The organism is Novosphingobium sp. SG707, assembly GCF_012275515.1.
In the GTDB taxonomy this organism is placed as follows: domain Bacteria; phylum Pseudomonadota; class Alphaproteobacteria; order Sphingomonadales; family Sphingomonadaceae; genus Novosphingobium.
This window is the reverse complement of the sequence record NZ_JAAZQL010000014.1, coordinates 1-57,463: the sequence shown is the minus strand read 5'-3', so window position 1 is coordinate 57,463 and position 57,463 is coordinate 1. Positions and strand designations below refer to the sequence as shown.

The window sequence follows — 57,463 nt, the reverse complement described above, 5'->3', positions numbered from 1 at the left end:
ATATACGTCTCTCCACCTGCGTTTTCAAAATCGATCTCGGTCTGGTTCAAGGGCGTATTGAACAGGTCATCGCTTCTGACCTTGACCGCCGTTTCTGATGCCCCCCACAAGCTCAGCCAGTCGAGCCGCAAAGCGTTCCCGCAGGTGATCCAGTTCTGGCTATCCAGCGGCAAGAAATCGGCCAGCGCCTCTTTCTGACCTCGATACAACACATCACACTGAAATTCGGCGATGATCAGCGCAAGTCGCGCGATTTCGGCCGGGAAGGGGCGCAGTTCAATGCCGCGGAAATTGGTCGCTGGGATCTCGCTCTTGCGCTCCGGCTCGCCCCGTCGCGTGTTGATGATCGCCTCGATTTCGCGCATTTGCTTGTAGGCGATCACGAGGAAATTGCCGCTGCCACAGGCCGGGTCGAACACGCGAATGCGCGCCATGCGATTGCGCAGGTTCAGCAGCTTGCGAGGATTGTCGCCAGCCTCTTCAAGCGCCGCCCGCAGATCGTCGAGGAACAGCGGGTTCAGCACTTTCAGGATGTTGGGAACGCTGGTGTAATGCATGCCCAGCGCGCTGCGCTCATCATCGTCGGCCACAGCCTGGATCATGCTGCCGAAAATGTCGGGATTGATCTTCTGCCAGTCGAGGTTGCCAATTTGGATCAGGTAAGACCTGGCAATGCGGCTGAAGCGCGGGACATCGGTGCTGCCCGAAAAGAGCTGGCCGTTGACGTAGGGAAACACGTCCGCCCAGCGCGGCGTGCCAGCGGCCTTGCGATAGCGGTCGTCCAGCTTGCCTTCGTGGCGGGTGGGCGTGTCCATCGCCTTGAAGATCGCGCTGATAACTTCATGCGTATTGCTGGAATCGCGCTCGGACATCTGGTCGACGGTGCGAGTGAACAGGCCTTCGCCGTGGAAGATGTCGGTGTCTTCCGCAAAGAAGCAGAAAATCAGTCGCGCCATGAAGTGGTTCATGTCGGCTCGGCGCTCGGCCGCAGCCCAGTCGGGGTTGTCCTTCAGCAGTTCGACATAGAGCTTGTTGAGCCGGCTGGTCGCCCGGATGTCGAACGTGCTTTCACGGATCTGTTTGACGGTGGTGATGCCAGCCAAAGGCAGAAACAGGCCGAAGTGATTGGGGAAATCAGCATACTGGCAGGCGACAGTCTCGCCGGTGGCCAACTCCTCTGCCTGAAAGTCCGCGCCATCGGTCGCAAGGATGAACTTGGCCTTGGCGGCTTGAGTCTTGGGGCTGGCGCGTAGGGCTTGAAGCGTGGTGTTGACGGCCCCAGTCGGGCAGGTGGCAATGTGGATGTTGCTGCGCTGGAGGACGCCGCCGGGCACGTCCGAACCATTCGACGCACCGGTGCGCAACTTCTTGAGCGTGGTTGCCTTGTTTCCGAAGGCTTCCAGAAAGGCATACGGAAATTCCGCCGCATCAAAGGGGACGGCGGCAAGGTCGGTGATGGCTTGTTCGATTTCGACGGCGTTCATGATAGTCCGTTTAGGCTGCTTCCCTTTGTCACTGCAAGCGCCGCCTGGCATCTAAGATCGCTTCAAAATGTCGATGGTGGAGAGGGTTGTGAGGGTGAGCGCTCTGCCGCGAGCGGCGAGAGATCCTTGTATGCATGGAGCATTCCGTGTGTCGCGCCGAGTTTCTCAGACTTGAGGTGCTCGTCCACCGCTTACTGGTTTGCTGCCACTCTCAAACGCAACGATCGCGGTAGTCTGTTCTTCGATCAGAGCCTGAAACGCCTGGAATGCGCCAAAGCAATGGTCGCGTTCTATCGCGAGCAGATCGGCAACCTCAGCCACAGTTAGCGGATTGGTGCCGCCAAACGCATAGCGTACCCTGCCGCCGACCACCTCGCGCTTAACCGTCGCAGTGATGCCCACTACGAAGCGTGACGAAAAGCCGTGATTGTAGGTGTTGCGGAAATCATCAGATGCTCGTTTAAACACCTTCCCGGCCAAAGGCTCCAGTTTCAGTTTAAAAGCTCGATATTTTTTCCACTGCGAGGCATAGGGTTCAATATCGTTAAGATATAAATTCTTATCTGGAAAATCGTCCTTCCAATCCCGCCCGTCGGTAGCCTGATTAGCTTGATGGGATAGGTGTCCGACGGCGTAAGCGAACCGTGACTTGATCGCGTAGGGTTGACCGAGCGCAACCGTCCCTAGGGTGTCGATGAACTCATGGCTCACCTCATGCCTGTCGGCGTCGTCAAGCGCGGTCAATACGGTGTCCCAAGCGTGCAGCCGGTGCACATGATTGGTAAGATCGTTAATGATATTGGCCAGTTCCGTTGCATACTCGCTAAGCATCTGGCTGTACGCCATCCACGGCGGGCTAAGCGAGTCCGGCAGCGTCCACCACCGATAAGGCATGAACTTGCCGCCAACAGGCTTCGCATCGAGCGCGGCTCGATAGGCTTTATAAAATTTGGCTAACTTTTCGGAGCGCTCGCGGGAGAATTCATCGGCCATGGATTGCCAGATAGCAGCCAGATCGCGCTTCGGCGACTATTGTCTGCGACTGGTGGAAGCTGACGTTCGGCATGTGGCGTTCATGTGCCTCATTTCTGCCACGACGCGGCTTTCGCTTCTGGCGGCATGCGCCCTAACCCACGCTAGTCCGATGCAGCGGTGGAAACGTCGGCCTACCCGAACATAGGCTATGTCGCGCGTTTTGCCATGACGATCACTGCAATTGCTGATTTGGTCGACGTTCATGGCTTTCGGCCACCTTCCAATAGCTGTCGCCTTTCATTTTGCCCAAAAAATTCTGGCAACGTCCGCTATTCACTTGTCGTGCTCTGCCCCCTTAAAACTGGATCGTTTTGAAGTGGAGTTTTGTGCCGTAGATTTCCTTGGCTGGACGAGGAGTCGTGGCATGAAAGCATCGAAGTTCACGGACGCGCAGAAGGCTTTTATCATCAAGCAGGGTGAAGAAGGAGTGGCCGTCGCGGAGGTCTGCCGGAAGGCGGGGATCAGCCAGGCGACGTACTTCAACTGGAAGAAGAAATACGCGGGGCTGTTGCCGACTGAAATGCGTCGGCTTCGCGAACTTGAGGACGAGAACGGGCGGCTCAAACGGATTGTCGCCGACCTGACGCTGGATCGCGAGATGTTGCAGGATGTCATCAAGCGAAAGCTGTAGGGCCGGATCGGAAGCGCACGCTGGTGAGCGGGATGATGGCCGATTGGGGAGTATCGATCAGACGAGCCTGCAGGGCGCTGACCGTCGATACCTCAACCTACCATTACAAGTCCCGCCGTACCGATCCGGCCATTCTTAAAAAGCGTGTCAGAGAGATCTGCGAGACGCATGTCCGCTACGGCTATCGCCGGGTGCATTATATCCTGCGCCGGGATGGCTGGCCTGTGAATGTGAAAAAGGTCTATCGTCTTTACAGGGAGTTGGGTCTCCAGCTGCGCAACAAGACACCCAAGCGGCGGGTGAAAGCCAAGCTCCGCGAGGACCGAACGGCTGCCGCCCACTCGAACGATGTCTGGGCGATGGACTTCGTTCACGACCAGTTAGCGACCGGCCGGAAGCTGCGCATACTGACCGTCGTGGACACGTTCTCGAGGATCTCGCCGGTGGTCGATCCGCGCTTCAGCTACCGCGGCGAAGACGTGGTCGCGACGCTGGACAAGGCATGCCGGGTGGCGGGGTACCCGAAAACAATCAGGGTGGATAATGGCAGCGAATTCATCTCGCGCGACATGGATCTGTGGGCTTACCAGCGGAACGTGATTCTGGACTTCTCCCGCCCCGGCAAGCCCACAGACAACGCCTTCATCGAAGCCTTCAACAGCAAGCTGAGGAGCGAATGCCTGAACACCCACTGGTTCCTTTCGCTGGAAGACGCTTGCGAAAAGCTGGAGAGGTGGCGTAGACACTATAACGAGGACAGGCCGCACAGCGCGATTGGGAATATCCCCCCGATCATGCTGACAAACTCACCCGGTGCCACCAGCCCACCGGGTCCGAGCAAGGCACAAAACTCCAGCTACAGGCGGTCCAAGGTTGGGTAGCAGAGCACAAGGCACAAAACTCCAGCTACAGGCGGTCCAAGGTTGGGTAGCAGAGCATTAACCGCCGGACTCTCGTTATGACTGAGGGACTGACGGGGGGCAGGTCAGCGACTTCTGTCAGGGAAGGATATTCAACGATCTTGCAGAAGACAACCGGGTCTAGGCGATTGCGCTATGGTGGGCTTTGCCCGCCGCCATAGGAATCATTTCCGGAGCTAGATTGGCGTGTCGAGAGCTTCCCTTTATCTATCTCAAATTCAAGGGTTAGCTCCTCCCGGAAAGCAGGTCCGGTTCACTTGCTGATCGCAACCCAGGTCATTCCAATGTCCATAAAATGGATAGCAGTCTTAGCCTATTGTAAAAAATGCGCCTTGGACAGCGTAAGCGGGATGAGGTATTTTTTCCAAACACACTCTTACCAGCATTGGTGAGTGTGCGAAGGGTTCTTCAGTTGGCCGCAAAGTCAGCAAATACGCAGCCGGGTCATGATGCACCGGAGCATTATGCCGGCGTGTTGCGCCGTTATTTTTTGAAGCGCGCCCATCCATCCGAAGTCGACGATCTGGTCCAAATCGTGATGATGCGCATGCATTCGCGCCAAAGCGAAACTCCCATAGAGAATGTCGGCGGCTATATCTTCACTGTCGCCGCTAATGTCTTGCGCGAAAGCCGGAGCGGAGCGGCCTCCAGGACCATCCATGTCGAACTTGAACCCGCCGACCTGATCGATACGATCACGCCCGAGCGACTGGTCATGGGGCGGCGTGATGTTGATCTGATTGTGGAGGCCATTGAACAGCTTCCGGAGCGGACACGCCGAATTTTTGTATCCCACAGATTCGAAGACCGGACCTATGCTGCGCTGGCTCGGGAACATGGCATTTCCGTAAGCGCGATTGAAAAGCATATTGCCCAGGCCCTTAGGGCGCTGTCACAAGTTCTGGGACGCACACGATGACCTTGTCTGAACCGCAGATTGAAACGATAGACGAAGCCGCCTCGGATTGGATGGCCCGCCTGCGCGCAGGCGGGCCAGATGATGCGACGCGTCAGGAATTGGCGCAATGGCTGGAGGCTGACAGTCGACATGGCGAAAGGCTGGCCCATTATGAAAGCCTGTGGCTCTCGCTGGAAAGCGTTCGGGGCGATCCCAGGATTCTGGCCCTGCGCGAAGCGAATTCTGTCCCGGCCTATCCGCGGCACCGAGCCATGGCTGCGGCTGCGGCTCTTGTGCTTATGGTCGGCGGAGTTGGCGCATGGCTCAGCGGGTTGTGGCTTCACGGAACCACCGCCCCGACGGCGGTCGTTTCCAGACTGGCGACAGGCGTGGGACAGGTCACACGCATACCGCTTCAGGACGGATCAACGCTGGTTCTGGATACGGATTCGGCCGTGGAAACCCAATTCATGCCGGGCCAAAGGCGGATCAGAATTCTTCGTGGTCAGGCATTCTTTCGTGTAGCCCATGATCGCAGCAGGCCCTTTATTGTCTTTACCGACAAAATGGCGGTTACGGCCACGGGCACGGAGTTCATGGTCTCCCTTTCCTCCGAAAAGGAAACCGTCCGCATGGTCGAAGGTAGCGTGATCGCAACCCCGATTGATCCACAATCGGCCATTCGGGTCCCCTTGACGGGGCGGCGCAGCCTTGAAGTTGCGCCTGGTGGGCGATGGACGGTCAACAGCTCAGGCAATGACCGTGACCTTGACTGGATCACCGGCACTCTGACGTTTCGGAATGCGCGACTGGCCGACATTGCGGCTCAAATGAACCGCTATTCGTCCCGCAAGATTACCTTTTCAGATCCGCGTCTGGCCGAAAACCGCCTGAATGCCGTGCTGAAGGCGGGCGATGTCGACACTTTCCTTACCAACGTGCAAGACCTGAACATCGCCAAGGTCAAGTCTCGCAAGGATAATCTGGTCATTCTGGAAAGCCCGTAAATTATTTTTGCCGATCAGGATGAGGGGTCGGCCCTACATCCACTCTTATGGAATATAACATAGCAATCCAAGGAGAGGATGATGAGATACTTTGACCGCCACGCTTTGTTGGCAGGTGCAGCCATAGCCGCATGCATGGCTTCTCCTGCCTTGGCGCAGGCAAGCAGCATCTCGATACCGGGCCAGCCTCTGGTCAGCGCACTGGAGCAATTAGCGCGTCACGGGCAAACTCAGATCCTGTCGACGCCCGCCCTGGTTGCCGGAAAGCGCAGTCATGCTGTCCAGGGGGGGCAGAGCATTGAAAGCGCCTTGCGCGAAATGCTGATTGGGACCGGCCTGTCTTACCGCGTTTCGGGCGCCGGTTTCATCATCACCGCCGCGCAGGCGGCTCCGGCCAGTGCCGCTCCTGCCCGCGCTACTACAGCCGCTACCTCCACGCCCACCCTCGCTGCCGCCCCTGAAGGCGGGCAGCCCGAGGTGACTGTGGCCGACATTGTGGTGACAGGTTCACGCGTGGTGCGCAGCGGTTACGACGCACCGACGCCGACCACCATTATGGGCGCCTCCGCCATGGAGCAGCGCGGATCAGTCACCATAGCCGATGCCCTCAATGATGTCCCGGCCTTCACCCCCACCACCAGCACAGGTACGGCAGGCGCACGCCCCTTTGCCCCCGGCGCCAATTACGCCAACCTGCGCTCCTTGGGGCCGACACGCACGCTGGTTTTGGTCGATGGTCATCGTTTCGCTCCTACAGTTCCTTCCTTCAGCACGGTCGGCGCCAATCAGGTCGATCTCAACCTGATCCCGCCGATCATGCTGGAACGCGCCGAAGTGGTGACGGGCGGCGCTTCGGCCCAATGGGGTTCCGATGCGGTTGCCGGGGTGGTCAATCTTATCCTCAACAATAAGTTCAAGGGCTTCAAAGCCGATCTTGAGAAAGGCGTTTCGCAACAGGGCGATAACGCCGAAACCCGCCTTGCCGCGATGCTTGGCAAGGGTTTTGCCGGAGGGCGCGGCCATGTGGTGATCGCCGGGGAATATTATCACAATGGCGGGGTGGGTGATATCTATACCCGTCCATGGGGCGCCAATGACGCCCAGATCGTCTCCAATCCCAGCGGTCTGCCCAAAACGATCATCACCAATGGCGCGCGGCTGTCCACCATGACCACAGGAGGGCTGATCACCTCGGGTCCGCTGAAAGGCACCATGTTCGGGCCGGGCGGTACGACATCCCAGTTCAATTACGGGACTTCGGCGGGCAGCCTCCTGATGATCGGTGGCGGTGTGCCGGGCGAAAGTCTGGCAGCGGGGCTGATGCTGGTGCCTCGATTGGAACGATACAGCACGTTCGGGCACATGGACTTCGAGGTCAACGACAAGCTCTCGCTGTTCGCAGAAGGCTCCTACGGCGTCAATAAGTCGCAATCTTTCGGCATCCAGCCGCGCGATACCGGCACAATCACCATCCAGACCAGCAACCCCTTCCTTCCCGCCTCGGTTCTGGCGCAGGCAACGGCAGCGGGTGTGACATCCTTCTCAATGGGCCGCATAAGCGATGACATCGGCCATATTGACGCGCGCGTCAAAAACGAAAATCTGCGCATGGCGATTGGCGCCAAAGGCAAGTTCGGCGACAGCTGGAGCTGGGACACCTATTACCAGCTTGGCGTGAATGATTATCGTCAGGATCTTTTGGGCCAACGCATCAACGCCAATTTCACGCTGGCGGTTGACGCAGTCCGCAATGCGGCAGGCAATATCGTTTGCCGATCCACTCTGACCAATCCGGGCAACGGTTGTGTGCCGATCAACCTGTTTGGTCAAGGCTCGCCTTCACAGGCCGCAATCGGCTATGTCACCGGCAACGGCCTGACCAACACACATTACCGCCAACAAGTGATGGCCGCCAACCTGCGCGGGGAACCGTTCAGCACATGGGCAGGGCCGGTGTCGATTGCTCTGGGCATGGAAAACCGCCGTGAGCGTCAAAACACAACAGCGGACGCGATTTCTTTGGCCGACGGTTTCAACCAGCAAAACCCCAAAGCGCTGGCTGGCGGGTTTCACGTCACCGAGGGCTATCTCGAAACAGTCGTACCACTGGCCACCGACGCGTCCTGGGCCAAGCACCTCGATCTCAATGGTGCGGTGCGTTACGCCAATTACAGCACGGTAGGCGGTGTCGTGACGTGGAAAGGCGGGCTAAGCTGGACCGTCAACAAATGGCTGCTGCTGCGCGGGACAAGGTCACGCGACATTCGCGCTCCCAATATCTTTGAACTTTATGCCGCGCCATCACCCTCGCCCGCCAATGTGATCGATCCAGTGACGAACACGCAGGTGGCGATCCGCCAGTTTCTGATCGGCAACCCCAATCTGCGGCAGGAAACGGCCAATACGCTTTCCTTCGGCATCGGCCTCAAGCCGGTGCGCGGGTTTGAAATATCGGTCGATTATTTCAAGATCGACATTCGGGACGCAATCCTCTCGCTTCAGGGCGCATCGACGATCAATGCGTGCCAGACGACCGGAGATCCGTTCTTCTGCAACAACATCATCCGTAACTCGGCAGGCGCGATCACCAGAATCAACGCCCCTTATGTCAATCTCGGCAGCCTTGGCACCGAGGGTATCGATGTCGAGGCCAGCTACCGCTTCCCGCTTTTCAAGGGGCAGGTGAGTCTGCGCGGGATCGGAACATATACGTTGCACGCCACGTCCAACAATGGCTTTGGCACGGTCGATCGCGTGGGCGAGGTCGGCACCAACAACAATGGCGTCAACCCCACCCCCACGTTTCGCGGATCGTTCACAACGGCCTATCAGGTTGGCTCCTTCAACGGTTCGGTACAATTGAACTATATCGCCAAGGGTAAATTCGACGCGACCTTTGTCGACGGTGTCGATATTGCCAGAAATGAAATTCCCGATCGCCTCTACACGAACCTCAATCTGTCCTACACGGTCGATGGCGGGCGGTTCCAACTCTATGGTGCGGTGTCCAATCTGTTCAATGTGTCGCCGCCCAATGTGCCTTCGACAACGTTCTTTTTGCCTACCAACCCGGCATTCTACGACACGATCGGGCGGAATTTTCGCATGGGCGTGCGGCTGAAACTCTGAAAGGAAGATATTCCGTGAGCAAATTGAACGTTACACGCAGGAATGTCGTCAGCGCCGGCGGGGTTGGGGCTCTTGCCCTGACCACCGGCATCGCGCGGGCGGCCGGACAGTCCGGTCGCAAGCCGAACATCATCTACATCATGGCCGATGATCTGGGTTATGCCGATGTGTCATGCTATGGAAGGCGCGATTTCGACACGCCGCATATCGACAGTCTGGCCCGCAGCGGCATGCGCCTGATGCAGGCCTATGCCAACTCAGCCGTCTGTTCCTCGACCCGCACGGCGCTGATTACCGGCCGTTATCAATACCGGCTGCCGATTGGACTGGAGGAACCGCTGGCCGGAGAACGCTCGCCCCACGTCGGCCTGCCTCCCGACCATCCCACCCTGCCCTCACTGCTGCGCAAGGCCGGTTATGGCACCGCGCTGGTGGGCAAGTGGCATCTGGGCGAATTGCCCGATTATGGGCCGCTCAAGAGCGGATATGACCACTTCTGGGGCTTCCGGGGCGGGGCGCTCGACTATTTCTCGCATCGCGGCACCGGCAATTCCGAGGATCTTTGGGATGATGACAATCCGATCCATCCTGCCGGATACCTGACAGAATTGCTGGGCGCGCAGGCCTGCAAAGTCGTCGAACATTATGCTAAGGAGGCAAGGCCCTTTTTCCTGAGCCTGCATTTCAACGCCCCGCACTGGCCATGGGAAGGACCCGAAGACGAGACAGAATCCAAACGCATTGCCGGAACGCCCTTGCGCGCCTTCGACGCCGGTTCACAAAAGACCTATGCGCAGATGGTGCAGGCCATGGACCGCGAGGTGGGCCGGGTTCTCGCCACAATCGACAGGCTGGGCTTGGGCAGCAACACGATTGTTGTTTTCACCAGCGACAATGGCGGCGAACGCTTTGCCGATACATGGCCTTTCAGCGGTCAGAAGACAGAATTGCTGGAAGGCGGCATACGCGTCCCGGCCATCATCCGCTGGCCCGGTGTAACCGCACCAGGCAGCGTCAGCCAACAGATGACCATCACGATGGACTGGGTGCCCACCTTGCTGGCAGCAGCGGGGACCGCGCCGGACACGGCCTATCCTTCCGACGGCATCGACCTGACGCCCCATTTGCGGGGCGCCTCGGCAAAAGTGCGTAAATTATACTGGCGTTACAAGGCCAATCGGCAGCGCGCAATGCGGGACGGCGATTTCAAATATCTGCGCATTCTCGACAACAGCTTTCTGTTCAATGTCGTTGATGATCCGCTTGAGCGCGCCAATCTGAAGGATCGGCAAAGGGATGTGTTCTTGCGCCTTGAGGCAGAATGGAAGGCATGGAATGCCCAGATGCTTCCGGAAATCGACGCCAGTTTTACCGAAGGCGTGACGGGCAAGGTTCAGGCCGACCATATCGGCGCTCAGCCCTCGGATCGAAAGGCGGATCCGGGCAATTGAGCGCCCGCACCCAACATTGCCGTCGCCTGCGCTTGGCGGCGGCAATGGAACTTGGTTTAACTAAATGCCGAAGCCAGGCAATGCTGAATGGTTTTTGGTTCTTTTAGGGTATACCTTTAAGAGACCTTGCATTATCTGGTCTCTTATGTACGCCAAATTAGCTTAAAAAAGACTGGCTATAAGGAGACTACTCAAATAAGACCGTCGCATGTTTGTCCGTGCCTATCTCCGAGCTTCGACCGCTGAACAGGACGCCGCGCGAGCGAGGACGGCTCTCGACGCCTTTGCGGCAGAGCGCGGTTTGCGGATCGCCGCGCGGTATTTAGAAAACGAGAGCGGGGCGAAGCTGCATCGGCCCGAGCTGTTTCGACTGCTAGTTGATTGTGAACCGGGAGATGTGCTCCTGGTGGAGCAGGTCGATCGGCTTTCGCGCCTTACCTCTTCTGATTGGACAAAGCTGCGAGCTGAGATCGACGCGAAGCAAGTGCGGATCGTTGCGCTCGATCTTCCAACGTCGTGGAGCTTGGCGACGCCAGGCGATGAGTTCACGGCGCGGATGCTGGCAGCCGTCAATGGCATGATGCTTGATGTGTTGGCCGCCGTGGCGCGTAAGGATTATGAAGATCGCCGCCGACGCCAATCGGAGGGCACGGCCCGCGCAAAGGTTGCTGGCCTCTACAAAGGGCGCCCGGAAAACAAAGCGCGCAATTCTGCGATTGCCAAGATGTTGGGCGATGGGCGGACGTGGCGGGAGGTAATGGCCGCCACGGGTTGTAGCCGGAACTTGCTGGCCCGCATCGCGCGGGAGCAGCGGGCGGCTCGCGAAGTTGCAGAACGTCTGCAGGACTGACTTCACCGTTCACTGGCAGATAGGGCGGCGACCGGGCATGTCGCGATTTCACGCGGTCCCATTGCGGGGCTACATTCGCCACGCTGGGCGGTCTTTGGTTCAGATTGTGCCGTCTCCCCTGCCCTACCCTCGGCTATGCGGCTTGATGTGAGTTTCAACGCGCTGTTCTCTTATTGGTTGGCGTTGGGCTCGCTGCCACCTGCCCTTGAGTCATTCCTGTCACGATGTTCTTGTGTTGTTGCCGTCGACGCACTTGGCCCCCTGCCCCACCTCCTGCGCGTTCGGGCTTTGCCCCAAGCAGATAATCGGCGCTTTGCGCCTACGGTTTCCGCCAGCGGACCCTCCGTTTTTCAGCTTGCCCGCTGTGGGCCAGGAGGCCGGGTATTGTGCGTCAGCAACGACACATAAGGAACATCGCCATGAAGAACATTTCCGAGTTTCGCATCATTGGCCGTGTCGGCCGCATCGAAATCCTGGATAAGGTCGCTTACCTTAACGTAGCGGCAAACTATGGCCGCAAGGTGGATGGGGAATGGTGCGATGACACGCATTGGAACCGCGTCACCCTTTTTGGCCAGTGCATCGAGCGCGCCCAGAAGATGGAGACGGGAGATCTGATCCATGTGACCGGTCGGGTCCGCCAGACGAAGTATGATCGTGACGGGGAGACGGTCTATGGTGTCGATCTGATCTGCGATGGTCTGGCGGTCCTCGCGTCACGCTCCGGCTCGACTGACGATCGGTCTAGCGGCTAGGCTTTGTTCGGGGCGGGCCTCCCGCCCCCTCTGCCTTACCACGCAATTCAAAGGGATTTCTAAAAGGATTGCGATTGCCAAGCCCATGCGATTGGCAATCGCAATGGCAAGGCAATGTATAGCGCTAGGCAGTCGATAGGCGATGGACATGCCTTGCGAAAGGCATTAGCAAGGCGTGCGATAGTCGAATCAATATCCGATGGATATCGAGAGGCTTGCATAACGAAATCCAGTCGGCGGAGCGGTAAGAATGGCGGTTATCTCTATAGGCAATCCCAAGGGAGGGGCTGGCAAAACGACCCTCGCGCTGGTCCTTGCCGACACCCTGGCGACTAGCGGAGCAAGCGTCAGCGTGATCGATGCGGACCCCAACGCAATCATCGAGAAATGGGCGACCAAGCGCCGCAATGCCGGCAGGCCGTTGCCTTATCGTGTCATCCCGCGACCGACTGAATCGGAAATGATTGGCACCATCGACCGCATTTCCAAAGAAGACCAGTTTGTCATCATCGACCTGGAAGGTTCGGCCTCGCGCATGACCTCGCGCGCACTGGCGCGCTCGCACATGGTGCTGGTGCCGTTCAATCTGTCGCCGATCGATGCAGAACTGGCAGCTCAGGCCGTCAAGGCCATCCAGGAGGAGGAGGAGGCCCTTGAGCGCCGCATTCCATTCCGGCTCGTGAGAAGCCGCACCAACGCGGCGATTGAGACCAAGACGGCGAAGCGTATCGTCGATGCCATCCGCGCGGCAGAGTTGCCGCTGCTCGAAACAGCCTTGGTCGAGCGGGCTGCCTATCGTGACATTTACGAGTTTGGTTTGCTGTTGTCGGAACTGGACAATGCCACAACATCGGGCGTTCGGAATGCGATCACCAACGCTGCCGAGCTGGCCCAATCTGTGGTTGAGGCCATGCGAGAGGAGTATCCCCAATGACGAACTTTGGTTTTGGTAAAGGGGCCGCAAAGCCCGCCGCAGAAAGCGCGGCACCTGCCAAGTTGGATCTGGGCGGGTTGCCGACTGGACCGATCGAAAATGATCGTATGCGCGAACGTGAAGCGATGGACCGCGCTGAGGCGGTGGGCTTCACGGATCGGGGGCAGGGCAGGGGGATAGTTCGCCGCAAGCGCGTCGCTCAGCCCACGGCAACGGTTTATGTGAAGGGGCCGGAAGAGCTGATCGAGTGGTTCATTCACTACACCGAGAGCAAAGGGCATTCGGCATATTGGAAGGCGATCGCGGATTTTCGAGCGATGGTCGAGGGGTGATAGAAGGTTGCTCTTCGGAGCTTTGTCACGCCGGGGCAGGTCGATGGTCTTGGAGATCTGAAAGGGGGTAATCGCGTGGAGTGCATTTTCTCCGCCGTGGGGCACTGGGTCTACGACTTTCAGACGTTGATTACCGGGCTCCTCGCTGTGGGTGCAGCGTTCTACGCGGCTCGGTTTGCGCAAAGGCAGGTTAATGCGGCGATGCTGCAGATCGAAGTGGCGCGTGAGCAGATCGCAGCGGTCAAGGAGCAGGCGGATTTTGAGCGGGCGGCGCGGTTACGTGGAGTTCGCGCGTCGCTGCCGACGACGCTGAGTTCGATTTGCGAGTTCGCCCAACAAGCTGGCGAAGCGCTGCATGCAGCGTGGCCATCGGCGGCGAAGGTCTACCCTGAGGACCACAATCCAAATTTTACTCAACGCATAATAGCCGATGTACCGACGTTCCCTTATGAGCTTCTGGATTCGCTTGAGAGAATTGTCGAACTGACCGATGCAGAGGACGTGGCTGAGCGCATCGAGAGCATCCTTCGGGAGGCCCAAGTTTTTTCCGCCCGCACACGACCTTTAGTCGCGGGGGCTGAAATCAGCACAGATCTCCTGGCTATCCATATTATTCAGGCTGCAGCCCTGTATGCCCGTGCGGAATCGCTACTCACATACGCGCGGCGTAAGACGCCGGGCGTGAATTCGGCAAACCTGTGGGACCGCGTGTTTGCTGCTTTGACGATAATGAGGATTTACGAGCCCGCTATCATCGAAGAAGCAAAAAAACAACGTGACCGAGGGTTCCCTCCCGGGGAAGCCGATAGTATCGAGCCTGAGTGAGTTTCTAGCGCGTGGCGTACTCGTCTATCGGCGTCAGATGGCCGAATGGTTGGAGCCCCGGCCAGTAACTGCCAAGCAGCTTGAGTGATTGCTTCATAGACCGGTGCTTAGACAAAAACTAGGTCGCCATACTGATCGTTGCCATCATGCTGGCATGGACAACGTAATGAGGCAATTTGCAACGGCTTTAGCCCCATGCTGTGAAATTGCCCTTGCAATTAGCTTCGCTTCGCCCTTGTCCATCGCGGGAATCTTTACCCTGTCGAGCGCCGTAAGAAGAGGTGTTCGCCCGGCATCCATAGCCGCAAGTTCGGCCGCCTTCGCCGCTGCTTCGAGCTTGGCAAGTTCCTGCCTTAGCCTCTCACGCTGAGCATTGATCGCTTCGAGATCGGTAGCTTCAGCTTTCCTGCGGGCCATGGTCATTCTCCAATTGTGTGGGGATATGGTCGATGAAGAATGCGGCATCGAACGCATAATGGCCAGATGTCTGAGGCTTTGCCTTCAGCGCCTGACCGCACGATTAGCACGCATTAAGGACTTTCCGCGCAGGACCTCGCCGCAATTCGACGAGGCGTTGTCCGGCGGTGCTCCAAACCTCCTCTTCCTCCACGTCGTTGCTAGTTTGCGATTGAGTGGAGTCCCTTGTTTTGATAAGAGTGGTGCAGATTTGAGGTATGGCAGGATATGTCGATTGGCACCAATGTATTACATTGGTTCAATCGGCGCCGCTGCACGGGGCTGTTGAGATGATGGTAAGCCTGCGCCTGAAGGATGAGCTGATCGCCGAGATTGATCGGGTGGCGTCGGCGCATGGGCAGACACGGAGCGCCTGGATCGCCAGCACGTTGGCGCGTTCCGTATTGGAGCCTGCGAATGACAGCCTGCCGATCCTTGACCAACGGGGCAGGGGCCATCCCGACGATCAAGTCCGCGTGACTGTTCGTCTTCATCGCAGTGAAGTGGATGCGATTGATGAGGTTGGCGCGCCCATGGGGCTGTCGCGGAATGAGTGGATCAAGCGTGCCTTGCGGTGGCAACTTTGGGATCGAGCGGGCGCGTTGCGCCTGGCGCCTGTCAGCCAAGCGGAGCTGGGGAAATTGCGCAAGCAGGTGCTCGCCATTGGCCGGAACATCAACCAGGCTGTCCACGCCATGAACGCGGCCAATCAGCCGGGGAGTACGCTTGAGGTTGCGCGTATTGCGACGCCATTCCTCGAAGCCTGCGGAGATCTGAAGGCGCTGCTGATGGAAACGCGGCGGGCTATCTCATCCTATGTTGGTGGTGAAGTCGGGTATTGGGTCGACGCATTTCGGGATCGCCCGCGATGAGTTTTCGCCTTTCATCTGGTACGCTCGACTCCATGGCAGGGGTGTTTGCTCCCCCCAAGCGCTATCGGTTTGGGACTGGGGGAGGGAAGGGCAAGCGCGCCCAATCGGGCGGACCCATTGTATCCGTCATGGCAGCAGTGGTGGCGCCGAGGTCGGCACCTGTTGCCGCCAGTCTTCGACCCGCCCGGCAGATAAAACACGCATTTGGTGGGGGCTCTCACGCTGCCGTCAGCGGGCGCGCCATCGCGGCGATGGAGCGAACGGCGCGGCGCGTGCCGGAGGTGATGGTGCGGGCGACGGGCCGTCAGCATGGCGGCGGCCATGTCCTCGCAAACTTCTCCTATATCAGCCGTCTGGGCCATGGAGAGGACAAGCAGGTCGCTCTTTATACGAGTGACGAGGAGATGCTGCATGATGCCCGTGACATGCAGATCCTCGCGCAGGACTGGCAGGAATGGGAGATGGGTGGCGATGCCCGCCGCAACGGTGCGACCTCCATTTCGATGATCCTCTCGATGCCTGCGGGGACTGTTCCTGAGCGTTTGCGTGATGCTGCGTTGGATTTCGCCCGTGAAGAGTTTGCCAATCGTTCGTGGGTGGCAGCGCTTCATGTCGATCGCGATCATCCTCACGTCCACCTCACCATCGCGCGGCGCGACCATGACGGCCGGCGCTTCCACCCGAACCGGGATGACTTCTTCCGCTATCGGCAGCGCTTTGCGGAAAAACTGCGTGACCGTGGCATTGAGGCGAATGCCACGCCGGCACGGGCAAGGGGGATCGATCCCAGGCATGAGCCGATCGCGGCGCGGAAGGTGCGCGAGAAGGGCGAGGTTCCCCGCGTCGATAAGAGCCGCGCCGAGCGCGCGCAGCGGCTGCGCGAAAGTGGAGTTGGCGATCCTGTCGATGCCGTGCTGGCGGCCCAGCAGGCTATCGTGCGTCGGGCCTATGAGCGTTCGATCGAGGAGCTGTCGGCATCCTCGTCGCTGGCCGATCAGGTGATTGCGCGAAGTCTGGAAAAGTTTGTCGCGACGATGCCTGTCCCCGAGGCGAATTCGGCGCGTGCCACGCGGGTCAGGGATGTGTCAGCAGATCCGCATGAGCGACCGTTGGCGTCGTCAAAGTCCGGTTCCGATGTTGATACGCTCGACCCGCTATCTGCGGCGCTGGCGCGTTCGCGTGATATGCGGGAGGGTATCAGATCGAAGGCAGCACCGGCTTCAACAGATGACCTGAACCCGGTGGAGCGCCAGAGTCGCACCGGTCCCGATCTAGAGAGATTGCGGGCCTTGCTGGACCAGGCCAACCAGTCCCACGATCAGGGGGCCAGCAAACCGGCAGAGGAAACGCTCCGGCGGGTGCAGGAGCGTGACAGGGAACAGCGTGAGCGTGACCGTTCACGCAACCGGGATGGGCCAGAACGATGACCGACGATCCATCGCATGTCGCCTTGGCGGCCATTCTGGATTCCCTGACCCTGATGCAAGGGCAGCTTGATGGTCTTGCCAAGAGCAGCGCCAGGATCGAGCAATCCCACGCTGAAATCCTCCATCGGCTCGATAGCATTGACGCAGGTCAGGCGGGTTTGACGGATCTGGTGCCCATCCTTGAAACGATCCTGGCGCGCATGATCGATGATCGGGCGATCCAGCGCGATGGGATCGAGCGGGTCGCGCAGGTGGCAGCGTTTGCCCATGCCGCAGCGATGGGGAATGGCGCCCCGTTGCCGACGGATGTTGCCGATGACCCGCTCCTTGAGCGCTTCCTGGTCAGCCAGCCCGCCGATCAGGTGACGCCAGACAGAGCTTTGATCGTTTGGCGTGAAACCGTGGCCAGCGCGGGTACGGCCGAACTGGTGACGATCCTGGCAAGCCAGTATCAACCATCTCCTACCGATACACCCGAAACTCGCGTCTTGAGATACCGCCTCGCGGCCATCACACGGGCAGAGTTGATGCAGCGCGGCGCAGATTTGCCGCCCGCGCCGAGCCGTACAATTGCAGAGGATCGATCGCCTGGGGTTCGCGCGCGCCGCGCCGGGGAGTTGGCGAACCTTTGGCGCGCTGGAGCCGGGCCTGCATTGTTTGCCGAAGCCGAGCTGGCGGGGGCGGTTGATTTGTTCACTCAGGCACAGGCGGGCGAGGAGGGTGAGGTGCTGCGGGCTAGGTTAGCCGCGTTGCATAGCCAGATCGGCGCCGTCATCGAGGCGGGGGAAACTATCCCGCGCTTTGGCGTCGAGCGTGAGAGGGGAGACAGGGGCGTGGATTTCGATGTCGGGAAGACGCACTAGGCAAAGCGAATGTTGATGCGGGCTATGACGTACTCTCGATGTGACGGGGGCAGTATGAGCAAGGTGTAGCACCATCATCGCGCCAGCCAGCCACCATCAGTTACCGTCCCGCGCTGCGGAGCGAGATTGAGAGGGCAGCTTCCGGAACTCTCGGTGCCTACAGCAGACGTTCGCTCGATCCGCTAAGACGTCAACGGCTCCAGGATCTCGCCGAACCCCCGCCGGATACCAACACAATCCGGACAGAGCCGTAGCGAAGGCACGCCCGGCATTGCCTCAGCCGCATTGATCAAGCGAAAGTCATCGGCCGGATCTCCGCAGGACGAACAGACATCGGCCGATCCCATTGCCTTGATCGATACGCGCGCGATTTGCCCGAGCCGCGGTTCGACACGATCAATGATAGAGAACCAATGTTCGGAATGCGGGACGATCCGCTCAAGGTCGCTGGCCGCCTGATCGGGATGGTGGCGCTTCAGCCAGGCCAGCGCGACATCCCGACGCAGCTGATCGTTGCGCACGAGTTGCGCATAAAGGGTGACCAGTTGCCGAGTGCTCCGCCGCCCATGTGCCGCTAACGCCCCTTTATAATGGATCAAGTTGACGGCGAAGCGCAGCCCGCCGGTATGAAATTCGCGGATCGTGCCGACACAATAAGCCCGCAACCCCTCGTCGCCTCCCGAGGTCTCCATCGCCTCCAGGTCATAATGCCAAGGATTGATCGCAAAGTCGGCCTTCCACAAGTCGAGATAGCCCGATTGCCGATAGGCAGCGGCAATCTCCTCGTCCCATTCCGGATGCTCCTGCACGATCCGGTCGAGATCGTTGAAATTCTCGATGCTGGGATCGAGGCCGCGCGCCCGTTCGAGCACCGCATTCTGCGCCGCCTGCATGTCAGCTAGCGGGTTGGGCCGTGCGTTCCAGGCCGCCAGCTCCACTTCGGAAACGATCTCGGTCATGTCGGAGAGCTCGATCAAAAGCGGGCTTTGGCGCAGTGCCTCGGGTGTACAATAATCCGGATCGGCGACCAGCGTGACGCCAGCATGGGCATAAGCGCGAGCTACGAGGCGCGAGCAGAATAATTGTCGCGTGCGCGGTTTAGGCCCACCAAGGACCGAACGCACCGCCTCCACCTTGGAATAGCGCGTGCCGATCTCCGACCGGGCGAAATCGATCACCGCAGCGAGTCGGACATCGCTCAGCGGCTCGCGCAAGCGCAGTACTACGACATGATCGTCCGGCCCGTACAACTCGCGCTGGACGTTGTGCGCCTGCACGCCAAGATCCGTGGAATCGATGATCGAGCCGTTCTGCACGCAGATCATGGCGTGAGAGACATCGCCCTTGCTCGCTCGGCGGATCACCTTGCTGACCTTGCCCGGGCCCGCGGTGAGCACGATGTCACCAGGCTCTAAGCTCTCGACCCTAATCCGCCGGGTGGTCATGCTGGTCTCGCTCATTGGGCCTCAACCGCCGCAATGGGCCGTACGAGCGAACCAATCATATCCTATTGTCCGCCTTGTCCGGTTTCCCTACGACAACCTGCACCACTTGGGGCGTTTGCACGGAGGGAATCGCGGCCTTCGGATCGACAGCCAGCTTGATCGGCGCGGGCACTTGCTGATTGGCCATAGTTCTTACCATGCCCGCCAATTCATCTTCGCCAGCCAGGGATCGACGGCGAGCTCGCCGTCATCATTATCGCTACCCGGCACCATCATGATCTTTTTGCCTGACGGATGCGTGAGGAAGACAGGGTTGTAGGAACCCCCCTCAGGCCGATCCCAATATCGGTGCGTCTGGACAAGCAGGTAGCCGCGATACGGCCCGGTCCGTATGATGCGTAAAGCCCAGCCTGCACAGATGGCCTTGATGACGTTCAGCTTGAGGTCGAATTGGTGGACGTAGCTTGAGTTGGGCGAAGCGTCGGTGCTATTGAAATAGATGTAGCCGCCATCGAGCGAGAAGAGTGGGCGCGAGAGGCCTGCGAGGTTGCGCGAGTAGTCGTCATTCCATTTGGAGACGAGCAAGCGCCGCTGGACTTTGCCCTTGGTGCTATAGAGGACGAGCGCCTGCGCGCCAGAGCCATTTTCGTCCCCTTCACCATTGGGAACAACCGAAACGGTGTAGAAGCCATCAGGGGACTTCGCGGTGTCCTGCGCTTGAGCCGCACCAGCCATCAACATCGCTACCGCGCTAAACGCTAACTTCCACTTCATGCTTGGCCCCGAGCTATTCGGGATCAATCTAGCACAACAATGCGGGGCAGGAAGTTAATCCTTGCTGTGGGCGATAACACGGTACTGTCAGTGGATACCACCAGAGTTATAACAAACCGGTTCCCGGACCACTGACTGCGGAGACCAATCGGGCGGTATGAAATTAGATACCTTGCTGATCGCGGGTCTTGATCGGGCGAGAGGCAGCTATTTTTGCCCGAGGAGTCGCGAATGGCTCGCTCTGGTCGGAAGCGGCTCGTTCGCCAAACAGTTACAACGTTCCCATCTTCGTCTGAGGTCGAACTGTCAGAGATCCTTAGGTGCGTAAGCGCTCCGCATCCGCTGCGGCACAAGGTCGATGTTAATTGCGATATGGCTGACGCCCTAGGACCGCTCCGGGTCACCCCAGCGAAACGACCAAGCCGGATGATGGCGGGTGAGGAGCAGAACATACGCCTGAAGGAATCGCGATTGACGGAGGGGCAAGATCTTCCGCGCCCGCTCAGACGTAAAATTTGAAGGGTTGCTTCTCCTGGCCCTTGGCTGACCCCATAGTAAGGACGTCTCCGACCATGCGCGCGAAACGGACCGTCACCGGCAAGCCATCATTGAAGTTGCAGCTGTTATAGTTGATTTTGGTAAGGCCCATGATGTCCTCAAGAACCGTCCGTATCTCCGGCTTGGCATATTTGCTGCGTATGACTTTGATATGGAGCGGATTGGGCGTCTCGGGCCCGATGTAGGTATCCAATTGGGGTACATAGCCGGTCGTCCAGAGATAGGCGGTTTGCTGGTCGAGCAGCAGCGCGGTGCCTCGCAAGACTGGGTAATCACCATCGCGGAACAGCTTGGTTTCGCCGCCTGTGGTCCGGATGCGGACGCCGATCACATTGGTCTTTTTGGGCGCCGCCGCGCAAAAGGCATTCCACTCCTCGTCGTTGAAATAGGTCTGTCCGTGAATGAAGAGCTCTCGGGGCGGCTCGTCATAGAGCTCCTGATATGTCTCGAGCACGAGTCTGAGTAGTCGCTTCGCCGCATCAGGCTTCAGGTGATACTCATAGTCGCCCGTCTTCCACGGGCCGTTCGCTCCTCGGAATACGACGCCATCGCCTTCGTTCAGGAACATCTGGGCTGCGCAGCAAGCATGACCCTCTGGGTCATGTGGCAGGCTCTTGTAGACCATCCCGATATAGCAGACGCCCGGTCGGATCGTGGCCAAGCGCCAAGGCGGCTTGGGCTGGGTCTTGTAGTAGAGGCCCGTGGCCAAGTTCCAGGCAACCGTGGCGGCGTCCTGTGTCTTGCGCAGGGGATAGCCTGCTTTGTTTTTGAAGGCCTCGGGCGCCAGCGTTGTTTCGCGGACCAGTTGCGTCGGCGCGATATTGAGGAATTCGGCTTTGATGCGCCGATGAAAGTCTGGAACATCGGCGAAGATGTCCTCGTCTGTTTGGTCGATCACGCCAGCGGCCACCAGAAGTGGCAAGGCCTCCTTGGCATTCTGGCGTCGCGCGAAATCGCCCGGAGCCATGGCGACCCCACTGCGGCGGGATTGAGGTCGGCAACGATCATAAATAATATCGGGCAGAGCGAGAACCCACACATCGACAGTTTGCTCTTCGTTCCGCAGATGCTTGCGGACGCGATCGATGAAGAGCTTGGCGACCTTGTCGACGGCTTCGTGCAGATTGAGAATGCTCGTCGCTTTATCGATGTCCGCCAGCGGTATCGACAGTGTGCTGACCTCGTCAGGGTCAAAGGTGATCCCAAACGCCTCCTCTAACCCCGGAAAGTTCGCTAGGTGGAGGCGATCCTGCTTCTCGCCCTTGCCGGGCGGCGGGACGGAGACGACCTGTTGAATTTTGCGCGCCCACGAGCGGAAATGACCGATCCCTTCCGGTGTCCCGACCACACCGACGCGGATCTCGCGCGTCTTTTTCGATCGGGCGTGGGGACCGTAGAGGAACAGGCCATCCTTGGGGTGGGGGCTCCGCTGACCGAAGGCAAACTCGAGGTCGGGTTCGCGGATATGGTCTACGATGAGCGATGTCTCCGGGAATTTCATGCCGGTTCCTCCTCGTCGACTTCAGGACGACCTAGTGTGCTCAGGTCGGTTTCTTCATCGTCACCGCTCTGTGTATCCGGCAAATCCGTGCTAACAGGTGATGAGAACAGGATAGGCGCGGCCTCCAGAACGACTTCGTCAGAGGCCGAAAGGCGAAGGCGGATGTAGGCGGATTCTCCCGAGAGCAGTTCGAGAAACGCGAGCATGCGCCCATACCACTGCTTGTTACGCCAGCCCTTGCAGATTGTCCGCCGCAAGCGATGCATCTTCCGCTTGTCGTCAATCTCAAGGCCTTGAACGGTCCCGTTGTCGCTGGCGAAAAGGACGCGTGACTTTAGTTTGAAGTGCCAGAAGGGCCCGAAGGAGGGGAGCGCTGTAACCCCGAATTGCCAGACGTGCCCCTTCGCACGATTGCGTAGCATAGAGGATCTACGGTCGCCCTGTTTGCCCCATGGGATACGCTGGCCGATCGCGGCAACTGAGGGAGAAGCGTGAAAGCTGGATCCGCCGGAGAACTCATACTCGATCAGCCCTTTCTCCCTGCAGAAAGCGAACCAAGCCTGCTTCAACATGACGTTGATTAGGTTTTGAGCTGGCTGCTTCTCAAGCCCCAGCTTCCGGTCTCCCTCCTGGACGAGCTGATCCAACGGAATGCTGCGCTTCAGCTTGAACCGTCCGACCGACGCGAATGCGTCGGCAATCGCGTTTTCGCTTTCGAACGTCAGGATGCCACGCCCTTGGACAGCCACCGGAAAAGGGTGCGTCGCTGCAAATCGCTTCATGCGGTCGACATCGATAACACCTGATGGCTCGTAAAAATGAATGGCATCTGGCGCTTCAACAATCCGCAACCAGTTGGAAGTGAGCCGCTCCGGTTCATTCTTGAGCTGGATCGCGCCCCTACGGCGAAAGACCTCCCAGTTAGGATCGATGACGGCCTCATCGGCTCGTTTTGGCGAGCGCTGCCGTTTGAGCGTGTCAAGAAGGGTGCCAAGGCCCTCACCCCAGCCTCGTACGAAATCGACGGCGATCGCGTCGCCTAGACCCTTTATCTTTCGGCCCTGTTCGAGCTTGAGCTGGATGATGAAGCGATTGTCGTCGAGCGCTTTGGCAACGTCGAGCGCGATATCAATGTCGTCCTGCATCGCCTGATCATCGGAGGTCGAATTGCGGCACACGAGAAGGACTTTGGCAGCACGATTTTCGAGCGCGCGGCTGACCTCACGCCGCCAGCGATCGCCCGGCTGAAGCGTCAGAATATCGGCAAAGACCTGATAGCCCTCTGCCTCCAGCTTTGGTGCGAGCCACAGAGCGAACTCGTCGTCAGATGGCGAGGCTTTTAGGATGAAAAGAACGTCGCGCGCCGGTGGCTCGGCATTGGGCTCAGTGCTTGAGGGCAAGAGTCGGGCGAGGGATGATGGCACCGGCGCGGGCTTTGGCAATGCATCGGAGACGGCTTGCGTGACGATGGACTTGAGAACCGCGCTATCCTGCGACCAGAGCGCGGTATGAGCGGTTACGATATTCGGAAATTTGCGCAGCAAACCATTAAGGTCGCCCTGGCCGAAAATGTCGCCAGTACTGTGCAACGAGGGTCCGATCACACTCGCCAAATCGGTCCTGTTCTTGGGGGTCAGGGGGGCCGATGTTGTCAGAATATAGCGGCTGGGCTGAAGCGCATCGATGCTCTCGCGCTCCGCCTTCATTTTTGAAAGGAGTTTGGCCGCCCCGGAGCGCAGAAAGTGTTTTGCCTGAAGGATGATCGCGCCGTCCGCCGTGACATGCCGCCCGTCCATTCCGTCGTCGGGCCCTTCCGGGAAGGCCTCGAACCGCACCCCCAGTTCGGCGCCGATCAGATCGCGGCAAAGATTCTCGAATTGAGAATGGGATAAGTTGGCGAAATCATATTCCATCAGCACTGTTTGTGGACGCCTCGCGGGCGGGTCAAGAGTGCTCTGCAGTAATTACAGATCTACCGTGCGAGTGCGCAGGATGATCGACCGCTCAGATCGACCCAATCGGCAGCTTCTGCAAACAAGAGGACCTTTGTGGTGGTGGACGGGAACGACGGCATGTGGTTGTGCCCATCCAGGGGCGGGAGAACGGAAAGGTTAGGTCCGCCTTCGCGTGATCCATCAGAACAATCTCGTATCGATTGCGTTAGCCGGATACAGGTGGCCGGTAAACACCGGAGGGCTCCTTGGAAGAAGATGCTGAATTTCTGTTTCGCTTCGATCCAGATTTTCCAATCGATGATGTCGAAGAGATCGGTAGGCGCCTTACCGAATCGAAGGCGTTGATTCCAGGCTGGATCGTCCCTGAGGTCGGCGCCTTTGATATTCGCGCCGTTGTTGTGGCCGAGCATTACGATGGCTGGTCGACTGTCCTGCTGCCCGATCGTAACATCATCTCCCGAATGGCTCGGGTCGCCCGGGAAGGCTCGGTTCGGATGAGAGATCATCCCATGGACATCGCCATCCTGCTCATGGCGTTCGCTCAAGCGGTCAATTTCAACATCGAACCCGGCTTGGCATTCCATGAACTCGCGCAGCGGGAAAGCAATCAATCCGCACTCGACGAACTCCGGTGGTTTAGGACTGCCGATACCGGCGGATACGCGCGAGAGTGGATCGACCTCGCACTGGATCGCAAGACAACCATAGCCATCGTCGAGGCTTCGGCAGAAAAGGATGTCAAATTGACTGCACCGATCCGTCGGTGGCGGTGCAATTATGTCGTCGCGATGAAGATAGCGGCGCTTGAGCTCTCGGCGGGAGAACCTGCTGACAAGCTCATCGCATTGCTTGAATGGATGAATGAAGACTTCCTTCTTGCCGCTCCTGCGCTCATCTTCGCAGCGCGGTATTGGGCACCAAATCTTCCGCGAGCCGGCCTCATTAAGTATGTCCGGTCACCAGATCGCTCGAGAGTGCTCAAGGGAGCCCGCAATGCGGCGTGGGATATCACCTACCTTAGCGAATTTAGCCGCAAGGTAAGCAAAGGCGTTGAGAAGAAAGAGCAAATCGTTCTCGCCACGGGTGACCGCCTCCTCGCGGAGATTGCGCCGATCCTGTTGCGCGGACGCGAAAGCGAAGAACGGCATCCGAGTCTTGAAGAGACTTTTTCGCAGTGGTGGCCCGCCAAGTTTGCGTCACGATTCTGCGATGCTTTTTTCCAGGCAGCCGAACAGGCTGCTGGCCGCAGCCGCTGGAATGATGAAACGCAAGATCCGGTTGACCGGTTCACCCATCAGTTCGAAAAGGATCTGCTGGCATCGAAGCCGTGATCTAGCCCTCGCACTGCCACCGTGTGGCATCTATGCGCTGTGCGACAGCCTCAGTAGGCACCCTCCTTGCTATTTCTAGTCGCGATCACATCGGATTGACTACTGAATATATGTGCCCGCTTAGGCGCCGCCTTCCGTGAGTGGCCTGCTCACGCGGAGCATGTGGTCAAACAACGTGGTTGCTCGCTCCCCGGTGGGTAGAGCCCGCGCGGCGTCGATCGCTGCTCTGTTGAGCCGGTGTCTGATTGCTTCGCCCGATGGGCTGGATGGTGTGCCGGGGAACGCGTTGCTGGTATCATCCTCGGCCTCAGCCGCAGCTATGACGCGCAGACTGTTCGTGGCTGCTGTCGGATCTGGGCGGATCGTCGGCATGATGGGGGCCGGGATCTTGGTCAGAGCGACCATGTCTTTTTCCTCGTAAAAGCGGATCTTGCGGCCATAGACTGGCGGAATGCCGAGGCGCAGCACGATCATGTCCTTTTCCGGCAGTTGCATCAGCTCCTGAGGGAGCAAGAGGGGGCGGCGCTGATCGGAGTCCGAAACAGATCCGCCGCCGCGTCCCCATGTTCCCATCGAGCGAGATCGGGCGCGAAAGGTGTAGGTGCCGAGCCTTTCGGAAATTTCGCGTGCGTCGGCAGTCGTGGCGGGGCGCATCACCATCTGGACGCCGCAGTTGGCCTCGATTTCTGTAGCGACCTTGGGGCCGTAGACGTTTTCGAGCTGTGAGCCGTTCTGGATGACGGGGAGGAGGCGGATGCCGTAGCCAGCAACATAGCTGAAGCCATTGGCGATGACCGAGGCGCGGCCGAGGCGTGGAAATTCGTCGAGCAGGAGCAGCAAGCGGACCTGGTGCCGATTGCCAGAGGGAAGCTCCCGCACGTTGAGATCGATGAGCTGCTGAAACAGGAGGTTGTAGATCGGGGCGACGCGATCGAGATCGTCAGGCGATACGCCCAGATAGAGTGAGATCCTCTCTTCGCGGAAAGAGCGCAGGTCAAAATCGCTCTCGGCCGTCGCGGCGTCGACATAGGGATTGAGCCAGAGATTGATCTTGGCTGTGACGGACTGGCGGATCGAGGTGAAGGTGTTGTCCGACGCGGTGAACCAGTCACGCAGCGCGGAGACGCAGGCCCCCGAAAGTGGTTTGCCCGCTATCTCACGCTGGCGGATGATACGGGGAAAGCGGCGCTTGGCATCGCCGGCGGCAAACTGGCGATAGATCTCGCCCATAGTGAAGGGCAGAGCATCATCCCCATCATCGGCGGTTGCGGCGACATAGGCCGCGACGCCCAGGAATGCTGTCCGGGCGCTCTCGGCCCAGAAGCTGTCGCCGGTCTGGGGCGGGGGAAACAGCATGGCGCCGATCTTCTGAAGCTCATTGATGACATCGACCTCGTCGCGGCGGTCGATATGGCTGAAGGGGTTGTAGCGGCAGGTTCGTCCGGCGGCATCAAGCGGGTTGAAGAGCAGGGTGGTTTGCCGGAGGTTTTTGAGCCGGAAACCGGCGGTGGCGTCCCAGTTTTCCTGCTTCACATCGAGCACGACCACGGAATCCGGCCATTGCAGCAGGTTCGGGATGACGACGCCCACGCCCTTGCCAGCGCGGGTCGGGGCTTCAAGGAGGACGTGCTCGGTTCCGCCAAAGCGCAGAAACTGGCCCGAGATACGGCCCAGCAGAATCCCGGCATCTTCCATCAGCTTGGCTTTGCGCACCTCGCCGATCTGCGCCCATCGGGCCTCGCCGTGCAGCTTTTGCTGTCGGAACACGGAGGAGATGATCCCAACGAGGCTGACCATGAAGGCGAGGGCGAAGCCGCCGAGAAAAGGCTTCCATACGATCGGTGCAGCGCGCAGCGCCCAGAGCGCGCCGGGGACGCGCGCCCAAGGCGTGTGGGCAGAGAGCAGATGCGCTTGCCAGAGCACTGCAAGGGCGCCGACGCCCGTGCTGATGACCAGGCCAATGAAGAAGAGGAAGGCCAGCGCCGCCGGCTGTGACGCTCCCGGGTTGCGCACCATCTTGCCGGTCATGTGGTGATCCTCTCCGTCAATCGTGGGGCTTGCTGACCGGCTCGAACCAGACTTCGGTCATCCGGTAGCGGGCAGGTTGGCCTTCGCCGGGGGGAAGGCGGTGCATCTGCACGACAATATCGACCAGCGATCGCAACATGGCGCGAATGTCATGGCGGTCGAGATCGTTGCCGCCCTCGGATTCCTTGACGAGGAGGGTGAGCTGTTCGAGCGCGCCCTCGGCGCTGTTTGCGTGCACCGTGGTGATCGAGCCGGGATGACCGCTGTTGACGTTGCGCAGGTAGAAGAACGCCGTGCCGTCGCGCAGCTCCTGCAAGAGGATGCGATCGGGCCGCATACGCAGTGCCGATTCCAGCAACTCCTTGGCTCCGGCCTTCTGCAAGCTCTTGCCGTCCTTGGCATACATCATGTGGACGTGGTTGCGCTGGGGCACGACGAGTTCGCGCGTGTCCTCAATCGTCAGGATGCGCTCATAGTCGGGGATCAGTTTGATGAGCCCCTTGGAAAAGCTCGTCTTGCCTGATCCCGTGGCCCCGGAAATCAGAATGTTCTTCCGGGCTTCAACAGCGAGGCGGAAGAAGGCTTTCCAGTCGCCGGCATCGCGGTGACGCAGCAGCGCGCCATCGACCTCCTCGCTGACGCCATGAGCGCTAACCTCGCTGAACAGGCCCGCGCGGTCAAAATCGTCAATGTCCATGGTGACACCGGAAGCCTTGCGGATCGTGATGGATACGAAACCACGCTCGACGGCGGGCGGGATGACGACCTGGGCACGCTCGCCGCCGGGGAGGACTGAGGAGCAGATGGGGTACTCGGTCGTGATGTCCTGTTTGGTGAGGCCTGCAATGAGCTTCGCGAGGGTCATCAACGAAGGATGATCGAGCGAGGGGGCCTCATGCCACTCCCACCCCTTGCGCGTTTCTACGCCGATCCAGCCTGGCTCGTTGATGACCAACTCGGTTACATCGTCGCGGGCGAGGAATGGGGCGAGCGGTGCCGCATTGTGCTGATAGATCGTCGTGCCTTCGCCAGACATGGCCTACCGCCTGAGTTGCACATCATAAACTGACCGGAAATCGAAGTCCTTGGCGACGAAGATCGCGGCGGTGTCTCCCTGATTTTTCTTGAGGATCGGACGAATGCTCATGGTGCTCTGAAGGATGGTCTGGCCCATGGTTGAGGGAACCTGCGTGGTATAGGTGCCTTGGCCCGCGACCGCCCGGCCCGCGATGTTCGAGGCATCTTCGAGCACCGACATCATGAGCGCAGCGCCAAAGCGTGCCCAGAACTGCGTGTCGATGCCCCCTGGCACGCCTGCGCGCCCCAAGCTGTCGGCAGCGGGTGAACCAAGATCGATGGCGACCCCGCGCGGGGTGAGCGCCCGTGTCCATAGCACGAACATGCGCGCCTGGCCCTGTGTGATGCCGCCCGAGTATTGGCCCAGCACCTTGGTCCCCTTGTCGAGCAGGATGACCCGGCCATTTTCTGAAAACACGTCATGGTTCACAACACAGGAGACATAGCCAGCCTGTGTCGAGTTGATCGCGGTCTGGAGCGTGCAGGGGATCACCGTGCCGGCGCTCAGGAGGAAACTGCGATCAGGGATGATGCTGGCCCGAACAGTCTGGATGGTGGCGTGGCCGAGTTGGTCGCTGAAATCGCTGGGGCCTTTGGCTGTCGCCAGCTTGCTGTCCGTATCGGTGCTGGGCGGGCCAAAGCCGCTGGCGCCAAAATTCTGGGGGGCGACCGCCGACTGGCCCTGTTGCTGTGTGCCTGGCTGTCCGGCTCCAAGGGGAGCCGCGCCAGAGGCAATCCCCGAACTGCCGAACGCCATGATCGGCGAGCGCCGCGCCGCATCCGCCATGGCGCGCGCTTGCTGCGCGCGGGTTTGAGCTGGCGTCTGCTGACCACTCGTCGGGGCCGGACTACCATTCACACTGGTTGGCTGCTGGCCGGGTGTCGCGGCGACTGGCCTGCCGAAGATGTCGGTCGCGGGGGCACCCGGTTGACCGAGCTGACCGGCGAGCGCCGCGCGCTGCGCATTGGGAGAGGCCATGACATCGGCCACGGCCCGATCGCTTGCCTTCGCGGGTTGCTCAGCGGCTTTCGAACTGGCCGGGCGGTGGAAGGTCGCGTAGCCGATGGAGATGCCGCCGATCGCGCCGACCAGCGCGGCCCCGGCGCCGAGCAGGGCGATGTTGCCCCATCCGCCGCCTTTGGCGATGGCGCCGCCCGAAGGCGCAGAGGGGATGGTATCGCCGTCGGCATGGGCGGTGCCGACATTGCCCCCCCGGTCGAGGATAGGTTCGGCCATACTATTGCCCCTTCACTTTGCGTTCGACGACATTGGAGACGGTGCCGGTCCTGTCGCCGCGATCATTGCGCGGGGCGCCTTCGTTATAAACGCAAAGGACCGAGTTGCCGCGCCGGAGGCGGAGCTGGCGATAGACAGCGTGGATGACGACGAAATCCTCGCGTACATCATAGGGTACGATCGTCTCTGTCCCGTCCACGTCCACGGCGAAGATCGAGGGAATGTCGGCATGGCCAGGATAGCGCAGCACCGTGAACTCGCCATTGTCCGAAATTTCGGTGGGCTGAAGTGCGGCATCACCCTGCACCGTGTAATTCATGTTTCGGGTGCCTTCGATCACGGCATGGTCAAGGGCTGCGGTGACGATGCCGTTCTCAACGGACCTGGCTGCCTGTGCAGCGGCCATTTGCGTCTGAAGCGCTGCGGCGGCCCGCTCTTCCTTGGGATAATGGAAGCGGATGCCATACATGGCCGCGCCGCCGCCCAGCACCAGGTTGAAATGGTAAGTGCGTGGGCTTCCATTGGCGTTGGTGACGACAATGAGGTTCGTGCCTCCCGCCTTCTCGCGCGGCTTGAGAAAGACGATGTTGCCGACTGGGGCGATTTGCCAGGAGATCGTATCGCCGAGCGCAGCCTGCGTCACGGTTTCACCAGGACCGAACTGGATCTCGATCGCGTGGCGAAACTGGCCGACGATCGAGACGACCTGATCGGGGTCGTAATCGACATTGCGCACCCGAGCATCCTTGGAGCCGGGGGAGGGCGTCTGCGCAGCAAAGACAGGGTGCGGGGCCAGGGTGACGGCGATCGTCCCGGCAAGCGAAAGGGTGACGAGCCTGTGCCAGATCGCGCCCAGTCCACGCCAGAGGCGGCTTTTTGCCCCGGCTTCGGTCACGGCCAGTTCGGTGGCAGGCGGCGAGAGGCGTTGGCCCAGCTCGCTGCGCAGGACGGGGAGGAAGGGGATGACTTTGGCATCTTGCGGCTGATCGCCTGCGGCGGTGGCTTCGGGGAGCTTGCTCATGTCAGGCCTCCGGATCGCTACGGTAGTTCACGACCTGAAAGCCGAGCGGATTGATGACGCGATCCTTCTCGTGCTCTGGCGCAGCGCTGTATTTGAAGGTGAGGATGGCGTTCCAGTTCTGCGCTACGGCCGCGTTCTGACCCATCGTGATAATCTTGCTGAAGCGCACCTGGGCAACGGTCGGGCTCAGATAACTGATCGAGCGGATTGTGATCGAGACGAAGCCGCCGTCGCCATAGATGTTGGATGGCGCGTTCTTGTTGCTGGATTCGACCGAGGCCAGATACCGACCAGCTTCGGCCTGCTCGCTCATCAGCATGACAGTATAGGCGTTTTCGCGCGCGGCATCGTTGAGCCAGCCCTCGCGCAGGCGGACATATTGCGCGATGAAGTAGCGGTTGACCGCATCATCGTAGGTCCGAGGCTGCGGACCTTTCAGCGCCGTGACGATCTCGGTTTCGCCCGTGCTTCGATCAACCCGGATGACATAGGGCACCACGGTCTTGAGCGGCGCAAGCAGGGCGACCGCGCCGACCGATACAACCGCCAGCAGACAGGCGCCGCTCGCCACCATCCAGGCAACGCGCCGCGACTGGACCGCCGCGCGCATCCGGTCATATTCCCAGGTGCGAGCGCTTTCGAGATAGCGCTCCTTGTCCTCGGCCTTCACCGCGTTCATGGCTCAAATCCCTTCGTCAACATTGGGAATACGACCGCGCAACATCCCGCATGGAGGTGCGCGGCGCTGGGGGCCGTGTGTTCATCGCGCCCTTCTTCGCAGACGGTGCGGTGGTCGGGGCGGACACAGGTGGTTCGCTGGCGGCCGGCGCGACCAGCGATTGCCCGCTGCTCTGTGATGGCGGAACAGGGACGGGCAGGCTCGGCAGGATCGAGCCATAAAGATTGGCCGGGCGGCGATGCTTGCCGTCGCAGACGGGCGGTGACTTGATGTGAGTCCCGGTGCATCCGGTGAGCACAAAAGCGCTCAACGCCGCGAAAATCAGCCGTTTCATCGGTTCTATCCCTTGCTGTCCGCGTCTGCGGAAATCCTTGGAAGCCGTGGGTCTGGCGGTGTCATCCGCTCGTTCCCGTGGAACGCGAGACGGAGCCCCCACTTGCACTGGCACCGCCACTGCGCCCGCTGGCACCGGTCAGGCGACGGAACATCAGTCGGTTGGCGGCCAGGTTCATGCCGGTTTGCAGGAAGGCATGGCCGCCCGATGACGCCCCGCCAGCGATGCCGGAGGCGATCGAGGGCGATTGGAAAAAGAAGATGGTTCCGACAATGTAGATTGCGCAGCACGAGATTGTGGCGACGATCATCATGCCGGTGTTGAGTTCGGAAAATGTGCCTTCGGTCTGGATGAAGTTCGAACCATCGCCGATCGCGCCAATGATGCCGTCCATCGAGGCTTCCTGAAGCCCGGTGATGAATTTGGTCATGATCGCCATCACGACCATCAGCAGGATGTAGTTGGCTGTCTGCTTGAGCCACCCGTCGAACAGCCAACGCGAGGAGTTGAAGAGCAGGCATGCCAGCGCGAGAGGTGCGAGGGCGACGCAGATCGAAACGGCCAGTTTGGCGAATATGATGATGCAGAAGCCGACCGCCGCCGAAAGGAAGGCAAAGATGTAGAGCACGGCAATGCAGGCATAGGTGATGAGTGCGGCGCGAAGCTGGATCAGCGGCGTGCGAAAATCAGTGATGCCCTGCGAGGGCATCGCCTGAATGGCGGCATTCTCCTTTTCCATCCGCGAAGCCAGCTTTCCCGTGTCCGATACATAGGTGTCGAAGGTCGTACCGGGGTTCGTGACGGCGGTGCCTGATCCGGCCGAAATGATCTGTTGGGGCAGGTTGGTGGCGACGTTGACGACGAAGGTGGAGTAGCCGACCGCGCTGGCCGCAGCGATGGCGAAACCGACCTTGCCGGCCTGAAACACCAGTTCGCGCAATGGCGCCTGGATGGCGCCGCGCAGCACGGCAAAGCCCAGCAGCAGGAAATAGATGGTTGCGGCGACCCCCAGCGGCGCGGCCACAAAGCTCACCAGCCCTGACCCGAAGCTCGAAACGGCAGAGTCAATCGCCGTTTCGACATAGCTATACATGGTCGTGAAGAGGACCATGAGATTGACGGAGCCGGTGGCCATGGTGGAATCCTCGCGGATGAGGGGGAGGGGATGCGGCTTAGAGGCCGTTCATCTTCTTGACCGCGAGCGAGCGTGTCGCCTCGCGCGTCGTGAAGCACATATTGTCCTTCTCGGCGGCGGGGAGCTGGCTGTATTCGCCGGTGTCACATTTGCCCTGCCAGGCCTTGAGGAGCTGGCTGTCGGCCATGAGCTGATCGGTCGTCGGCACCGCTACCGACTGCTTTTGCTGGCAGCCGCAAATTGCCAGGACGAGGCACAGGGCGGAGAACTTGCGCATGGCTTATTTCCTCAGGGTGTTGGTGTCGTAGAAGTCGCTGGCATTGCGGGCGGCGCTGGTTTCAGCGGTTGAGATTGCGAGCTGGTTCTGCCCAGCCTGGGCCATCTGGATGGCCTGCAATTTGAGCTGATCGTTTTGGAGCTGGGCTTGTTCGACCCCGATGCGGGCCTGAAGATCCATGACATCCTTGGGATCTTTGGCGCTGTCGAGCTGGGTGCGGAGCTGGTCGAGCCCCTGCATACGGGTCTGGCTGATCGCGAGCGTGTTGGCGCCCAACGCCGCAGTCGTGGCGGCCGAGCCGGTGGCATCCTTCAGGGCCTGATTATAGGCCGCGTCGGTGCTGGTCGAGGCAGAGGCCGAAATCGTGTAGCGTGACTGGATCTGGGACGCCTGCGTGCCGAGGGCGCCCAGCTTGGTCAGGTCGCCCGCCAGCAAGGTGTTGGCGTCCATCGTGGTGGTGGGCAGGATATTGCGCACCGAGGGGTCAATCAGGCTGGTGGCGACAGAATTGACGTTGGTGAGCTTCTGCAAGGATTGAAGCTGGGTGTTTGCCGTCGCGATGGCCGTCTCGCCTTGCTGGACCATCCTGAGCGTGTTGGAAACGGTCGAGAGGGCCTGGAGGTAGTTCGAGCTGTCATAGACGGGTATGCCCTGCGCGCTGGCTGGCGGCGAGGGCAAGGCGAAGGCGATCGGCGCGATCACCAGCGACATGACGGGTGCTACCTTCATCTCAGCTTCTCCTCTCATTGGCATAGAACAGTGGGAGCCAGGCGGCGGGATCTGTCCCAGCGCGGGCGATGGCGGCCTCCATGACGGCCAGAGTTTCAGCACGGCCTGACAACACAGAAAGCTCATCCTTCATGCCGCCAAGGTCGAGCTTGGCGACGATTGAGGTGTTGCCCTGCTTGATAAGGAAGCAGCGGCTTTCTGGTGTCAGATCCTCCCGGATCAGGCGATATTCCGCTTCTGTGAGGCCCAGCCCCTCGCAATAATCGGCGCGCTTGGCATCCGAGTTGGGCAGGAGGATCTTGGTCGCTGTCTGCTCGATGATCGAATGGGCAATCGGTGAGCGCAGCGCGTCCGCCGGGGATTGGGTGCCGAAGACCATAAAGGCGTTGCGCTTGCGGAAGGTCTTGAGGCCGTCCTGCGCAAAGGCACTGAAGGCTTCATCCTGCAACGCTTTCCAGAACTCGTCGATGTCCACGACGACACGCTGGCCATCGAGGAGATCATCGACCCGGTGGAACAGGTAGAGCATCATGGGCGTGCGAATTTCGGGGTTTTCGAGAAAATCTGTCATGTCGAAGCCGACAAAGCGCGCGGCCATCGACACCTCATCCACCTGACCATCGAAGGCCCAGCCCAATGGTCCACCCAGGCACCAGCGTTCGAGCCGGGCGCCAATCCCTTCGGCATCGGCATAGCCCAGCATCTCGCGCAGCGCGCCGATCGAGCGAGACGCTGCTGGCAGGCGCATCACCGCATCGAGGCCTTCATCGATCAACCGCTCTTCGGCGACCGACAGAGGGCGACCCTCGCGGCGCACCAGCACACGGACGAAACGGCGCAGGAAGGCCATGTTGTCATGGCTCGGTTCCAGCCCCTTTAGCGGGGCAAAGCCGGTCTGTTCGCCGTTGCGCAGGCTCAGATAGGTGCCGCCGCAGGCGCGCACGAAGATTTCCGCGCCACGGTCCTTGTCGAAAAAGACCTGTTTGGCCCCGGTCTTTTCGAGCTGGGCTTGCAGGAAGTTTTGCAGCACCGTCTTGCCGGCGCCGGTTGGGCCTATGATGAGGGTATGGCCGATGTCGGCCCGGTGGAAATTGAACCAGAAGGATGAGCCAGCGCGCGTCTTGAGCAGCGTTACCGCCTCTCCCCAATGGTTGCCGGACTTGCGCCCCGCCGGGAAGGTGTAGAAGGGATTGAACGCCGCGAAGTTGCGGCTGTTGATGACGGCGGGCCGGGCGCGCAGCTTGAAATTGCCGGGAAGCTGCGCCCAGAAGGCGGCTTCCAGCGCGACATCCTCGCGCGCCATCACCATGCCGGTATCCGCGGCCGCCGCGCGGGCGATCGACAGACGATCGAGCAACCGGCGCGGATCAACGTCGATCACGGCGATCGACAGGTGATGCTCCCCCATAACGAAGCGGTTGGCCATCAGATCGTCAACGCCGTCGAGCAGCTCCTCGGCCTGGCTGACGCCGGCATCGTCGGAGGAGACCATCTGCTTGTACTTTTTGGTCAAGCGCTCGCTGGCCACGGACTTGACCAGGGGCGCGAAACTTTGCGTGAGCACATAGGGGAAATCGAGCGTCAGCAGACTGTTGAACTGGCCGCTTCGCGTGCTGGCGACATATTCGCGCACGCCGAACATGCCGAGGAAATGGCTCTTGTCCGGCAAACGGATCTCGGCCGCCTCGCGCCCGAAGACGATGCGCGAGCTGTAGATGGCCTGGCCGAGCCGCCCACCCACCAGCGGCACGCGAATGCGCTCGCCGGTCAGGATGAAATGCAGCACCTCCATCGGCTGCGAGAAGAGGACGCCGTTGCGCTCATAGAGAGACAGGCATTCGGGGTTCGTGTCGGCCAGTAGGCTCTCGAAGTCGCGGCACTTATCGGCCATCAGACCCATGGCGCGATCGTCGATTTCGGCCCCGGGCTGACGCTTGCCGAACAGGCGCGAGATCTGATCGCCGGCCATGTTCGAGGGCCGCACGATGATGCTCACGTAAAATTCGTTATGGTAGAGAACCTTGTCCTTCAGCCGCTCGGCATAGCGATCCTGAAGCTTTCGGGCGAAATCCGAATGGAACTGGCCATCAAGCACCGGATCGGTCGCGGTGCGGACGAGATGGGTCCACAACGCCACGCGGTCATCGCCGATCGAGCGCCACGCGATGTTGAGCTTGTTGTGCCAGGTGTTGAGGTCCGCAACGTCGCAGGTCTCGAAAGGCCGACCATCGACGCGGTACATCCGCATGAGCGAGCCGTCCTCCAGCGCGACCAGCGTGTCATCAACGTGCCGGGTGTAGGGGATGAACTTGATGTCATCGGCCTCGCGCTGGGCGACCTGCTTATGCTTGAGGAGGAACCTAGTCATTGCCGAAGTGCTTCCGCTTCACGCCGGCGCCGAGACGGACGGGAGCATAACTCCCGCCCCCCCAGAACTTGCGGTTTTTGGACAGGAAGATGGTCTGAAACCATAGGCCCCACAGGCGGAAGGCGTTGTAGTCGTAATGGACCACCATGCGGGCCGGGAAGTAGAGCGCGCCGAACATAGCGAGGGGGAAGAAGGGATTGTGCATCACCCCCCAGAACGCCATGCAGGCCATGATGATCGGCATGATCGCCTCAAGCGGCAACCCCATGAACACCGATGGCCGGGTGAGGGCGAGAAACACCTTATCCTCGGCGATCTTCTCCATCTTAGCTGCTCGTGCCGCCCATCCAGCCAACGATCGTGGAGGCTGAAAAGATGATGCCGATGCCGATTAGCACGGTGACCGCTCGGCCCCAATCCATGCGGCCGGTGAGTTTGGCATAGCCGACCGCCATGATGGCGATGATGCCGACCACGGAGGCGATCGTCGTCATCCAGGACTTGATGGTTGAAAGGCCCGTCTCGATGGAAGTGCCATCGGCCAGCGCTGGTTGGGCGAGCGAGATGAGGGCGAGGGCGCCGGCAAGGCCGATGATCTGGCGCGCGCGCCGATCAGTGAGGACCATTCGCGCTGTGTGACGTGAGGCAATCGAAGGCATTTTCATTGCGGTTCACCTTTCCAATTCAGGGGGCTGGACTGGCTCGATCTGTCGAACAGGCGTCGGCTCACGAACCGAGACATCAAGGCCGCGCCGCAGCACGTCCGAGATCATTTGGCGGCTTTCGAGATTGGCAGCCGCCTGGCCGGTGGGATCGCCGGGGAACACCTCGGCGATATGAAGCTCCATCACCTCTTGCGCCTCGCGCGCCCGCGCGAGGCGCGGGTCTGCGGCAATGGTCTCGGCCGAGCCATTGAGGAAGAGATCGGCGAGGGCCTCGTGGTCGCGGCGCGCCACGTCTTCCTGCGATGCTGGGCGGTTTCCCTCGCTGGCATGGGGCCGAGATTGTGGCGGAAGAGACCCGGCGGCAGTCGGATTGTCCCGCTCCCCGTAAATTTCCTCGACCAGCGCGGAGGCGGTTTCCCGCATCATGACGGCGCGCGGATCGCCGGCCTGTTCCAGTTCCCTGATGCTGCGCTCGAAGGCGCGTTCAAGCGTTGCGCGGTCATCGACGGGCGGAACCGTTTCGACCTCGGGACTAGCGAAGTCGTGACCGTCGCGACGGATGGTATTCGGTTCTGTTGTTGCAGCGTCGCGCTTTGCTGTGCTGGCGGCGTCCGCAACGGCATCGGCTACACGGGCGGCGGTCTCGTCGGCGCGCTGTCGCGCGTCATCTCGTTCGCGCCGTTCTGCTTCCTCCCGGCGCAGGATTTCCATGCGCTCGCGTTCGACAAAGCTGGGTTCATAGCCGCTTACCGTCAGGCCGTCGCGCGAAGCTGCTTCCCAAACGCCCTTGCGAAACTCCGGCGATCCCTCGACATCAATTTTCTCCCAGCCATTATGCCGGGCGATCTGGACGAGGCTGGCAATCGTTTCGCGGTCCTCGCGGCGAGCCATGATCCGCTCATTCGCGATTTCGAGGGCAGGGGAGGCATTGTCGCCATTGATAAACATGCCGATCCGGCGCTCGCCCTCAGTCGGCCCCTCAATGACCCGCACCTGATACCGATTGGCCAGACCCTCCGGAATGTCGAAGGCGCCGCGCCTTTCCTGGGCTTGCGCGCTTTCCTCGCCGGTTGGTTTGATGCTGTTGGTCTCGTTCATTTGAAGACCTCCACGCCTGGAGTGACCTCTCCCACGACCCATGCCGCGCCATCGTTCGATGGCGCGTTGGGGGGATTCTTGGCAGCGTTCGCTGGTACGGGGAGGGGAGGGGCGTCGGTGACAGCTCCGACGGCTGCGGCGTTGGCCCAAACGCGGCGAACATAGCCATTGCGCAGACCCCGTGTCAGCGACCCGGTGTTGTAGAGGGAATAGGTCGCCGAAATGGCATCGAGGCCGTCATAGCTGCGGCTTGCCAAAGCATAGCCGCTTTGCAGTACGCGGGAGGCAAGCTGAAGGTTGGTGCAGGGATCGAAGACCTGCTCGATGCTGGCGCCCAGGCGCGCGAAATTGGCTGAGTTGATCTGAGCGAGCCCGACATCGACCGTATACCCGGCGGCCATATAGCGGCGCACCAGCGCCGCACCTTCCGCGACCGTCGCCGCATGGACACGCGGCCCCTTGTTGACGTTGATCCGCAGGGTATCGCCGCCGCTTTCGGCGATGACCAGCGGCACGACCGCCTCCGTGGCGATTTCGGGTGCGCAGCGCTGCGCCAGTTCCGCGACGGCGGGCAACGCATAGATCATGGCGTTACCGTGGGGTTGGTGTTGGTGATGGTCTGGGTCTTGGTGTTGACCGTGTAGTTGCTCACCGAACCGTCAGGGGTGGCGACCTGCAACTGATAGCCGTTGCGGATCTTGCGCGTCGATGTGCCGATGCCGCCTTCCGTGCAAGTCGGGAAGGAGCCGCCAAAGGCAAGCGTCCTCCAGAGCGTGGTGATGGGTGCGACGCATTGCGCATAAGTGGTCGGCGAACCAGGCGTCGCCAGACAGAGAATGACCTGACAGCCCCAATCGGAAGCATGGGCCGGTTGAGGTGCTGCGAAGCTCGCCAATCCGGCACCGCATAGGGCGACCGTTCCAACCCTGCCCGCCCAACGGTTCAAACATTTCGCGATCATGATCCGTCTCCGTGGCCAGCGCGCCATTGTGCCAAGGCGAACACATCCCAGCGAGGCGGGGCCTTGGCGGTGAGAAGAGGTGCGGATGCGGGCGCGGTTGGCCTATCAGCGCTCGCGAGTGTGGTCGGTGCCGTGTCATCTGGCATCGGCGCGACGATCCAGTCTTCATCGCCCTCCTGCTGGCGGATATGATCGATGACTTGACCGGGGCGGGCAAAGGCGACGTGCCAATGGTTGGAATGGCCGGGATCGCCGGGTCCGAGCAATTCCAGCAGGCGAATGCCGTGCGCGGACATCAACTCGCGGATCTGTGCGCGCGTGATCGAGAGCACGCCGCCTGCTGGCACAAAATCGACCGCTTGGCCGACCTTATGCCAGCTATGGAGCGCGCCATAGCTGGCGTTGACTGGGCGCAGAGTGTCGGTGATCCGGGCGCCGAAGGCCTGGCGTAGCAGCGCGGCGATTGTCGAGACGGTGGGGATGTTGCCCCCGGCGATGGGCGCTGGCGCATCATCGACACGGCTTAAGGCGCATGGATCGAAAACAGATGCCGGCGTTACGCCGTAGCTGGCGAAGTCGCGCCCATTGATGGCCAGCGGCCCGGCGTCGAAATCCGCTCCGCGCGTCAGAAGATCGCGCACCGTTGCTTGCGCATCAGCGGAATTATCAGGTTGATGAAGGAGTTGAGCACCCGAGTGAATGACGACGGCGTACAAGTTTTCGCTGCTTTGCGGTGCTAGCATGGCTGTACTCAGCCCTGCTGCGCAGAGGTGAATTGCCTTGGCCATGAGCCCCGCAGGAAGCATCGTATTGCCTCGTCATTGAGTCCAGATAAACAAATGAACGATATGGACCCATATTGCAAGAGGCTTCGGCGATCCGTGGCGAGGAAGGGATCAACGGAAATTGAGCCAAGTTTGAAGGGCCGCTCCCCATGTTGATGAACAGCCGTGTCTCGCTTAGAAGGTTGGCAAATCCGCGAGGCTGACTGTTGCTAGGTTCGCGCTGCTATGAGGCTCCACGATTGACTATTGTTGCTTTTCTCGCCGAGACACCCGGATCGGCGACAATCGAAGAACAGAAAGCACTGGTGGACCCGGACGATTTTGTAGTTGTCGCGGAAAACCGGAGCTTTAGCCAATTGGCCGATCTGCTTGCTCAGGCTGGGGTGCCTCTTCAGGCAGGTGATCGTATTAAGATCCATGCGCTGAACTGCCTTGGGCTCTCAACAGATATGCTGGTCCGCGCGTTTTCCAAGCTGTTGCAGGCGGGAGTCTGTATCGAGCTGTTGAACCCACCACTGGTGATTGAGGCCGGGCAATCAGACAGCCATTTGCTGATTGACGCTTTGGATGGGCATTATCGGCATATTCATGGGATTAAGACGCATCCGACCGAACGCGGTCAAAAAGGTCGCCGTCCGGTTCTGACCCCCGAGCAAATCCCCTCGATCCGTGCCCGTATGGCCGAGCCAGGGGTAACAGCTTCCATTGTCGCGAAGGAATTGGGGATCGGTCGATCGACCCTATTCGGCTATCTCGAACGCTTCGAACGCGATGGCTGCTTCGATGGGAATGATGAGGTTGGCAAGGGGAGTGCCGAGGACGCTAGCGATCAGGGCCATATCCCTGAGGGTGATGCGCGTTAACTGACCTTTCAGGATATTCTCAATTCTGCCCACCGGCAGGGAGCACTTGGCCGCCAGATCCGAAGGTGTAAGGCCCAAATCAGCAAGGGTCTTCGTTACCCGATTGCCAAATCTGTGGCGTAGAGCTGTCCCATCCGTCACATTCACACCTCGTCGCTGCGGCATTACGCCAGCCAAGTTTGCGACCATGTTTTTGTTGGACGGAGAATAATGCTTGTTGCGATGTGGTCGCAAATGAGTTCGTCCCGAAAATTATTCGGCTTATCTTGTTATTTTCCGTCCAGATTCTCGTTTTCGGGGCGGATCATATCCCATGCCTCAAGGCCTACGGCCTGGGCCAGCTTGACCATCATATCGAGGGTCGGATTCGCCTGCGCCCGTTCGATCTGAGAGATATAGGCGGTCGTGATCCCGGTTTGCTCAAAGAGTTGTGCTTGGGTCAAACCCAGCTCTTCTCGACGCTTTTTGAGACGCGCGCCGAACAGGATAGCGGCGGGCTGGACCACATCATCCAGACGCAAAAATTTGGCCATCGGGTACTCGGTTAAGCTGCGCCCCTAGGTCTGAGGCGGCGGAAAGTATGCTTAACATAAGCGCCAGCTTCCCATCTTGCAGCATAAATTAATTTACAGCGAACGACCTGCCCTAAATTGACAAGCTGGCTACATCGAGCCTACTCTTCAGGCATGGCACGTCCCCGACCCAAGACTCCCGGCCTAACCATGAAGGAGCTGGTGCAGCAGCAGCGGGCGGAGCTTTATGCGACGGGAAACCGCAACCTCAACATGGCGGTCTCCGAAGCGACGATCCAGCAGATCGATAGCCTCAAGAAGGTATACCGCCTGCGTTCGCGTGACGCGATCGTTGCCCGGATCATTCGCAAGGCGAGTGTCACGGTCAGCCCCGATCAATATGTGCAGCGTGCCGCCAGCTCGCCCGATACCGTTTATCGCTGGATCTCACCGATTATCGCCATCGAACTGGTCGATTACGTCAAGGAAATCCAAAAGCGGTTCCGCAACCTGAGCCTTGGATCTGCCTTCGAAATGGTGTTCGCCGAGGTTGGGCATGACCTGTCGAACCCGCCAATCCAGCTTGAGCTGATGGAGGCGGCGACACCATGATCGCCCAGACCTCTTATTCGCTTCGGGTTACGGCGCTTCAACAAGCCGCTGTTCTATTGGTCCGCGAAAGCACGAACCTGACGCGAAGGTTCGTGCTTTCGCGGACCAATAATTGCGCGGTGGCGCCATGAACGGGCGCACTGATAACCAAGGCGAGCTGTTCTCGCTCGACAGCCCGCTCCTCACCGAGGTGCGCGGCGAACGCTCGCTGATGGCCTACCCCTTTTTCGCGTTGACCAAGACGGCCTGGAAAAAGTCGCTGGTCTACAAGACAGATACGGTGTCGATCGAGATCGGCCCCGGCCCTCGGGGTGTCGCAACCATCTACGACAAGGAAGTCCTGCTTTATATCGCCAGCTTGTTGGCGGCCAAAAGCGATGCCGGCGAGCCCGTCTCTCAGGACTTCTATTTCACCGCACATGACCTGTTCCGCGTGACCGGCGTAAACAGCTCCTCGCGATCCTACACCCGGCTTTCCGACGCCCTGGAACGCCTGCAAGGTACTCAGATTAAAACGAATATCGAAGCAGGTGGAGAAGGCGAAACCGGCTTTTTCTCCTGGCTTTCCGAAGCGCGGCTGCAATACACTAAGACCAAATCCGGGGACCAGCGGCTCAAGGCCGTCAGGGTTCGTCTGTGTGATTGGCTCTACCGCGCGATCCTGCGCGACCGCGAGGTTCTGGGGTATTCGCCGACCTATTTCCAGATTGGCCCGGTCGAACGGCGTCTCTATGAGGTTGCCCGCGCGAGTTGCGCGCCTGGGCCGGTCGAGATCGATATTGAAGAGCTGCGGCTTCAGCTCGGCTATCAGAACTCCCTCAAACACTTCCGGCACGCGCTCAAAAAGATCGCGGATGAGGATACCATCCCGGACTACCGGATCACGATGAGCGAAAGTGCCGACAAGCCCGAGGTGAAGCGCCCAGGGCGTCGCGCGGGGCTCACAAAAGTCACGATTTTGCCGAAAACCACGGAGCCAGTGTGCTGACCGGCAGGCGCCGGGGAATTGATTCGGCGCCGATGGATGATTTTGGGCTCATTGGTCCCCGAAAGCACGAATCCAAGGTCCGTGAAAGCACGAAGCTGAGGGCCATTGGTCCCCGAAAGCACGAGCTTTTTCTGCCATTGGTCCGCGAAAGCACGAGTTTCCGGTGCTTCCGCATGTCCCTTACGACTGGCATTAATCATCTTCGCTGTCTTCGGCCGGTGGGTCGAGCGCTCAATACAGAGAAGGGATGGGCTGTGAGCACATAAACGAATGCCCGGCACGAAGGCCGGGCACCCGAGAGGTTAGGAGGCATCGTTTGGCGACGATGCACGGTAGCCGTTAGGCACTTTGATTACCCTCCTTCTAACCCGATTTGAAGTTTCCTTCAAGGGTGCGTGCTTCGCGCCACGGATGAGTTTTGCCTGCTGACGGCCTCTCGCACGAGGGGACGAACGATGTTGCTTACCCTGCAAACGCCGGTTCAACCGGCAGGATCGGTTATTGAGGATCTACGGGCCGAAGGGCTGTCCTTTGAGGACATCCGTATGGGGCTGGATCTTCAGGAAGCCCAGCGCAGGTCGGGCGCTCCTGTCTTGCCTTTGCGGGTTATCTGCGGGCTCGATGCACCGCAGCGCCGCACCAATCGGGTTGGCAACGCTCGCATTCTTGCTGGCACGCCAAAGCCGCGCGGCCGCAAGGGTGGCCTCCACATCACTCGCAATGAGGTTTGGGCCAACAGCGTTCAGACGGGGACCGACGAGGAAGCCGAGTTTGCCTCGCCTTTGACGCAGCGCATGCGCGCGCGCCTGGTTATCGCCGGCAAACGTGCCCTCAAGCTCGGCCGCCAGCTTGCCTGTGAAGCGCGCGCAGGCGCCCGGGCGCTTACCGAGCAGGAAATGAAGCTCGTCTGCTACACACCGTCCTGTCAGCAGATCCTCATCGAACTTCTCGACAATGAGAAGTTTCGCAAGGGGTGGTGCATCCCTGCCTATGAGACGATCGCTGCTTGGACAGGCCTCTCGCGCAGCACGATCTATCGCTCGCTCCGAACGCTGGCCGACATCGGCATGATCGAATGGATCAGGCGCTTTATTTACGCGCACGACAAGGAAATCGGGGCGAGATCGACCCAGACCTCCAACCTCTACCGCTTCCGCCTACCCGAATGGCTCGAAAAGCTTGTGGGTCTCCACACGCCATTGCCGGCTGATGAAGAGGATCGCCGCGCGCAGGCTGCCGAGGAACACGCGGCCATGATTGCAACCTTGCCGCCTGCGGAGCGTCGGCGTGCGCTGCCGACCGATGTTGTCGCGCGCGCGGGCCTGGTTGCAGCCGGGCTTCGTCTTGATCTGCGGCTTGGTGTCGAGCGTCAGGCCCGTGAGTGTCACGATGGTCTTCCTCCTCTCATAAAAGATTATATTTATAAGAATGAGAGAAGCGGAAACGGCCTAGTCGGCCGTTATGCTATGCCCTGACGGGCTATGAGAACGGTAGCACAGCACAAAACAAAAAACATCGAGTCCCATCTCAAGGGCAGGCCCGCCGCCTATCGGCGACGGAATGCTCCCCAGAGGGAGCAAGCCGATATCGAGGCGTTCAAAATCGGCTGTCCATTTTTGTGGCATAGTATATAATGGACTCATGACCCATACGCCGGAAACAGCCGCGCGCCAGATTGTCCAAGATCTGAAGGGCACCTGGCATCGCAAGCATGGGATGGTTCGTTGCCCCGCCCATGAAGATGCGCATGCATCATTATCAGTGACACCTGGCCGGCGTGCGGTGCTGTTCCATTGTTTTGCCGGTTGCACGCAAGGTGCGATCATGGCCGCCCTGCGGGATTTGCGGCTCAACCCCAAAATCCGCGCCCGCGATCCGGTTGCGGCAGCGCCGCGCCGCGATCTGACCCCGCTGATAACCGACCTATGGGGAATGGCCCGGCCGGTCGCCCGAACACTGGCAGAGCGTTACCTGGACCTGCGAGGCATCGGCCATTCTTGTGCGGGCCGGTTTACGCCGTCAGCCGTGACCTATGAGGGGGGGCGCAAGCTGCGCCTACCAGCCCTTCTCCTACCGATGACCGAAGGACGCGAGCTGCGCGCACTGCTGCGGATCTTTCTCGATGCCGATGGCCAAAAGGCGCGCTGCCTCGATGGCGCCAAGCGGACATTGGGGGATACGCGCGGCAGCGTTATCCAACTTGGCGCTCCGGCTGATGCCACAATGAACCTGGCCGAAGGGTTCGAAGATGCAGAATCCGCTATGGTTCTCAACGATCTTCCTGGCTGCGCGGCGGTATGCGGTGTCGAGCGCTACCGCGAGATCACCATTCCCGAGCATGTGCGCCGGATCGTCATTTACTCCCAGCACGGCAAGGCCGCGGTCGATGGGATTGCGCGCGGGCACGACAATCTTACCGCCAACGGGCGTTCGCTCGACATCGTGCTGCCACCGCCGGGTGGGGATTGGAACGATGCGCTGTTGGCCCGGACTGCGATCCGGGCATGAGAGCGCGCGCTCTTCTGGGCGGCGGCGCGTTCGTGCTTTTCGCGGCGACTCAAGTCCCGCTCTTCAGCCGTCCTCAGCAGGATACCGGCATGGCCTGTTTCGGACTGGCTCCGCCTTCGGCCTGTCACGCCTTTACCGGCCTCGATCAGATCCTGCGCGCTCCGCGATGGCCAGGCCTGGGCGCGCCTCATCCTCAATCAGCCAAGGGAGTGAACCATGCCCCAAAACATCGCTGAATTTCGCATCATTGGTCGGATCGGCAAGATCACGTCGCGTGACAAGGTGATCTATGTCACCGTCGCGGCGAATTATAACCGCCGGGATGGTGATGGTTGGAAGAGCGACCCCCATTGGAACAGCGTGGTCGGTTTCTCGAATGTCCGTGAGCAGATCGAGGCTGCTGACAAAGGCGATCTGGTTCACATTACCGGACGGGTGCGCGAAACCAGCCACGGGGAGGGCAATGAAGTTGCCTATCGCACGGAATTGATCGCCGACAGCTTCTCTGTCCTGGCAAAGGCTGGCAGCGAACAGTAATTTCTTCGCGCCAGGGGGAGCGGCTTGCCAGCACGGCTCTGCCTCCACTGCGTTCCGATCGAACCCGCTACGCGGTTTCGCCCCATGCGGGCCACGATCCTCGCTCGAAGCTGAGGCCGCCACTGCGGCCACATTTCCTTTTTTTCAATCAAGGGGGGCGGCCTCCCCCCTTCTCGGCAAGGGCCAGGCCGTCTGCGCGCGTGCCGCGCTCCGCTTGGTGGTCGCGGAGGTATCCCCACCCTTCCTTCGCTCCGCTGCGTGCAGGCCGGGTGATCCCCCTCCCCCGCGACCAGCCTCAATGCCGGTTCAACCCCCCCGGCTTCGCCAGCGGGCAGAAGCCGATGGACGCCATCGCCTTCGGCTCCATCGAAGAAGGGAAACCAGCACATGACCCGCAAGACCACCCACCAGAACACCGCCCCCCGAGTGGACATATACGAGGAAGTCACCGCCCAGATTATCGCCATGCTGGAAGCTGGCACGCGCCCATGGACGCCCCGTTGGGCCTCCGGGCCAGCAACCTTGCCCTTGCGGCACGAGGGCACCGCTTATCGCGGGATTAACATTCTCTTGCTCTGGACCGCCGCCATGACGCGCGGTTACGCCAACCCCTATTGGATGACCTACCGTCAAGCCGCAGAGCTAGGCGGGCAGGTTCGAAAGGGCGAAAAGGGCAATCTTGTCGTTCATGCCGGAACCTTCACCCCCAAGGATGGCGAAACCGGCGAGCCTGTCACCAACAGCGAGGGTGAGGAAGCAAGCCGCAAATTCCTGAAAAAGTATGTCGTTTTCAACGTCGAGCAAATCGACGGTTTGGACATGAGCAAATATCCCGTGCCCCGGATCGAGGTCAAGAACCGCGACCAGCGGGATGACGAACTTGATGCGGCTTTTGCCCGCTGGCCCGTTCCTTATGGCGAGGGCGGATTGAGCGCCTATTACAACCCGGCTGTCGACCGGATTCAGATGCCCGCCTTTGCCGACTTTGTAAGCGGGAATGCCTTTTATGCGACCCTTGCGCACGAGGCCGTGCACAGCAGTGGCCATGCCAAGCGCCTCGCCCGCGACACCTTGCGCGACTACGGAAAATCCCGTGAAATCAGGGCAGAGGAAGAACTTGTGGCGGAAATCGGGGCAGCCATGCTTTGCGCACAACTTGGTATGGAGCCGACCGAGCGAGAGGATCACGCCGCCTATGTTGCGTCCTGGTTGACGGCCCTTCGCAACGACAAGCGGGCCATTTTCCGTGCCGCCACCGCTGCGCAAACCGCAAGCGAACTGATCCTTTCGCACATGAAGACACCCGCCAGGGCCATCGCCGCCTGATGCTATCCCGGAGGGCGGCACAGGCCGCCCTCCCATCATCATGTAAGAAAGGTACGGGAAAGCTGGGTTAACAAGTGATCGCCGTACGATTCTTCCAGAACTTCTTAGACAAGTCCGAACGCATCGTGCTCGGCACGACGGGAGCCTCAAACAGGCAAGCGGCCCATTGATAGAGAGCCGTCGCGATGCCTCTATTGCGGAAATCCTCGTGCACGCAGATGTCGCAGCATTGCACGTTTGACGCGTTGGCGCCGAACACCGCCCAGGCGACAAGACCATGGTCGGTGCAGTCTTTTACCCAGATCCAGAGGTGGCCGCTGCTGGACGGGACGATGACCGATGCTACGTCGCAGTCCTTTCCCCGAAAATTGTGGCTTTGCATCGTAGGGATCGACACCGCCTCGAACGTGTATCCGGGCAAAAGTTGGCCACCCCATTCAGCAATATCCAAGACTTGCTTCATCGACGCAGTCCATTCTTCCTTTGTAACAACGTGGCTCATACCGACTTACCGGGGTCTAATCGACGCCGAAGTTAATAGCGAGCCGCAATGCTGCGGCCTTTTCGATCGTCCATGATGGTGGAAATCTGCTAGGCTTGCGCAGAAAAATAAAAGGCCCGCCTTTCGGCGGGCCTTCAATGTCCTTAGACAATGAGGGGGGGCGTTAGCCCGCGTTCTCAAAGCCGATGACCCCTTATATGGCGGTGTTGACGGGTTCGTCAAGGCCGTGTGCAGACAGGATAGCAACGTTGCCCTTCTCTCCCGCCGAGCTTCAGGATCTGCCAGGCGTCATATCTGCCCCGCGTTTTGCCACCTACCTTCAGGCGATGGGCAACAGCCGGGAACAGGCGCTCGAACTCTATGCCTGGAATCTGGACATATCGTCGGCCCTGATCGTCCCGCTTCAGGTTTGCGAAGTGGCCGTGCGCAACGGAATTTCGGAAGCGATCGAGGCTGTCCATGGGGCGAACTGGCCGTGGAACAACGGTTTCATTCGCAGCTTGCCGCGCCCGAAAAGCAAATTTCGCTACAATCCGGCCGATGACCTTCAGCTCTGCGCTCGCCGGCTGCCCACAACCGGCAAGATCATCGCTGAGCTCAAATTTGCCTTTTGGGAAAACATCTTCACAGCGGGCCAGGACAGCCGACTGTGGAACGCGCACTTCCGGACCTTCTTTCCCGGGGCGCCGCTAGCTCAGACGATTCCGGTGTGCCGGGCGCAAGCCTATGCTGACCTCCAGGCCATTCGACATTTGCGCAACCGGATCGCCCACCACGAGCCCGTCTTTACGCGAAATCTGGCCGACGACTATCAACGCATCCATGACATGATTGCCTGGAGAAGCCCCACCGCCGCTGCGTGGATGGATGGCAAGCAAACCGTCATGGCCTTGATTGCCCAAAAGCCCTGATTTTCCTGTCATGGCTGAATAGAGGACCGGGAGCGGCCTTGCGGCACGGCTCTATCTGCGCTGCGCTCCGACCGAACCCGCGTCGCGGTTTCATCCCTGCTGGGTGACGATCCTCGCTCAAGAATGAGGCGGCAGCGCCGCCGCTTTCCTGTGAGAGCGGGAACACCAAGGGCTCCTGCCCTTTCGTTCCCCGAAGCAAAATAGACATGACCGGGTTGCCGCCAAGCGCGGCCAGGACGGCGCGCAAGCGCGCCGGGCCTCCCTAGGCTTGCGGCCCGCACCACCTCCCGTCGATTTTGCTTCTCCCTCCCCATCCCGCGCTTCGCCAGCGAGTCAGAGCCGCAGCCACAGGCAGGCGGCAAAGACCCCAAAAGGAGCGTATTTCATGTTTGAGCAGAGCAAGGTTGGGCAGGAATTGATGACCCCGCAGCAGATCACTGACATTTGCGAGGGCCGCGATCAGACCATCGCCATGTGGCTTGACCTTTATGACCACTACCACGCCACCCGCGATGCAGCCGGGCGGCTTTCCATCGCCGGCACGCTGGCGCTTTCGACCAGCGGGGACCGCTGCGAAGACAAGCTGACCAAGGCTTTCATCACCGCCGAACCGCAGCGCAAGGCTGACCGCGACACCGGCAAGATCACCGAAATGCCCGCGCGCGAGCACTTCACGACCGTTCTGACCCAGACCGTTGACCGTCGATGCTGGCGCGCGCTCATGGATCAGCTCGGGTTCGACCAGTTGCTGGACGAGCAGGCCCGCCGCGAATTTCACGATGGCTTGCGCGATACCCCCGCCGCGTTCACCCCTGAAAACTGTTCGGCCACGTTCGGCCATATCTGGGGAAGTCGCCGCGAACTTTACCTGCGCGGCATCGCGAACGTCTTTGCCAAGCTGGACCGCCGGTTTCGCTCGCATGATGGCTTCAAGATCGGTTCGCGCCTTATCATCGACAGGGCCTTGAACGAGTGGGGTTCATGGGATCGCTATGAGCGCCGCGACACCTTGCGCGATGTTGAGCGGGTGTTTCTCGAACTGGACGGCAAGCCGCCCGTCTCCGAAAGCCAGAGCATCGCGGGCCTTGTCACCGACGCAGGCCGCAACCGCGCCAACCTGCCGACCGTCATTCACGGCGATTACTGGCGGGTGCGGATCTTCAAGAACGGCAATCTGCATATCTGGTTTGAGAACAAAGACCTGCTCAACGCCGTGAATCTCCTCCTGGCCGAGTATTACGGCGAGGTGATCGGCGATGGCTATGACACCACCGAGGCCGAGGATGCGCCCGGCTTTCACCTGACCCCGGCCAAGAATTTCGGGGCCTTTTTCACCTCCGAGGAGATTGCGAAGAAGGTGATCGAGCGGGCCGAGATTCAGCCGGGCCAGCGTATTCTTGAACCGAGCGCCGGAAGCGCGGCGCTGGCAAAGCCTGCCCGTGATGCAGGCGCCGAAGTCACATGTGTAGAAATCCAGCCCGGCCTCGCGCATGAGCTGGGTGTTCTCCATGGCTTCGCGGACGTGATCGAGGGCGACTTTCTCGCCCTGACCCCGTCGGACTTCGCGCCGTTTGACCGCATTGTGATGAACCCGCCCTTTGATCGTGGCCGGGACTGTGACCATGTGCGCCACGCCTACGAATTTTTGAAGCCGGGGGGCGTGTTGGTGGCGATCATGTCGGCGCGCGCCGAGTTTGCCGAGGACAAGCGCCACCAAGCGCTTCACCGGCTTGTCGAGCAGGCTGCGCCGGTTTGCCGTTGGGGCCGCAAAGACAAGTGGTTTGACCTGCCCCCCGGTTCGTTCGCCCACGCTGGAACCAACGTCAACACGGTTGTTCTGGCCATCCGCAAACCGGAATAGGTGAGGGGTAGGTGCGGAGCTCTACCTTTAGGGTAGCCATCTCCCTTTTGGTTTGGGCAAGGGCGAAAAATAAAGTGAGGCGCCGCAGCTTGCAATGCAAGCTGCGGCGCCCGTCACTCAGTTGACTTCCGCTCGGCGGATTTCATTGCTCATGTTCAAGACGGCCATTTCAAACCGTACAGGATGAAGCGCGTTGTCCTGAATCACCGTTTCCCAGTTCGGCGTGCGGCTTCGCCAGCGCTCGATGGCAGTGTGGGAATGTTCGCAGTAGGAATAAAGATACATGTTGAAAACCTTGCCAGGCAACCGTTTGAGGAGTGTTGCGCAATCCTGCGGATAGGCCGCGCTGTGCTCAATGATGGCCCGGCTCATGGCCTGCAAATTTCCCTCCTTGGCAAATTCGGTCAAAACGGAGAGTGTCGCGCCCGGCCCATAGCTGTGCTCGCCCGATCCATTCTGAGCAATCGCATGGGCGATGCGGGTAGCTATCTGATCTTTCATTTGATGTGTCCTTTTTGGCGCCAGAGCCAATCTCGTGGCAACCAAAATTGTGTTTACGGATTGCGTTTTCGCTCTGCTCAGGAGCGTCATGCTGTTTGGCAGCCCGGAGGTTCTCGATGCAGCGTAAATCTGGTAGAAGTCGGAAACATAGGGATTGGCGATGCCATCACTCCTTGTGGAAGGGAGCCGATGATCCGGCCAGGAACGCCAATCCCTATGCTGTGAGCTGGCCTTGGACTGGCCAACTCCACATGCTGCACGCAGCACGTAATTCTCAAATGATCGCCGGCTTGACCTCTGCTTTTGCCCGGCGGCGCTTATTTTGCTCAGCCACGGTTTTGAACTCCGGCGCTACCGCTTCCAGCTTCGCGATCAGACCGCTCAGGTCATAGCCATTGCTGTCTTGACCCTTGTGGGTCTTGAAACGGGCAACCCGCTTGATGAACCCCTTCTTTTCGAGCTTGGTAAGGTGACGCTGGATCGTCCGGGGTTCCTTTCCCATACGTCGGGCGATCGTTTCCTTGGCCGGGTGCGGATCATGCTCAGCGGTCCACCAATGGCTGATGAGTTGCAGCAGGACATTCAGTTCATCCGGTTCCAGATTCATTTTTGCCTGACCCCATAACAGGATCGATGGAATCATGCTGTATCCGCGTTCCAAAACAGCCTTTGGCCATTTTTCTTTCGGACCCTTTTTGCCCGGCAATGGCATCGGAATGACATTGCTTGGCGGCGGCGGCGGAGCCGGCGGTGCGACCGAAGGAGGCGGCGGAACAGGTGTGTCGTTGCTCATGTCCCCTAGATAGCGCGCGTTTTCGGGATGAAAAGGGGCGATAGGGAGACAAATTTGTCTCTGCCTGTGAGACATCCCGGTCTCTAGGCTAGAGACCGGGATGTCTCACGAAGTACAGGTAGCCCCGTAATGTAGCATAACGGGTATTATCATAAGGTAGAATATGGGGGAGGTAGACAAATCTGTCTCCCTAAAAATTTGCAACTAGCATAGGCGCGACCTTCGGCACGGCTCTATCTGCGCGATGCGCCGACCGAACCCGCATAGCGGTTTCGTCCTGTATCGGTCACGATCCTCGCGCGGGCCTCCGGCCCACATCTGTCGTCCCGCTGCGCGGCGCATCTCTATTCGTCATGAAGGGCGCTGCCCCCTCTGTGCAAGGACCGGGCCGTCACCGCCGTTGGCGGTGCTTGGTGGTCGCAGGGGTGTCCCCAGCCTTCCTTCGCTGCGCTGCGTGCAGGCCGGGTGATCCCCCTCCCCTCCGACCAGTCCCCGCACATTCACCCCTGCTCTCGGCGAGGGCCAGAAGTCGATGGTGAGCCCATCGCCTTCGGCTCTATTCAGAAAAGGGAAAAAGTATCATGACCACCCAGACCGTTAAATTCTCGCAGCTTCGTCTGTCCCCTCTCAACGTGCGTCGCGTGAAGCCCAGCGCCATTGAGAGCATGGCCGATGACATCGCAGCCCATGGCCTGATCCAGAACCTTGCCGCCTATGAGGAAGGTGGGGCCTATCATGTGTTTGCCGGGGGGCGCCGCTTTCGGGCGCTTGAACTCCTCAAAAAGCGCAAGACCATCACCGGCACGTATCCCGTCGCCATCGTGGTGCGGACCAAGGAGGAAGCGGTCGAGCTATCGCTGGCCGAGAATGCCCAGCGTGAAAACATGCACCCGGCGGATGCCGTCAGGGCCTATGCCGCCTTGCGCGATCAGGGCGGGTTGAGCGCGGCGGACATCGCGGTACGTTTCGGCTATTCCGAAGCCCATGTGAAAAAACTGTTGAGCCTTGGCAGCCTGGCCCCGGTGCTGCTTGATGAGATGGGCGAGGATCGGTTGAGCATCGAGACGGCCCGTGCGCTCACCATCACCAGCGATCCGGCCCAGCAGGTCGAACTGTTCAACCGCCATGGCGACAATGCCCAACGCATTCGGCAGGCGCTCACCAGTGAGAAGGTGGCGACCGATTGTGGCATCTTCGTTTTCGTGGGGCGTGAGGCTTACGAGGCGGCGGGCGGGACGATCACCGCTGATTTGTTTGGCAAGGATGGATCGGGCTATGCTGACGATCCCGAGCTGGTCGAGCAGCTTGCCGAGGCCAAGATGGAGGAAATCGGCGCGGATTTGCGTGATATGGGGTGGAAGTCGGTTGAGGTGTCCACCACGCGCCCCGATGACATCTATTGCCGCCCCATGCTGCACCCGGCGAAGCGGGAGCCGACCGAGGCCGAGGCGGCGGAAATCGAACAGCTTTCAACTCTGATCGACGAACTCAACGAAAACGAGCCCGACAGCGAGGAGCTTGCCGAGTTGCATGAGCGCCTTGATACGCTGGAAGACGCTTTGCAGAGCTATCCCCCCGAACTGCGCGCGCAGCATGGCGTTGTCGCCTATATCGATTATCGCGGTGCTCTGGACGTTCGCTACATTCGCTTGCAGTCGGAGGATGGCGGCGAGGGTAGTGACAGGCCGAAGGCGGTTGAAGGCCCCTATTCCAAGGCGCTTATCGAGCAGTTGAGCGGCATTCGCACCCTCGCACTGCAACAGGCGGTTGCTGCCGATCCGGCGCTGGCGCTCGACATCTTGCTGGATACGATGGCCGCCCAACTCCTGCATGGCACCTACAGCTATCGCCTTGCGGCCTCGATTTCGCCCATTCGCCATGCCCCGGTGATTGATGATGAACTGATGAGCGGCAGCCGCATCGCGCGCGTTGAAGACGCCATGGCGCAGCAATTTGCGGTTGTGCCCGAAGAGGGCCGGTTTGCCGTCATTCGGGATATGTCCCTTGCTGATAAGATGCAGCTTCTCGCCGGACTGGTGGCGATCACCATCGACGCGACCCAGCACAATGGGGGCGGCGACGAAGCCCGGTTGCGCACTGCCGACGGCTATGCCGAAGCCGCCGGGCTCAACATGGCCGATGTGTGGGCACCGGGATGCGAAATGTTCACCCGGATGAAGAAAGGGGCCTTGCTGGCAATCCTTGCCGAGGCGTGCGGTCCGAATGCGGCGGAGAACTGCGCCAAGATGAAGCGCAACGATCTGGCTGTGGCCGTGGCCGAGCGCCTGCCCGCAGGGTGGATGCCGACCCCGATCAATCCCCTTCCCTCCGTTCCCGAGCAGCCCGAAGACGAAGGCGAAATGTCCAAGGCTGCATAATGTGATGGCGCTGGTGAGGGCATTGGCCCTCACCAGCCCATTTTGAATGCGGGCATATCCTGAAAATCGGGAGGTTGAGGCCGGCACCGCCGGTCTCAACCTCCCGATTTTCGTTCTCACCAAATGGTGAGTGGTGTGGGATTACATCCCGCTCAGGGCTGGACCGCGTGGACAAATTCGATTGACCGATTACGACCAACTTTAGTCATAATCTTATTTTCGAGCGAACCTCCTTTTATAACAATATTTTCCGTTCATCGAAATTATCCGCCCCCGGTTGCTTGGTCATTCCCGGAACCATGGTGTTTTGATATGGACAGGCCTCTTCTGGAGGAGATGACGAAGTTGAACGAGGCAATCAGGAGCGGAAAAGTCGTTCAAATCGGAGACCGAGTAGTCGGAAGCGTGCGAAATGCCCCTAATCCGGCTTTCTTCGGGCGCGTCGACTACAACGGGAGCGAGATCGAGGTTATTCTAAAAATCGAGCCATCGCATCGTCTTGCCAAGGAGCTGATCGCAACGTCGTTAGCGAGCAGAGTCGGAATCCAACATGCACCCGGCCTGATTGGCATTATTGATTCAGGCGATCTCAACCAATTCGGTGATGTTCAACCGATCGAAATTGATGGTAGCTATCTCTGTTTTGCCTCGGAGAAACGTCTCGGATCGGCATTGAAAGCCCCGTGTGATAATTTTCACCTTAGTGAGTTTGCGCTCGAACTTCTCGTCTTCGATCAGCTCATCGGAAATTTCGACCGTGTGTATGAAAACATTCTTGAGCATGAGGGGTGTTATTGGGCGTTCGATCACGACAAGATTCTGTTCTGTGACGCCAACCTTTGGTCGGGGTGGGATGCATCAAAAACAAACATCAACGATTTAGTCGGGATGAATATATCCTTTCTGCAGAGCAGAAATCTTAGCCGCGCACTGAAAATTTCAGCTGAATTCAATACCAAAATTTCGAATACTCCGCTCAATTTCCTGTCAGAAATTGCGAAGGCCGGGTTGTTCAAAGATGAAGATGCCACCGCACTGACAACGTATCTGAATGAGCGAGCTGCAAATCTGCCTGCAATTGTAGAAAAGTTCATTAAAACGAATTCGGCTGATTAGTCATCGACTGGGTGACAGAGACGTGCCCGGAAGGTCGACTTTCGCCGCAATTTGTCCTTCATCCTCGCCGCTGGAAATGACTGCAAAGTCCCAATCCCATTCGTTCCCGAACCGCTGAATTTACCCGCGCGGCTAGCGATAGATCGGGGGATAAAACCGTTTCGTTCCCTCATGCGGTTTCTCGATATCTGACGCGTCATTTCAGCAGGATAGGCCAATTGGCGTGCAGACTGCTTGGCGATCTGTCGGCCATCGACACACAATTTGAGTAGGGAGCGAATGGACGCGCCTTGACTTATGCCCCCCTTAGATGGAACATTAAGGGAACAAAATCCCGTTTCAGAGTCTTCATCGTGCCATGCGTCCGTCCACAATCCTTGACCAATTGCGCGAACAAATCGCCACAATCGAGGGCAAAGCGGTGGCCGGAACGGTGTTGCCGTTTGGACTGGATACCGTTGACCGGCACCTGCCGGGTGGCGGGCTGTCCAGCGGTGCGCTTCACGAACTGGCGGGTAGCAATGCCCTTGCCGACGACGCAGCGGCGACGGTCTTTCTCGCAGGAATCCTTGCGCGCACGCAGGGGCCAGTCTTCTGGTGCCTGCGCTGGCGCGATCTCTTCGCCCCCGCCCTCGATCTGGCAGGCCTGCCCCCTGACCGGGTGATCTATGTCGAGGCGGGCAGCGATGTGAATGTGCTCACCGCCATGGAGGAATGCCTGCGCCATTCGGGCCTCGGCGGCGTCGTAGGCGAGGTCAAAGCCCTCGCGACCACGGCATCGAAACGTCTCCAGCTCGCTGCTGAAAAGTCGGGCGTCCCCGCCTTTGTGTTCCGCCGCGCGCTCCCGCTCGATGCCCCGGCCTCCGGCTCAGCCGCTGTCACGCGCTGGCGCGTGCGCGCCCATCCCAGCGAGGCGCTGGACATCCCGAGCCTTGCCCGCCCGCGCTGGGAGGTGGCGCTGGAACGGGTACGCGGCGGCGAACCCCATCTTTGGATCATGGAGGGCTGCGATGCGACGGGTCGTCTCGCTCTTCCTGCCGAACTGGTCGACCGACCGGATCGTCAGGAAGCTCAGGCAGCAGCCTGACCAGCCCACGTTTTCCGCCCCGCTCGTTACCGCGCTTCCCGATCATGGCCGCCGCGTGGTGGCAGCGGTTGACGCGGCGGCGCTGGCGCTGGGTATCCGTCCCGGCATGACTTTGACCAAAGCACGCGGCTTTGCGCCCGAGCTGGTTGTGGTCGATGCTGATCTGGAAGGCGATTTTGCAGGGCTCCAGCGCCTGGCGCTTTGGGCAACCCGGCATTACTCGCCTGTTGCCGCGCCCGATCCGCCCGATGGCATCTGGATCGACATCACCGGCTGCGCCGAGCGCTTTGGCGGCGAAGCGCCGCTGGTGAAGCACCTGTACCGCCGGGTGCTGGCCTCAGGCCTGCACGCCCAGCTTGCGGTGGCCGGCACTGCCGGTTGCGCCCACGCCGTGGCGCGCCAGGTCCCATCAGGGCGCCCGACGATCGTGGAGCCGGGGAAGACCCGCGCGGCGCTGGCGCTCCTGCCCGTCCATGCGCTGCGCCTTGAGCGCGGTGTGGCCGATGAGTTGCGCCGCATGGGGTTCGAGCGGATCGAACAACTGATCGCGGCGGCCCGCGCGCCGCTGGCCAAACGCTTCGGGCTTCAGCTTCACAAGCGGCTCGATCAAGCGCTGGGCCATCTGCCCGAGCCGATCGAGCCGATTTTCGCACCCAACGTCCCGCGTGTGCGGCGCTCGCTGCTCGAACCCATCGGCACAGCCGACGCCTTTGCCCACGTCATTGGCGACTTGAGCCGTGATCTTGCCGCAATGTTGCTGCGCGCCGGGCTCGGCGCGCGCCATCTCGATCTGCTCTGCGAGCGGGTCGATGGCCATTGGCAAGCGATCCGCATCGGCACGGCCAAGCCCTCTCGCGATCCCGAGCATCTGGCCAAGCTGCTCGGCCAGAAGATCGACACCATTGAACCCGGTTTGGGGGTCGAGGCGATGACGCTGGTGGCGCCGCTGACCGAGCCGCTGGCGGGGGCGCAGGCTGATGCGCTGTCGGCGCGGCGCGGCCCCGACCTTCCGGCACTGATCGATGCGCTGGCCAATCGCTTTGGCGCCCGACAGCTTTATCAGGCCACCGCGCGCGCCAGCAGCATGCCCGAGCGCGAGATCGACCTTGTGCCGCCGCTCGGGCGCGCCGCGCCCGAAGGC

55 protein-coding genes (1 of these 55 cut by a window edge) are annotated in these 57,463 nt (G+C 60.2%); 27 read left to right on the top strand and 28 right to left on the bottom strand.

All coding sequences use genetic code 11. The features are described from left to right. Together FHW92_RS23805 and FHW92_RS23800 are read right to left on the bottom strand one after the other, a co-directional pair. On the bottom strand, positions 1–1,484 hold the 5' portion of the coding sequence (locus FHW92_RS23805; RefSeq protein ID WP_168605785.1) for a DNA methyltransferase. It extends 1,294 nt beyond the left edge of the window; the window shows 1,484 of its 2,778 coding nt (coding positions 1–1,484); the start codon lies at positions 1,482–1,484; its stop codon lies off the left edge, out of view. Between the two features lie 165 nt (positions 1,485–1,649). Continuing rightward, positions 1,650–2,477, bottom strand: a complete 828-nt coding sequence (locus FHW92_RS23800) for an integrase (RefSeq protein ID WP_168605784.1) — start codon at positions 2,475–2,477, stop codon at positions 1,650–1,652. A gap of 406 nt (positions 2,478–2,883) precedes the next feature. Here FHW92_RS23800 and FHW92_RS23795 point away from each other — a divergent pair. The 10 genes from FHW92_RS23795 to FHW92_RS23750 all read left to right on the top strand — a co-directional run bounded on the left by FHW92_RS23795 (position 2,884) and on the right by FHW92_RS23750 (position 14,251). Continuing rightward, a protein-coding gene (locus FHW92_RS23795; protein ID WP_168605783.1) for an IS3 family transposase occupies positions 2,884–4,031 on the top strand; the annotation gives its coding sequence in 2 pieces (ribosomal slippage) (positions 2,884–3,145 and positions 3,145–4,031; 1,149 coding nt in all). 451 nt (positions 4,032–4,482) lie between these two features. Then, positions 4,483–4,989 carry a sigma-70 family RNA polymerase sigma factor gene (locus FHW92_RS23790; protein ID WP_246870400.1) on the top strand — a complete coding sequence of 169 codons (507 nt, stop codon included), beginning with the start codon at positions 4,483–4,485 and terminating at the stop codon, positions 4,987–4,989. Then, positions 4,986–5,975: a FecR domain-containing protein gene (locus FHW92_RS23785; RefSeq protein WP_168605781.1), complete on the top strand. Its 990-nt coding sequence runs from the start codon at positions 4,986–4,988 to the stop codon at positions 5,973–5,975. Before FHW92_RS23790 ends, FHW92_RS23785 begins: the two co-directional genes overlap by 4 nt. Before the next feature lie 135 nt (positions 5,976–6,110). Continuing rightward, a complete protein-coding gene (locus FHW92_RS23780) occupies positions 6,111–9,104 on the top strand; it encodes a TonB-dependent receptor (protein WP_168605780.1) in 2,994 nt (997 codons plus the stop codon). Positions 9,105–9,118: 14 nt separating this feature from the next. Further along, positions 9,119–10,555 (top strand): sulfatase-like hydrolase/transferase, encoded by a 1,437-nt coding sequence (locus tag FHW92_RS23775; RefSeq protein WP_168605779.1) that lies wholly within the window; start codon positions 9,119–9,121, stop codon positions 10,553–10,555. A gap of 208 nt (positions 10,556–10,763) precedes the next feature. Then, positions 10,764–11,405: a recombinase family protein gene (locus tag FHW92_RS23770; RefSeq protein ID WP_168605778.1), complete on the top strand. Its 642-nt coding sequence runs from the start codon at positions 10,764–10,766 to the stop codon at positions 11,403–11,405. Positions 11,406–11,824: 419 nt separating this feature from the next. Continuing rightward, positions 11,825–12,160: a single-stranded DNA-binding protein gene (locus tag FHW92_RS23765; RefSeq protein ID WP_168605777.1), complete on the top strand. Its 336-nt coding sequence runs from the start codon at positions 11,825–11,827 to the stop codon at positions 12,158–12,160. A gap of 250 nt (positions 12,161–12,410) precedes the next feature. After that, on the top strand, positions 12,411–13,094 hold the full coding sequence (locus FHW92_RS23760) for a ParA family protein (protein WP_168605776.1): 684 nt from the start codon (positions 12,411–12,413) through the stop codon (positions 13,092–13,094). Further along, positions 13,091–13,426 carry a hypothetical protein gene (locus tag FHW92_RS23755; RefSeq protein ID WP_168605775.1) on the top strand — a complete coding sequence of 112 codons (336 nt, stop codon included), beginning with the start codon at positions 13,091–13,093 and terminating at the stop codon, positions 13,424–13,426. Before FHW92_RS23760 ends, FHW92_RS23755 begins: the two co-directional genes overlap by 4 nt. A gap of 75 nt (positions 13,427–13,501) precedes the next feature. After that, positions 13,502–14,251 (top strand): hypothetical protein, encoded by a 750-nt coding sequence (locus FHW92_RS23750; protein WP_168605774.1) that lies wholly within the window; start codon positions 13,502–13,504, stop codon positions 14,249–14,251. A 144-nt stretch (positions 14,252–14,395) separates the two neighbouring features. Here the strand turns inward: FHW92_RS23750 and FHW92_RS23745 are convergent, their stop codons facing one another. Then, the gene (locus FHW92_RS23745; RefSeq protein ID WP_246870399.1) at positions 14,396–14,674 is read right to left on the bottom strand and encodes a hypothetical protein; all 279 of its coding nucleotides are present in this window, start codon (positions 14,672–14,674) and stop codon (positions 14,396–14,398) included. A 323-nt stretch (positions 14,675–14,997) separates the two neighbouring features. Between FHW92_RS23745 and FHW92_RS23740 the strand changes: the two genes are divergently transcribed. From FHW92_RS23740 to FHW92_RS23730, 3 genes are all read left to right on the top strand, one after another. Next, positions 14,998–15,579: a hypothetical protein gene (locus FHW92_RS23740; RefSeq protein WP_168605773.1), complete on the top strand. Its 582-nt coding sequence runs from the start codon at positions 14,998–15,000 to the stop codon at positions 15,577–15,579. 128 nt (positions 15,580–15,707) lie between these two features. After that, complete coding sequence (locus tag FHW92_RS23735) at positions 15,708–17,006, top strand: relaxase/mobilization nuclease domain-containing protein (RefSeq protein WP_246870398.1); 1,299 nt, start codon at positions 15,708–15,710, stop codon at positions 17,004–17,006. Then, positions 17,003–17,869: a hypothetical protein gene (locus tag FHW92_RS23730; protein ID WP_168605771.1), complete on the top strand. Its 867-nt coding sequence runs from the start codon at positions 17,003–17,005 to the stop codon at positions 17,867–17,869. The genes FHW92_RS23735 and FHW92_RS23730 overlap by 4 nt, the downstream gene beginning before the upstream one ends. A 182-nt stretch (positions 17,870–18,051) precedes the next feature. Here the strand turns inward: FHW92_RS23730 and FHW92_RS23725 are convergent, their stop codons facing one another. From FHW92_RS23725 to FHW92_RS23710, 5 genes are all read right to left on the bottom strand, one after another. Beyond that, on the bottom strand, positions 18,052–19,329 hold the full coding sequence (locus FHW92_RS23725; RefSeq protein WP_168605770.1) for a YiiX/YebB-like N1pC/P60 family cysteine hydrolase: 1,278 nt from the start codon (positions 19,327–19,329) through the stop codon (positions 18,052–18,054). 40 nt (positions 19,330–19,369) lie between these two features. Continuing rightward, positions 19,370–19,501 carry a hypothetical protein gene (locus FHW92_RS26160; RefSeq protein ID WP_282599822.1) on the bottom strand — a complete coding sequence of 44 codons (132 nt, stop codon included), beginning with the start codon at positions 19,499–19,501 and terminating at the stop codon, positions 19,370–19,372. A gap of 5 nt (positions 19,502–19,506) precedes the next feature. After that, positions 19,507–20,088, bottom strand: coding sequence for a hypothetical protein (locus FHW92_RS23720; RefSeq protein ID WP_168605769.1), 582 nt, complete (start codon positions 20,086–20,088; stop codon positions 19,507–19,509). Positions 20,089–20,590: 502 nt separating this feature from the next. Continuing rightward, positions 20,591–22,147 carry a hypothetical protein gene (locus tag FHW92_RS23715; protein WP_168605768.1) on the bottom strand — a complete coding sequence of 519 codons (1,557 nt, stop codon included), beginning with the start codon at positions 22,145–22,147 and terminating at the stop codon, positions 20,591–20,593. After that, complete coding sequence (locus FHW92_RS23710) at positions 22,144–24,060, bottom strand: toll/interleukin-1 receptor domain-containing protein (protein ID WP_168605767.1); 1,917 nt, start codon at positions 24,058–24,060, stop codon at positions 22,144–22,146. The genes FHW92_RS23715 and FHW92_RS23710 overlap by 4 nt, the downstream gene beginning before the upstream one ends. A 287-nt stretch (positions 24,061–24,347) precedes the next feature. Between FHW92_RS23710 and FHW92_RS23705 the strand changes: the two genes are divergently transcribed. After that, positions 24,348–25,433: a hypothetical protein gene (locus tag FHW92_RS23705; RefSeq protein ID WP_168605766.1), complete on the top strand. Its 1,086-nt coding sequence runs from the start codon at positions 24,348–24,350 to the stop codon at positions 25,431–25,433. A gap of 120 nt (positions 25,434–25,553) precedes the next feature. On the opposite strand, the gene FHW92_RS23700 is transcribed toward FHW92_RS23705, so the two are convergent. From FHW92_RS23700 to FHW92_RS23625, 16 genes are all read right to left on the bottom strand, one after another. After that, a complete protein-coding gene (locus tag FHW92_RS23700) occupies positions 25,554–27,461 on the bottom strand; it encodes a type IV secretory system conjugative DNA transfer family protein (RefSeq protein ID WP_168605765.1) in 1,908 nt (635 codons plus the stop codon). A gap of 16 nt (positions 27,462–27,477) precedes the next feature. Further along, a complete protein-coding gene (virB11, locus tag FHW92_RS23695; protein WP_168605764.1) occupies positions 27,478–28,497 on the bottom strand; it encodes a P-type DNA transfer ATPase VirB11 in 1,020 nt (339 codons plus the stop codon). A 3-nt stretch (positions 28,498–28,500) separates the two neighbouring features. Further along, complete coding sequence (gene virB10, locus FHW92_RS23690) at positions 28,501–29,775, bottom strand: type IV secretion system protein VirB10 (RefSeq protein ID WP_168605763.1); 1,275 nt, start codon at positions 29,773–29,775, stop codon at positions 28,501–28,503. Between the two features lies 1 nt (position 29,776). Next, positions 29,777–30,796, bottom strand: a complete 1,020-nt coding sequence (gene virB9 / locus FHW92_RS23685) for a P-type conjugative transfer protein VirB9 (protein WP_168605762.1) — start codon at positions 30,794–30,796, stop codon at positions 29,777–29,779. Position 30,797: 1 nt separating this feature from the next. Next, positions 30,798–31,475, bottom strand: a complete 678-nt coding sequence (locus FHW92_RS23680) for a type IV secretion system protein (RefSeq protein ID WP_168605761.1) — start codon at positions 31,473–31,475, stop codon at positions 30,798–30,800. A gap of 16 nt (positions 31,476–31,491) precedes the next feature. After that, entirely contained in the window at positions 31,492–31,809 is a 318-nt protein-coding gene (locus FHW92_RS23675; protein WP_168605760.1) for a membrane lipoprotein lipid attachment site-containing protein, read from the bottom strand. A gap of 61 nt (positions 31,810–31,870) precedes the next feature. Then, positions 31,871–32,944: a type IV secretion system protein gene (locus tag FHW92_RS23670; RefSeq protein ID WP_246870397.1), complete on the bottom strand. Its 1,074-nt coding sequence runs from the start codon at positions 32,942–32,944 to the stop codon at positions 31,871–31,873. Between the two features lie 37 nt (positions 32,945–32,981). Further along, positions 32,982–33,221 (bottom strand): hypothetical protein, encoded by a 240-nt coding sequence (locus FHW92_RS23665; protein WP_168605759.1) that lies wholly within the window; start codon positions 33,219–33,221, stop codon positions 32,982–32,984. 3 nt (positions 33,222–33,224) lie between these two features. Beyond that, the gene (locus tag FHW92_RS23660) at positions 33,225–33,950 is read right to left on the bottom strand and encodes a type IV secretion system protein (protein WP_168605758.1); all 726 of its coding nucleotides are present in this window, start codon (positions 33,948–33,950) and stop codon (positions 33,225–33,227) included. A 1-nt stretch (position 33,951) separates the two neighbouring features. Next, a complete protein-coding gene (locus tag FHW92_RS23655) occupies positions 33,952–36,318 on the bottom strand; it encodes a VirB4 family type IV secretion/conjugal transfer ATPase (RefSeq protein ID WP_168605757.1) in 2,367 nt (788 codons plus the stop codon). Next, positions 36,311–36,643, bottom strand: coding sequence for a VirB3 family type IV secretion system protein (locus FHW92_RS23650; protein ID WP_168605756.1), 333 nt, complete (start codon positions 36,641–36,643; stop codon positions 36,311–36,313). Before FHW92_RS23650 ends, FHW92_RS23655 begins: the two co-directional genes overlap by 8 nt. A gap of 1 nt (position 36,644) precedes the next feature. Then, positions 36,645–36,944, bottom strand: a complete 300-nt coding sequence (locus tag FHW92_RS23645) for a TrbC/VirB2 family protein (RefSeq protein WP_246870396.1) — start codon at positions 36,942–36,944, stop codon at positions 36,645–36,647. Between the two features lie 45 nt (positions 36,945–36,989). Then, entirely contained in the window at positions 36,990–38,081 is a 1,092-nt protein-coding gene (locus FHW92_RS23640) for an LPD7 domain-containing protein (RefSeq protein ID WP_168605755.1), read from the bottom strand. Further along, a complete protein-coding gene (locus FHW92_RS23635) occupies positions 38,078–38,668 on the bottom strand; it encodes a lytic transglycosylase domain-containing protein (protein WP_168605754.1) in 591 nt (196 codons plus the stop codon). The genes FHW92_RS23640 and FHW92_RS23635 overlap by 4 nt, the downstream gene beginning before the upstream one ends. Further along, entirely contained in the window at positions 38,665–39,042 is a 378-nt protein-coding gene (locus tag FHW92_RS23630) for a hypothetical protein (RefSeq protein ID WP_168605753.1), read from the bottom strand. Before FHW92_RS23630 ends, FHW92_RS23635 begins: the two co-directional genes overlap by 4 nt. Then, on the bottom strand, positions 39,039–39,830 hold the full coding sequence (locus FHW92_RS23625; RefSeq protein WP_246870395.1) for a muramidase: 792 nt from the start codon (positions 39,828–39,830) through the stop codon (positions 39,039–39,041). Before FHW92_RS23625 ends, FHW92_RS23630 begins: the two co-directional genes overlap by 4 nt. A 236-nt stretch (positions 39,831–40,066) precedes the next feature. Between FHW92_RS23625 and FHW92_RS25935 the strand changes: the two genes are divergently transcribed. After that, a complete protein-coding gene (locus tag FHW92_RS25935) occupies positions 40,067–40,690 on the top strand; it encodes a helix-turn-helix domain-containing protein (RefSeq protein WP_246870394.1) in 624 nt (207 codons plus the stop codon). A 269-nt stretch (positions 40,691–40,959) separates the two neighbouring features. Here FHW92_RS25935 and FHW92_RS23615 read toward each other — a convergent pair whose 3' ends face one another. After that, positions 40,960–41,211 (bottom strand): helix-turn-helix transcriptional regulator, encoded by a 252-nt coding sequence (locus FHW92_RS23615; protein WP_246870393.1) that lies wholly within the window; start codon positions 41,209–41,211, stop codon positions 40,960–40,962. 201 nt (positions 41,212–41,412) lie between these two features. On the opposite strand from FHW92_RS23615, the gene FHW92_RS23610 reads away from it, so the two are divergent. The 6 genes from FHW92_RS23610 to FHW92_RS23585 all read left to right on the top strand — a co-directional run bounded on the left by FHW92_RS23610 (position 41,413) and on the right by FHW92_RS23585 (position 47,173). After that, on the top strand, positions 41,413–41,814 hold the full coding sequence (locus FHW92_RS23610) for a hypothetical protein (protein WP_246870392.1): 402 nt from the start codon (positions 41,413–41,415) through the stop codon (positions 41,812–41,814). A gap of 127 nt (positions 41,815–41,941) precedes the next feature. Continuing rightward, positions 41,942–42,802, top strand: coding sequence for a replication initiator protein A (locus tag FHW92_RS23605; RefSeq protein ID WP_168605748.1), 861 nt, complete (start codon positions 41,942–41,944; stop codon positions 42,800–42,802). Between the two features lie 455 nt (positions 42,803–43,257). Further along, positions 43,258–44,277, top strand: coding sequence for a helix-turn-helix domain-containing protein (locus tag FHW92_RS23600; protein WP_168605747.1), 1,020 nt, complete (start codon positions 43,258–43,260; stop codon positions 44,275–44,277). Positions 44,278–44,443: 166 nt separating this feature from the next. Beyond that, positions 44,444–45,310, top strand: a complete 867-nt coding sequence (locus FHW92_RS23595; RefSeq protein WP_168605746.1) for a toprim domain-containing protein — start codon at positions 44,444–44,446, stop codon at positions 45,308–45,310. Between the two features lie 216 nt (positions 45,311–45,526). Beyond that, a complete protein-coding gene (locus FHW92_RS23590; protein WP_168605745.1) occupies positions 45,527–45,847 on the top strand; it encodes a single-stranded DNA-binding protein in 321 nt (106 codons plus the stop codon). A gap of 387 nt (positions 45,848–46,234) precedes the next feature. Continuing rightward, entirely contained in the window at positions 46,235–47,173 is a 939-nt protein-coding gene (locus FHW92_RS23585) for a zincin-like metallopeptidase domain-containing protein (protein WP_168605744.1), read from the top strand. Between the two features lie 67 nt (positions 47,174–47,240). Here the strand turns inward: FHW92_RS23585 and FHW92_RS23580 are convergent, their stop codons facing one another. Beyond that, a complete protein-coding gene (locus FHW92_RS23580) occupies positions 47,241–47,636 on the bottom strand; it encodes a GNAT family N-acetyltransferase (protein WP_168605743.1) in 396 nt (131 codons plus the stop codon). Between the two features lie 287 nt (positions 47,637–47,923). On the opposite strand from FHW92_RS23580, the gene FHW92_RS23575 reads away from it, so the two are divergent. Both FHW92_RS23575 and FHW92_RS23570 read left to right on the top strand, forming a co-directional pair. After that, entirely contained in the window at positions 47,924–48,586 is a 663-nt protein-coding gene (locus FHW92_RS23575; RefSeq protein WP_168605792.1) for a hypothetical protein, read from the top strand. Between the two features lie 385 nt (positions 48,587–48,971). Beyond that, positions 48,972–50,447: a DUF4942 domain-containing protein gene (locus FHW92_RS23570; protein WP_246870391.1), complete on the top strand. Its 1,476-nt coding sequence runs from the start codon at positions 48,972–48,974 to the stop codon at positions 50,445–50,447. A gap of 117 nt (positions 50,448–50,564) precedes the next feature. Here the strand turns inward: FHW92_RS23570 and FHW92_RS23565 are convergent, their stop codons facing one another. Both FHW92_RS23565 and FHW92_RS25600 read right to left on the bottom strand, forming a co-directional pair. Next, complete coding sequence (locus FHW92_RS23565; protein WP_168605742.1) at positions 50,565–50,948, bottom strand: hypothetical protein; 384 nt, start codon at positions 50,946–50,948, stop codon at positions 50,565–50,567. Between the two features lie 274 nt (positions 50,949–51,222). Further along, positions 51,223–51,741 (bottom strand): helix-turn-helix domain-containing protein, encoded by a 519-nt coding sequence (locus FHW92_RS25600; RefSeq protein WP_172249390.1) that lies wholly within the window; start codon positions 51,739–51,741, stop codon positions 51,223–51,225. 581 nt (positions 51,742–52,322) lie between these two features. On the opposite strand from FHW92_RS25600, the gene FHW92_RS23555 reads away from it, so the two are divergent. The 4 genes from FHW92_RS23555 to FHW92_RS23540 form a co-directional block, all read left to right on the top strand. Beyond that, positions 52,323–54,119: a ParB/RepB/Spo0J family partition protein gene (locus tag FHW92_RS23555; protein ID WP_168605741.1), complete on the top strand. Its 1,797-nt coding sequence runs from the start codon at positions 52,323–52,325 to the stop codon at positions 54,117–54,119. 345 nt (positions 54,120–54,464) lie between these two features. Then, positions 54,465–55,235 carry a hypothetical protein gene (locus FHW92_RS25595; protein WP_210428672.1) on the top strand — a complete coding sequence of 257 codons (771 nt, stop codon included), beginning with the start codon at positions 54,465–54,467 and terminating at the stop codon, positions 55,233–55,235. A 358-nt stretch (positions 55,236–55,593) separates the two neighbouring features. Continuing rightward, complete coding sequence (locus tag FHW92_RS23545) at positions 55,594–56,322, top strand: damage-inducible mutagenesis protein (RefSeq protein ID WP_168605740.1); 729 nt, start codon at positions 55,594–55,596, stop codon at positions 56,320–56,322. After that, positions 56,246–57,463: DNA polymerase Y family protein (locus FHW92_RS23540; protein WP_168605739.1), on the top strand; the 1,218-nt coding region annotated here is incomplete at its 3' end. The genes FHW92_RS23545 and FHW92_RS23540, both read left to right, overlap by 77 nt.

Coding starts and splice junctions, on each gene's coding strand:
- FHW92_RS23800 (WP_168605784.1), bottom strand. CDS start 2,477: ATGGCCGATGAATTCTCCCGCGAGCGCTCCGAAAAGTTAGCCAAATTT.
- FHW92_RS23785 (WP_168605781.1), top strand. CDS start 4,986: ATGACCTTGTCTGAACCGCAGATTGAAACGATAGACGAAGCCGCCTCG.
- FHW92_RS23780 (WP_168605780.1), top strand. CDS start 6,111: ATGGCTTCTCCTGCCTTGGCGCAGGCAAGCAGCATCTCGATACCGGGC.
- FHW92_RS23770 (WP_168605778.1), top strand. CDS start 10,764: ATGTTTGTCCGTGCCTATCTCCGAGCTTCGACCGCTGAACAGGACGCC.
- FHW92_RS23765 (WP_168605777.1), top strand. CDS start 11,825: ATGAAGAACATTTCCGAGTTTCGCATCATTGGCCGTGTCGGCCGCATC.
- FHW92_RS23760 (WP_168605776.1), top strand. CDS start 12,411: ATGGCGGTTATCTCTATAGGCAATCCCAAGGGAGGGGCTGGCAAAACG.
- FHW92_RS23755 (WP_168605775.1), top strand. CDS start 13,091: ATGACGAACTTTGGTTTTGGTAAAGGGGCCGCAAAGCCCGCCGCAGAA.
- FHW92_RS23745 (WP_246870399.1), bottom strand. CDS start 14,674: ATGACCATGGCCCGCAGGAAAGCTGAAGCTACCGATCTCGAAGCGATC.
- FHW92_RS23740 (WP_168605773.1), top strand. CDS start 14,998: ATGATGGTAAGCCTGCGCCTGAAGGATGAGCTGATCGCCGAGATTGAT.
- FHW92_RS23735 (WP_246870398.1), top strand. CDS start 15,708: ATGGCAGCAGTGGTGGCGCCGAGGTCGGCACCTGTTGCCGCCAGTCTT.
- FHW92_RS23730 (WP_168605771.1), top strand. CDS start 17,003: ATGACCGACGATCCATCGCATGTCGCCTTGGCGGCCATTCTGGATTCC.
- FHW92_RS23725 (WP_168605770.1), bottom strand. CDS start 19,329: ATGAGCGAGACCAGCATGACCACCCGGCGGATTAGGGTCGAGAGCTTA.
- FHW92_RS26160 (WP_282599822.1), bottom strand. CDS start 19,501: ATGGCCAATCAGCAAGTGCCCGCGCCGATCAAGCTGGCTGTCGATCCG.
- FHW92_RS23720 (WP_168605769.1), bottom strand. CDS start 20,088: ATGAAGTGGAAGTTAGCGTTTAGCGCGGTAGCGATGTTGATGGCTGGT.
- FHW92_RS23715 (WP_168605768.1), bottom strand. CDS start 22,147: ATGAAATTCCCGGAGACATCGCTCATCGTAGACCATATCCGCGAACCC.
- FHW92_RS23710 (WP_168605767.1), bottom strand. CDS start 24,060: ATGGAATATGATTTCGCCAACTTATCCCATTCTCAATTCGAGAATCTT.
- FHW92_RS23700 (WP_168605765.1), bottom strand. CDS start 27,461: ATGACCGGCAAGATGGTGCGCAACCCGGGAGCGTCACAGCCGGCGGCG.
- virB11 (WP_168605764.1), bottom strand. CDS start 28,497: ATGTCTGGCGAAGGCACGACGATCTATCAGCACAATGCGGCACCGCTC.
- virB10 (WP_168605763.1), bottom strand. CDS start 29,775: ATGGCCGAACCTATCCTCGACCGGGGGGGCAATGTCGGCACCGCCCAT.
- virB9 (WP_168605762.1), bottom strand. CDS start 30,796: ATGAGCAAGCTCCCCGAAGCCACCGCCGCAGGCGATCAGCCGCAAGAT.
- FHW92_RS23680 (WP_168605761.1), bottom strand. CDS start 31,475: ATGAACGCGGTGAAGGCCGAGGACAAGGAGCGCTATCTCGAAAGCGCT.
- FHW92_RS23675 (WP_168605760.1), bottom strand. CDS start 31,809: ATGAAACGGCTGATTTTCGCGGCGTTGAGCGCTTTTGTGCTCACCGGA.
- FHW92_RS23670 (WP_246870397.1), bottom strand. CDS start 32,944: ATGGCCACCGGCTCCGTCAATCTCATGGTCCTCTTCACGACCATGTAT.
- FHW92_RS23665 (WP_168605759.1), bottom strand. CDS start 33,221: ATGCGCAAGTTCTCCGCCCTGTGCCTCGTCCTGGCAATTTGCGGCTGC.
- FHW92_RS23660 (WP_168605758.1), bottom strand. CDS start 33,950: ATGAAGGTAGCACCCGTCATGTCGCTGGTGATCGCGCCGATCGCCTTC.
- FHW92_RS23655 (WP_168605757.1), bottom strand. CDS start 36,318: ATGACTAGGTTCCTCCTCAAGCATAAGCAGGTCGCCCAGCGCGAGGCC.
- FHW92_RS23650 (WP_168605756.1), bottom strand. CDS start 36,643: ATGGAGAAGATCGCCGAGGATAAGGTGTTTCTCGCCCTCACCCGGCCA.
- FHW92_RS23645 (WP_246870396.1), bottom strand. CDS start 36,944: ATGGTCCTCACTGATCGGCGCGCGCGCCAGATCATCGGCCTTGCCGGC.
- FHW92_RS23640 (WP_168605755.1), bottom strand. CDS start 38,081: ATGAACGAGACCAACAGCATCAAACCAACCGGCGAGGAAAGCGCGCAA.
- FHW92_RS23635 (WP_168605754.1), bottom strand. CDS start 38,668: ATGATCTATGCGTTGCCCGCCGTCGCGGAACTGGCGCAGCGCTGCGCA.
- FHW92_RS23630 (WP_168605753.1), bottom strand. CDS start 39,042: ATGATCGCGAAATGTTTGAACCGTTGGGCGGGCAGGGTTGGAACGGTC.
- FHW92_RS23625 (WP_246870395.1), bottom strand. CDS start 39,830: ATGGCCAAGGCAATTCACCTCTGCGCAGCAGGGCTGAGTACAGCCATG.
- FHW92_RS23610 (WP_246870392.1), top strand. CDS start 41,413: ATGAAGGAGCTGGTGCAGCAGCAGCGGGCGGAGCTTTATGCGACGGGA.
- FHW92_RS23605 (WP_168605748.1), top strand. CDS start 41,942: ATGAACGGGCGCACTGATAACCAAGGCGAGCTGTTCTCGCTCGACAGC.
- FHW92_RS23600 (WP_168605747.1), top strand. CDS start 43,258: ATGTTGCTTACCCTGCAAACGCCGGTTCAACCGGCAGGATCGGTTATT.
- FHW92_RS23595 (WP_168605746.1), top strand. CDS start 44,444: ATGACCCATACGCCGGAAACAGCCGCGCGCCAGATTGTCCAAGATCTG.
- FHW92_RS23590 (WP_168605745.1), top strand. CDS start 45,527: ATGCCCCAAAACATCGCTGAATTTCGCATCATTGGTCGGATCGGCAAG.
- FHW92_RS23585 (WP_168605744.1), top strand. CDS start 46,235: ATGACCCGCAAGACCACCCACCAGAACACCGCCCCCCGAGTGGACATA.
- FHW92_RS23580 (WP_168605743.1), bottom strand. CDS start 47,636: ATGAAGCAAGTCTTGGATATTGCTGAATGGGGTGGCCAACTTTTGCCC.
- FHW92_RS23570 (WP_246870391.1), top strand. CDS start 48,972: ATGTTTGAGCAGAGCAAGGTTGGGCAGGAATTGATGACCCCGCAGCAG.
- FHW92_RS23565 (WP_168605742.1), bottom strand. CDS start 50,948: ATGAAAGATCAGATAGCTACCCGCATCGCCCATGCGATTGCTCAGAAT.
- FHW92_RS25600 (WP_172249390.1), bottom strand. CDS start 51,741: ATGAGCAACGACACACCTGTTCCGCCGCCTCCTTCGGTCGCACCGCCG.
- FHW92_RS23555 (WP_168605741.1), top strand. CDS start 52,323: ATGACCACCCAGACCGTTAAATTCTCGCAGCTTCGTCTGTCCCCTCTC.
- FHW92_RS23545 (WP_168605740.1), top strand. CDS start 55,594: ATGCGTCCGTCCACAATCCTTGACCAATTGCGCGAACAAATCGCCACA.